Annotated in this window: 46 protein-coding genes and 1 riboswitch (1 of these 47 running past the window's edge); of the genes, 25 read left to right on the plus strand and 21 right to left on the minus strand. The window is 44.6% G+C overall.

Going from position 1 to position 57,671, the window contains the following annotated elements; translation table 11 throughout:
• Positions 1 to 94: 94 nt before the first annotated feature.
• Both DW036_RS17435 and DW036_RS17440 read right to left on the minus strand, forming a co-directional pair.
• The gene (locus DW036_RS17435) at positions 95 to 445 is read right to left on the minus strand and encodes a type II toxin-antitoxin system RelE/ParE family toxin (RefSeq protein ID WP_118465526.1); all 351 of its coding nucleotides are present in this window, start codon (positions 443 to 445) and stop codon (positions 95 to 97) included.
• Positions 430 to 663, minus strand: coding sequence for a hypothetical protein (locus DW036_RS17440; protein WP_118465527.1), 234 nt, complete (start codon positions 661 to 663; stop codon positions 430 to 432). Before DW036_RS17440 ends, DW036_RS17435 begins: the two co-directional genes overlap by 16 nt.
• Positions 664 to 879: 216 nt before the next feature.
• Positions 880 to 1,083, plus strand: a riboswitch (cobalamin riboswitch).
• A gap of 127 nt (positions 1,084 to 1,210) precedes the next feature.
• Here DW036_RS17440 and DW036_RS17445 point away from each other — a divergent pair.
• From DW036_RS17445 to DW036_RS17525, 16 genes are all read left to right on the plus strand, one after another.
• The gene (locus DW036_RS17445) at positions 1,211 to 3,568 is read left to right on the plus strand and encodes a TonB-dependent receptor (protein ID WP_118465528.1); all 2,358 of its coding nucleotides are present in this window, start codon (positions 1,211 to 1,213) and stop codon (positions 3,566 to 3,568) included.
• A gap of 19 nt (positions 3,569 to 3,587) precedes the next feature.
• Positions 3,588 to 4,904, plus strand: coding sequence for a hypothetical protein (locus DW036_RS17450; RefSeq protein WP_118465529.1), 1,317 nt, complete (start codon positions 3,588 to 3,590; stop codon positions 4,902 to 4,904).
• A gap of 15 nt (positions 4,905 to 4,919) precedes the next feature.
• Positions 4,920 to 5,873 (plus strand): sirohydrochlorin cobaltochelatase, encoded by a 954-nt coding sequence (locus DW036_RS17455; RefSeq protein WP_118465530.1) that lies wholly within the window; start codon positions 4,920 to 4,922, stop codon positions 5,871 to 5,873.
• A gap of 3 nt (positions 5,874 to 5,876) precedes the next feature.
• Positions 5,877 to 7,391: a PepSY-associated TM helix domain-containing protein gene (locus DW036_RS17460; RefSeq protein WP_118465531.1), complete on the plus strand. Its 1,515-nt coding sequence runs from the start codon at positions 5,877 to 5,879 to the stop codon at positions 7,389 to 7,391.
• On the plus strand, positions 7,388 to 11,299 hold the full coding sequence (locus tag DW036_RS17465) for a cobaltochelatase subunit CobN (RefSeq protein WP_118465532.1): 3,912 nt from the start codon (positions 7,388 to 7,390) through the stop codon (positions 11,297 to 11,299). The genes DW036_RS17460 and DW036_RS17465 overlap by 4 nt, the downstream gene beginning before the upstream one ends.
• 118 nt (positions 11,300 to 11,417) lie before the next feature.
• Positions 11,418 to 11,975, plus strand: a complete 558-nt coding sequence (locus DW036_RS17470; RefSeq protein WP_118465533.1) for a hypothetical protein — start codon at positions 11,418 to 11,420, stop codon at positions 11,973 to 11,975.
• Between the two features lie 34 nt (positions 11,976 to 12,009).
• Positions 12,010 to 12,609 (plus strand): MotA/TolQ/ExbB proton channel family protein, encoded by a 600-nt coding sequence (locus DW036_RS17475; protein WP_118465534.1) that lies wholly within the window; start codon positions 12,010 to 12,012, stop codon positions 12,607 to 12,609.
• 21 nt (positions 12,610 to 12,630) lie between these two features.
• Complete coding sequence (locus DW036_RS17480) at positions 12,631 to 12,957, plus strand: DUF2149 domain-containing protein (protein WP_007213923.1); 327 nt, start codon at positions 12,631 to 12,633, stop codon at positions 12,955 to 12,957.
• Positions 12,958 to 13,103: 146 nt separating this feature from the next.
• Positions 13,104 to 15,164: a TonB-dependent siderophore receptor gene (locus DW036_RS17485; RefSeq protein ID WP_118465535.1), complete on the plus strand. Its 2,061-nt coding sequence runs from the start codon at positions 13,104 to 13,106 to the stop codon at positions 15,162 to 15,164.
• A gap of 22 nt (positions 15,165 to 15,186) precedes the next feature.
• A complete protein-coding gene (locus tag DW036_RS17490) occupies positions 15,187 to 16,005 on the plus strand; it encodes a sirohydrochlorin cobaltochelatase (RefSeq protein ID WP_118465536.1) in 819 nt (272 codons plus the stop codon).
• A gap of 144 nt (positions 16,006 to 16,149) precedes the next feature.
• Positions 16,150 to 17,568, plus strand: a complete 1,419-nt coding sequence (gene cobJ, locus DW036_RS17495; RefSeq protein WP_118465537.1) for a precorrin-3B C(17)-methyltransferase — start codon at positions 16,150 to 16,152, stop codon at positions 17,566 to 17,568.
• Positions 17,569 to 17,579: 11 nt separating this feature from the next.
• A complete protein-coding gene (gene cbiE, locus DW036_RS17500; RefSeq protein WP_118465538.1) occupies positions 17,580 to 18,914 on the plus strand; it encodes a precorrin-6y C5,15-methyltransferase (decarboxylating) subunit CbiE in 1,335 nt (444 codons plus the stop codon).
• Positions 18,911 to 21,019: a precorrin-4 C(11)-methyltransferase gene (gene cobM / locus DW036_RS17505; protein ID WP_118465539.1), complete on the plus strand. Its 2,109-nt coding sequence runs from the start codon at positions 18,911 to 18,913 to the stop codon at positions 21,017 to 21,019. Before cbiE ends, cobM begins: the two co-directional genes overlap by 4 nt.
• A gap of 123 nt (positions 21,020 to 21,142) precedes the next feature.
• Complete coding sequence (gene cbiD, locus DW036_RS17510) at positions 21,143 to 23,038, plus strand: cobalt-precorrin-5B (C(1))-methyltransferase CbiD (protein WP_118465540.1); 1,896 nt, start codon at positions 21,143 to 21,145, stop codon at positions 23,036 to 23,038.
• A gap of 105 nt (positions 23,039 to 23,143) precedes the next feature.
• On the plus strand, positions 23,144 to 23,947 hold the full coding sequence (locus tag DW036_RS17515; RefSeq protein WP_118465541.1) for an SDR family oxidoreductase: 804 nt from the start codon (positions 23,144 to 23,146) through the stop codon (positions 23,945 to 23,947).
• Between the two features lie 485 nt (positions 23,948 to 24,432).
• Positions 24,433 to 25,110, plus strand: coding sequence for a porin family protein (locus DW036_RS17525; protein ID WP_118465542.1), 678 nt, complete (start codon positions 24,433 to 24,435; stop codon positions 25,108 to 25,110).
• Between the two features lies 1 nt (position 25,111).
• On the opposite strand, the gene DW036_RS17530 is transcribed toward DW036_RS17525, so the two are convergent.
• The 8 genes from DW036_RS17530 to DW036_RS17565 all read right to left on the minus strand — a co-directional run bounded on the left by DW036_RS17530 (position 25,112) and on the right by DW036_RS17565 (position 34,300).
• Positions 25,112 to 26,473 (minus strand): MATE family efflux transporter, encoded by a 1,362-nt coding sequence (locus DW036_RS17530; protein WP_118465543.1) that lies wholly within the window; start codon positions 26,471 to 26,473, stop codon positions 25,112 to 25,114.
• Entirely contained in the window at positions 26,470 to 27,483 is a 1,014-nt protein-coding gene (locus tag DW036_RS17535) for an ABC transporter ATP-binding protein (RefSeq protein WP_118465791.1), read from the minus strand. The genes DW036_RS17530 and DW036_RS17535 overlap by 4 nt, the downstream gene beginning before the upstream one ends.
• A 24-nt stretch (positions 27,484 to 27,507) precedes the next feature.
• The gene (locus DW036_RS17540; RefSeq protein WP_007213911.1) at positions 27,508 to 28,545 is read right to left on the minus strand and encodes an iron ABC transporter permease; all 1,038 of its coding nucleotides are present in this window, start codon (positions 28,543 to 28,545) and stop codon (positions 27,508 to 27,510) included.
• A complete protein-coding gene (locus DW036_RS17545; protein WP_118465544.1) occupies positions 28,542 to 29,696 on the minus strand; it encodes an ABC transporter substrate-binding protein in 1,155 nt (384 codons plus the stop codon). Before DW036_RS17545 ends, DW036_RS17540 begins: the two co-directional genes overlap by 4 nt.
• 116 nt (positions 29,697 to 29,812) lie before the next feature.
• Positions 29,813 to 31,168 carry an FAD-dependent oxidoreductase gene (locus tag DW036_RS17550; protein ID WP_118465545.1) on the minus strand — a complete coding sequence of 452 codons (1,356 nt, stop codon included), beginning with the start codon at positions 31,166 to 31,168 and terminating at the stop codon, positions 29,813 to 29,815.
• Positions 31,169 to 31,172: 4 nt separating this feature from the next.
• A complete protein-coding gene (locus DW036_RS17555) occupies positions 31,173 to 31,763 on the minus strand; it encodes a DUF417 family protein (protein WP_118465546.1) in 591 nt (196 codons plus the stop codon).
• Positions 31,764 to 31,849: 86 nt separating this feature from the next.
• Positions 31,850 to 32,698, minus strand: a complete 849-nt coding sequence (locus DW036_RS17560) for a helix-turn-helix domain-containing protein (RefSeq protein WP_187374642.1) — start codon at positions 32,696 to 32,698, stop codon at positions 31,850 to 31,852.
• A gap of 30 nt (positions 32,699 to 32,728) precedes the next feature.
• Entirely contained in the window at positions 32,729 to 34,300 is a 1,572-nt protein-coding gene (locus tag DW036_RS17565) for an ATP-binding protein (RefSeq protein ID WP_118465548.1), read from the minus strand.
• 872 nt (positions 34,301 to 35,172) lie between these two features.
• On the opposite strand from DW036_RS17565, the gene cobI reads away from it, so the two are divergent.
• The 6 genes from cobI (at position 35,173) to DW036_RS17600 (ending at position 43,484) form a co-directional block, all read left to right on the plus strand.
• Positions 35,173 to 35,883 carry a precorrin-2 C(20)-methyltransferase gene (gene cobI, locus DW036_RS17575; protein WP_118465550.1) on the plus strand — a complete coding sequence of 237 codons (711 nt, stop codon included), beginning with the start codon at positions 35,173 to 35,175 and terminating at the stop codon, positions 35,881 to 35,883.
• 92 nt (positions 35,884 to 35,975) lie between these two features.
• Positions 35,976 to 36,371 (plus strand): DUF1573 domain-containing protein, encoded by a 396-nt coding sequence (locus DW036_RS17580; protein WP_118465551.1) that lies wholly within the window; start codon positions 35,976 to 35,978, stop codon positions 36,369 to 36,371.
• A 135-nt stretch (positions 36,372 to 36,506) separates the two neighbouring features.
• On the plus strand, positions 36,507 to 38,498 hold the full coding sequence (locus DW036_RS17585) for an OPT family oligopeptide transporter (RefSeq protein WP_007213898.1): 1,992 nt from the start codon (positions 36,507 to 36,509) through the stop codon (positions 38,496 to 38,498).
• A 10-nt stretch (positions 38,499 to 38,508) separates the two neighbouring features.
• On the plus strand, positions 38,509 to 39,378 hold the full coding sequence (locus tag DW036_RS17590) for an alpha/beta hydrolase (RefSeq protein ID WP_118465552.1): 870 nt from the start codon (positions 38,509 to 38,511) through the stop codon (positions 39,376 to 39,378).
• Between the two features lie 16 nt (positions 39,379 to 39,394).
• Complete coding sequence (locus tag DW036_RS17595) at positions 39,395 to 42,610, plus strand: glycoside hydrolase family 2 TIM barrel-domain containing protein (RefSeq protein ID WP_118465553.1); 3,216 nt, start codon at positions 39,395 to 39,397, stop codon at positions 42,608 to 42,610.
• A gap of 88 nt (positions 42,611 to 42,698) precedes the next feature.
• Positions 42,699 to 43,484 carry an N-acetylmuramoyl-L-alanine amidase-like domain-containing protein gene (locus DW036_RS17600; protein WP_118465554.1) on the plus strand — a complete coding sequence of 262 codons (786 nt, stop codon included), beginning with the start codon at positions 42,699 to 42,701 and terminating at the stop codon, positions 43,482 to 43,484.
• 56 nt (positions 43,485 to 43,540) lie between these two features.
• Here the strand turns inward: DW036_RS17600 and DW036_RS17605 are convergent, their stop codons facing one another.
• The 3 genes from DW036_RS17605 to DW036_RS17615 form a co-directional block, all read right to left on the minus strand.
• Positions 43,541 to 44,608, minus strand: coding sequence for an acyltransferase family protein (locus DW036_RS17605; RefSeq protein WP_118465555.1), 1,068 nt, complete (start codon positions 44,606 to 44,608; stop codon positions 43,541 to 43,543).
• A gap of 88 nt (positions 44,609 to 44,696) precedes the next feature.
• Positions 44,697 to 45,818, minus strand: a complete 1,122-nt coding sequence (locus DW036_RS17610) for a PspC domain-containing protein (RefSeq protein ID WP_118465556.1) — start codon at positions 45,816 to 45,818, stop codon at positions 44,697 to 44,699.
• Positions 45,819 to 45,870: 52 nt separating this feature from the next.
• A complete protein-coding gene (locus DW036_RS17615) occupies positions 45,871 to 46,197 on the minus strand; it encodes a PadR family transcriptional regulator (RefSeq protein ID WP_007213892.1) in 327 nt (108 codons plus the stop codon).
• 246 nt (positions 46,198 to 46,443) lie between these two features.
• Here DW036_RS17615 and DW036_RS17620 point away from each other — a divergent pair, with 246 nt between their 5' ends.
• Entirely contained in the window at positions 46,444 to 46,941 is a 498-nt protein-coding gene (locus DW036_RS17620; RefSeq protein WP_118465557.1) for a GNAT family N-acetyltransferase, read from the plus strand.
• 81 nt (positions 46,942 to 47,022) lie between these two features.
• Here the strand turns inward: DW036_RS17620 and DW036_RS17625 are convergent, their stop codons facing one another.
• The 4 genes from DW036_RS17625 to DW036_RS17640 all read right to left on the minus strand — a co-directional run bounded on the left by DW036_RS17625 (position 47,023) and on the right by DW036_RS17640 (position 52,824).
• Positions 47,023 to 48,585 (minus strand): peptide MFS transporter, encoded by a 1,563-nt coding sequence (locus DW036_RS17625; protein WP_118465558.1) that lies wholly within the window; start codon positions 48,583 to 48,585, stop codon positions 47,023 to 47,025.
• Positions 48,586 to 48,678: 93 nt separating this feature from the next.
• On the minus strand, positions 48,679 to 49,158 hold the full coding sequence (gene ybaK / locus DW036_RS17630) for a Cys-tRNA(Pro) deacylase (RefSeq protein WP_118465559.1): 480 nt from the start codon (positions 49,156 to 49,158) through the stop codon (positions 48,679 to 48,681).
• Between the two features lie 3 nt (positions 49,159 to 49,161).
• The gene (gene uvrA, locus DW036_RS17635; RefSeq protein WP_118465560.1) at positions 49,162 to 51,990 is read right to left on the minus strand and encodes an excinuclease ABC subunit UvrA; all 2,829 of its coding nucleotides are present in this window, start codon (positions 51,988 to 51,990) and stop codon (positions 49,162 to 49,164) included.
• Positions 51,991 to 52,824, minus strand: a complete 834-nt coding sequence (locus tag DW036_RS17640; protein ID WP_118465561.1) for a gliding motility-associated C-terminal domain-containing protein — start codon at positions 52,822 to 52,824, stop codon at positions 51,991 to 51,993.
• A gap of 56 nt (positions 52,825 to 52,880) precedes the next feature.
• On the opposite strand from DW036_RS17640, the gene DW036_RS17645 reads away from it, so the two are divergent.
• Both DW036_RS17645 and DW036_RS17650 read left to right on the plus strand, forming a co-directional pair.
• Positions 52,881 to 54,659 (plus strand): LysM domain-containing protein, encoded by a 1,779-nt coding sequence (locus DW036_RS17645; RefSeq protein ID WP_118465562.1) that lies wholly within the window; start codon positions 52,881 to 52,883, stop codon positions 54,657 to 54,659.
• Between the two features lie 27 nt (positions 54,660 to 54,686).
• On the plus strand, positions 54,687 to 55,367 hold the full coding sequence (locus DW036_RS17650) for a porin family protein (protein ID WP_118465563.1): 681 nt from the start codon (positions 54,687 to 54,689) through the stop codon (positions 55,365 to 55,367).
• Positions 55,368 to 55,445: 78 nt separating this feature from the next.
• On the opposite strand, the gene DW036_RS17655 is transcribed toward DW036_RS17650, so the two are convergent.
• From DW036_RS17655 to DW036_RS17670, 4 genes are all read right to left on the minus strand, one after another.
• Positions 55,446 to 55,904: a DUF4293 domain-containing protein gene (locus DW036_RS17655; RefSeq protein ID WP_118465564.1), complete on the minus strand. Its 459-nt coding sequence runs from the start codon at positions 55,902 to 55,904 to the stop codon at positions 55,446 to 55,448.
• A gap of 76 nt (positions 55,905 to 55,980) precedes the next feature.
• Positions 55,981 to 56,316, minus strand: coding sequence for a DNA-directed RNA polymerase subunit omega (locus DW036_RS17660; RefSeq protein ID WP_022393490.1), 336 nt, complete (start codon positions 56,314 to 56,316; stop codon positions 55,981 to 55,983).
• Positions 56,317 to 56,333: 17 nt separating this feature from the next.
• On the minus strand, positions 56,334 to 57,158 hold the full coding sequence (locus DW036_RS17665; RefSeq protein ID WP_118465565.1) for an outer membrane protein assembly factor BamD: 825 nt from the start codon (positions 57,156 to 57,158) through the stop codon (positions 56,334 to 56,336).
• A gap of 151 nt (positions 57,159 to 57,309) precedes the next feature.
• On the minus strand, positions 57,310 to 57,671 hold the 3' portion of the coding sequence (locus DW036_RS17670; protein ID WP_007663046.1) for an amino acid-binding protein. The gene runs 64 nt beyond the window's last position; only the last 362 of its 426 coding nucleotides appear in the window; its start codon lies beyond the right edge, outside the window — the gene reads right to left on this strand; the stop codon is at positions 57,310 to 57,312.

The following is a 57,671-nucleotide window of genomic DNA, read 5'->3' on the forward strand; positions in this document are numbered from 1 at the left end:
TGTACAAGTGAACGTTCACACTTGTACAAGCGCAGGCTCTCGCAGCCGCAAGTTTTTTTTATAAAAGTTTTCGTGCAGATAACACTCAACACACCTACTTATAAATCTCTAAATCTTCACATAAATACATTGGAGCTGAGTCGTGAAGAATATAAGTCAATCGAGCCGGATTACGACGATTATCCCACAATACTAACACTGTTATAACATCATCTGCAAAATAATAAAATACAGAATAATTGGGGATCACCACCACATAACGAACGTGAGGATACTCTGTCATATGCCCCAACAAAGGATTAATTGCAATTCGATTTATTGAAACTATTATCTGTCGAAAAAGAGATTCACTGTATTTGGATGTACCATTACGTTCATCATAAAACTCAAAGATTTCTCTCATTTCCAGAAGTACCGCTTCTGTCCATTCTACTTTCCGCTCCATCTACTTAGCCTATTTTCCATTTCTTCAGTAGACACAACCTCTTTACACCGCATCTGTTCCAAAGCATTATCAATCTTATCACGCAGTTCAGAAGAAAAGTATAGAACATCATCCGGACAACGATTATTTAATAATGCCTCAATGTCTTCTAATAGCCGTTCATCGTTTACCGCCATTAGGCGTTGAAACAAAAGTTGTTTACGTTCTCCTGTCGTCATAAAGTACCGTATTAATTACATACTGCAAATATAGAGTTTTTTATTTATGATTCATTTATTTGATGCTTTTTTATATACACTTTGGTTGTTCTTTCTTTAAAGTTTCACATCTTATTATCTTATAAAGACACAAATACATTACATTCCAATATGTATCTCTTTTAATATTATAAAAACATTTTCAGATACGTCCATTGTTCGGACTAACTTTTTTTATAACTTTGCCGCAGTTTTGGTTTCACTTCCCCTACGCTACGGGGTAAGTGATGAAAAGGGAATCAGGTGAAACTCCTGAACAGACCCGCTGCTGTAAGTTCCTTCCAAGTCTTGGAACACTCTGTGCCACTGTCCGTAAGTTGGATGGGAAGGCGTTCTAAGATGGAATAAGTCAGAAGACCTGCCAGAAACAACATAGTTTTAATGCTTTCGGGAAATAAAGCAACAAAACATCGAGTCTGGCATTCTTTATTCTGCACATAAAGAAATCATTTCTCCTTGTACATATATTCCCGAAGGTAAGTCATAAATACCGTTAACAAGGATATAAATGAAAAAGATTGTATGTGTACTGTTATTATTTACCTGCTTGTCACAGATAATAATAGCACAGAATAAATTCACTCTATCAGGGAAAGTCACAGACCAACATGGTGCACCTTTAGCATTAGCAACCATTGCTATTGAGAATTCTTCATCCGGAACCTATACAGATGATAATGGCAGGTACTCCTTGAAAGTTTCACCTGGCAAACGTACATTGGTTGTATCCTTAGTAGGCTATCAAACTGTAAAAAACACCCTGGATATTCAGCAGGACAAAGTACTCAACTTCACATTACAAGAAAGTGCTGTTACTCTGAACTCCGTTGAGGTTTATGGAAAGACACAGACACAGAAAGTGAAAGAAGGAGTTTTTTCCGTCAATGCTCTCGATATAAAACCTATAGTAAATTCGCTAAATAACCTCAATGACCTGATAAACCGTACAACAGGCATTAAGGTGAGAGAAAAAGGAGGTGTCGGTTCAGACTTTGATTTGTCTATAAATGGTTTATCCGGCAATTCTATTCGCTACTTTTTAGATGGAATGCCGTTGGACACTAAAGGAAGTGGAGTTTCACTTGCTAATCTTCCGGTGAATATTATAGACCGGATTGAAATATATAAAGGTGTGGTTCCTGCCAGCTTGGGAACGGATGCATTGGGTGGTGCCATCAATATTATAACCAAACAAGAAAAGAAAAATTATCTGGATGTCTCTTATGGCATCGGTTCATTCCATACGCACAAAGCAGACTTGAATGCACAATTTGTAGAACCTAAAACAGGACTGATTATCCGACCTACTGTGGGAGTAAATTATTCAAAGAATGATTATAGGATGAAAGACGTGCAAATGCGGGATGAGAGTGGTGACAATTTCATATATGGTAATCCTAAACGCTTCCACGATGACTATTTCTCCTTACTGGGGCAAATAGAGGTAGGAGTTGCCAACAAGTCATGGGCAGATGCATTCTTCGTTTCCGCTTCCTATTCCAAGACAGATAAAGAATTACAGACGGGTTCTGTTCAAGACAAAGTATATGGAATGGCAGAAAAGAACTCAGATGCCTGGAATATCTCAGCACATTACCAGAAGCGTAATTTCATTCTGAAGAATATGCAGCTGAATGCAGCTCTCTCCCAGACTTGGGATCACTCATTGACCGTGGACACCACCTACCGAAAATATTACTGGGATGGTGGATACATAGATGGCCAGCGTAATGAAATTATGGGCAAAGAACGATCCATGCGCCATTATAAGCGCCCACTGACTGTGGTTCGAGCCAACCTGGATTATAAACTGAACAATCATCATAACTTTAACTTGAACTATCATCTGAGTCGTACCGGCAACGACCGTTATGATGATTTAGATACTACTTTCGAGCCATCCAACGATGTTGTGACCAAACATATCCTAGGCTTTTCCTACAATCAGTCGTTATTAGATGGCAAGATGGAGAATGTGTTTTTCATAAAGGATTATATCAATCACCCGAATATCCGGCAGACCGATCAGCCTAGCGTGACCGGTTCTGAAGCGGTACAAGGTTCCACAACCAAGAACTATCTAGGCTACGGTGTCGGACTTCGGTACACTGCAGCGGAAGCTTTAGCCGTGAAAGTGTCCTATGAGCATAGTGTGAGACTTCCCATCGCACGCGAACTATTGGGAAACGGTACTAATATCTATGCCAACGTAGCACTGAAACCGGAAAACAGTGATAACTTCAATGCCGGTCTATTCGGTACGTGGCATCCGGGTACCGGACATACCTTCTACTACGAAGCAAGCGGATTCTTCCGCAAGGTTGACAACTATATTCAGAGCGAAGTTGCTGAAAAAGAAGGTACAATGAAATATACCAATGTACCCGCAGTCCACATTAAGGGTGTGGAAGGAGAGGTACGCTACGATTGGCAAGGTAAGCTGCAGCTTGCCAGCAACGTCAGCTATCAAGATGCCCGCGACCAACAGAAGTACAAGAATGGCGGAAAACCATCGGCTACCTACAACAACCGTGTACCCAACCGTCCTTGGTTGTTTGGTAGTGCGGAAGCATATTATACTTTCCGTAACGTGGCATTACCAGAAAGCAAGCTACGCTTAGGTTGCACTTATCAGTGGATACACTGGTATTACCTTTTGTGGGAGGCTTATGGTGCCACTGAAGGCAAGGCACGCATTCCGGCTCAACATATCTGCAATGCTGATATTACCTACTCATGGAAACGCGGACGCTACAACATTGCTTTAGAGTGTACCAATTTCCTCGACAAGACAGCCTATGACAACTATAAGTTGCAGAAACCCGGACGCGCTTTTTTTGCCAAGTTCCGATTATTCATTAACTAATCATTAATAATTATTCAAGATGAAAAAATTCAAATTTACACTCTTGGCCTTTATGGCTGCCATGATGGCAATCTCATTTACGGCTTGTTCTGATGATGATCCTACTCCTACTCCAGATCCGGGTATCAATGAAGGTGATTATCACTTCGACCTTTTTGTAACCGTAGGTAAGCATGGCGGCATGAGCAGTAAAAACACTACCATTGTCACTAGTACCAGTACATTGACGGCTGATAGAGGTGTCATCACCGTTGAAGGAGTAGGATCGGAACTCGGAGATTACTCTATGGAGTCTATCTCAAAAGGGAAATACTATTATCAGATCCCTGGTTCCGCTGACCGCTTCGTAAAGTATCAGATCAAGAATAATAAAATCGATGTGATTGCAGAGCGCCCTTTCAAGACTAATACTTATAAGGTACGTTCCTACACACATGCCTGGATTGACGATAATACACTCGTCATCATGTCCACCAACGGCGACAAGAATAAAGTTCTTTATACGAAACTGAAAGCAGACGATTTAACTATCCTTGATGAAGGTGAAGTAACTATACCCGCTCCTACCGACTGGACAAAGCTGACAAGTTCAGGTATTCTCACCTACCGCAAGTCAGACAATAAATTATATTACTTCTACTACTGGAAAGAAAAGGCAGGCCAAACTGTTGCAAGTGAACAAGAGCCTAATTTTCATGCAGCCATCATCAACCCATCAACTATGAAGGTGGAAAAAGATATTATTTCTCCCGTTGAAGGTGAAATGGCAGGAAGTGCTTACGGAGAATTGATGCAGGACTGTGTAGCGTATGACGAAGCTGGTAATCTTTATCTGGCTTGTTTCCATGAAGAAGCAAGCGGTCTTGAAAAAGGTATGTTGCTGCGTATCAAAGCAGGTGAAACAGAGTTTGATACCTCTTACAATGGTTATTCCAATGCAGATGGTAAGTTGATGACTGTTCAGTATTTAGGAAATAACAAAGCTCTGGTATATGCTCGCAACGATAATGCACCTATTAGCGACAAAGCTGCTGCTGCAGGAATAAAGAAACCTACAGTTATTGATGCATTCTCACATTACTATGCCATCATTGACCTTACTACTGGAACCAAAACTCGCCTGAGCTACAATGGCAAAGAAATTGCTTACAGCGGTGGCCGCTTCTCGCAACGTTCCGTTATCTTTAACGATAAAGCCTACATCGGTGTAGATACAGAAGAGGATGCCAACGCCATTATCTATATATACGACATTAAAACCGGTACCGTAGAAAAGGGAGCAGAAGTGGAAGGTAAATTCTACTTCGACATGATACGTGTCGTTGAAAACGAATAATCATTTCTACTTCTTATGAGAAAGCTATTTATCCTTTTACTTCTTTGCAACCTCCCCCTCCTCTGCTCCGCCCACGAAGGGGAAAACTTCGTAGCAAGCGATATGCTCGCAAGTATGAAACCCGGCGATAAAGCCGCCCTGCTGATGGTACACTTCGGTACTACACACGATGATACTCGTGCCCTAACCATTGACGTTATCAATGCGAAAGCCCGCGAAGCATTCCCTGATTTGGAAATGCGTGAAGCCTTTACTTCCCGTATCATTATCCGTCGTCTTAAAGCACGCGGCATCGAGAAACTAACTCCGCTGGATGCTATGCTCCGTCTACGCAGTGAAGGTTACACACATGTTATTGTACAAAGCTCGAACATCATTGACGGCGTAGAGATGGAGTCACTTCGTCGAGATATGGAGAGTGTACAACCTTTCTTTAAGGAAATCCGTATCGGCACTCCCCTGCTCTATTCAGTGGAAGATGCAGAAAAGGTAGTTGAAATATTGAATAATAGACTCACCAATACGCAAAATCAAAAAGCATCCGCTAAGAAAGGTGAGCATTTCGTACTTGTCGGTCATGGCACCTATACTCCCAGCACCGCCATTTACAGCCAGATGGACTATATGCTAAAAGCTAACGGACTGAGTAACTTCCACGTAGGTACCATCGAAGGATATCCTTCATTTGAAACAATGCTGGCACAGTTGAAAGCCGGAAAGGCGAAACAAGTTACCTTGGTACCATTTATGTTCGTAGCCGGAGATCATGCCAAGAATGACATCGCTGAAGATTGGAAGGAAGCACTCGAAAAAGAAGGCTACACCGTGAATGTCCGTATGGAAGGACTGGGACAAGTACCCGAGATACAGGAAATTTTCATCAACCATATCCGCTTTATGCTGAAACATCGCATACTGGATATCATGGAAAAGAAGGTCGGATATGCTGCCGGAAAAGATGTGGAATAACAAATGAATATCATTAACAAATTAATGTACTCTTTACATAGGATACTGGGCACACTGCTTTGTATCCTATTTCTTATGTGGTTCCTCTCCGCTTTTGTGATGATGTACCACCGCTTTCCACGTGTCAGTGCAAAGGAAAAACTACAAAAGCAAGAATTACTCTCCGCCTCAGGCGACTCACTGCCTGATATCACTTCTGTCCTTTCACGTCTGCCCAAAGGAGAAAAAGTGAGAAAACTCACCTTAGACCGCAGTCTGGGGCAAACAATCTTCCATATCCGTACCAACAAAGGAATACATGAACTTCACCTGACCTCATCGGACACCTTGTCGATAATCGACAATGAACATATCCGGCAAATAGCCGCCTTATGGTCCGCCTCCCCCATTGCATACATTGACACCCTACATACACTGGATCAGTGGATACCTTTTGGTGAACTGAAAAAGGAAATGCCCATTTATAAGATACATTTTGCAGATGATGCAAAAACACAGCTTTACATAAGTTCACAAAGCGGAGAAGTATTACAACTTTCCAACAGGAACGAACGCTTCTGGGCATGGCTGGGAGCTATTCCCCATTGGGTGTATTTCACTTGGCTACGGCAAGACGCCACGTTGTGGAGTAAAACCGTTATTTGGTTATCCGGCATAGGTTGCCTTATGGTAATTGCAGGGATATGGGTTACAGTCGACGTATGGCGCAGGACACGTAAGAGTCATCGCCAAGGATTCTCACCTTACCGGAAGAAATGGTATCATTGGCACTATGTCAGTGGCATTTTTTTCGGAATATTCGTATTGACCTTTACTTTCAGTGGCATGATGTCCGTTGCCGACATTCCAGAATGGATTCATAAACCGGCTTTGAAGAGCAGTCCGCTACGTACACTGCAAGCAAAGGCGCCCCAACCAGAAGATTACACGCTGGATTATCGCACCGTGATTACCAGTTTCCCGGAAGCGCGGCAGATAGAATGGAGCAATTTCCGGAAACATCCCTACTATACCGTTAAAGATGGAAAGGGAGAACAATATATTGATGCTACGGATAGTGTACCACATACTCTGCAACTTCAGGAAAAAGAAATTCGGGAAGGTGTGGAAAGTGTATATGCTGCCGACAGTATTCCGGCACATCAACGTCCGGAGCTGCACATGACACTACTGAACCATTTTGAAACTTATTACCGCGATATGAGTAGTATGTATCGTGGACGAAGTCAACTTCCCGTCTGGAAAATAACGGTGGATGATCCTGACCGGAGTGTTTTCTATATTCATCCCGAAACAGGTATCATTCGTTATGTCAATACATCTTCCCGTTGGAAATACTGGAGTTATACGGCTATGCACCGGATGCGTCTGCCGGGTTTGAATTCAAATACCACTTTACGTAAGACAGTACTATGGATATTACTACTTGGTGGAACAGTAACTTCAGTAACCGGCATAGTGTTGAGCATAAATTATGTTCGAAGAAAATGTCGCAAAAAACAAAAACGCTTACTATGAACAAGAAAAGAACAGGAATAATCCTTGGCTGCATAATCGCCGTGGTCATCGTTTGCTTTGCAGCCTACAATTATTGGTGGGCACCTACCCGCATCCTCATCATCAATCCCCTGCCCGCACAAGCAGCAGACATCGCACTGAATAATGATTGCAGCCATATTCGCGTGAAGTGTATCAAGATGGAAGAAGTGAAAGACCTTTCCGGCTATAATGCCATCATGATGTACGGACGCGGATTGTTTCTGGACGAAACGCAAGTAGCGGAACTGGAACGGGTAGCTGCCAAAGGTGTTCCAGTTTTTACCAATGCGCTAAGACATTTCAACTTCATCGTCAACCACAATATCACCCCTGAACAACAGAAGACCCTGCAAATGTATTTCCAAAATGCTTGCAGGCAGAACTACAGGAATGCTTTGCGTTACCTGCGACACATCTCCACTCCCCATCGACTGGGGGACCGTTCTTTTGGAAATCCCGTAGAATTGCCCAACAACCTGTTTTATCATCAGGAATACGGCCAATACTTCAAAACTCCACAAGAGTTGACTGAATATCTGAAACAAAAGCAACTCTATCACGAAGGTGGGCGCAATCTTGCTTTTATCTCAGGCATCAGTTTTCCTGTGGAAGGTACCCGCGCCCATGTAGATACCCTGATCTCCCGTCTGACACAGGCAGGTTTCAACATTTATCCCATCACCGGTAGCGGTAAGGGACGCGAAGACCTGATACGTACCCTTCATCCCGACGGATTGATTTATCTGCCTATGGGACGTCTGGGAAATGACTCGCTCATTAACTGGTTACATCAGGAAAATATTCCCCTCTTCATGCCTTTCCCACTGGTACAACCGCGTGAAGAATGGCTGAATCCCAACGTACCCGTAAGTGGAGGTACACTGACGGCACGTGTAGTAGTACCCGAAATAGACGGAGGCATGGCCCCCTTATGTATTTCCACACAAAATGAGAATGAAGAAGGCTACATTCTGCATACACCGGAACCGGAACGGATGGATGCCTTAGTTGAGCATATCAGCAAATATATGTCTCTTCGCGATAAATCCAACAAAGACAAACGCGTCGCCATCTGCTACTTCAAGACACCCGGTAAAGATGCCTTGCTGGCAAGCGGTATGGAGGTGATTCCTTCTCTTTATAATTTCCTGAAACGCTTGCGCAATGAAGGATATGACGTAAGCAACCTGCCTGCCACCGTAGAAGAATTCGGAAACAGGATATACCGTGACGGTTCTGTCATGGGTTCGTATGCCAAAGGGGCACAGGAACAATTTCTGAAAACAGCACACCCTGTATGGCTGTCTACCGGACAATATGAAACCTGGGCAAAAGAAGTGATCCTGCCGGAAAAGTACAAGGAAGTGACTGACCGTTATGGAGACGCTCCCGGCAATTTATTAGCCACGGAAGACAGTATCGCCATTGCCTGCCTGCGATTCGGCAATGTGTTATTGTTTCCACAACCCCGTCCGGCATTGGGAGACGACGATTTCAAACTGGTACATGGCATGCCCGTAGCGCCGCCTCACAGCTATCTGGTACCTTATCTGTATATGCAGAAAGGTTTTAAAGCGGATGCACTGATACACTTCGGCACACATGGAAACCTGGAATATACCCCGGGAAAGAATGTGGGTTTATCACAGGCGGACTGGTCGGAAGCACTGGTAGGTAATCTGCCGCATTTCTATTTCTATACTACGGGAAACGTAGGAGAAGGCATTATTGCCAAACGGCGTACACATGCTGTACTCGTCACTCATCTGACTCCGCCTTATGCGGAAAGTGGCATGAGACAGCGATATAACCAATTACTGGAAGATATTCATAAGCTTCTGGATGAAGGAACGGAAGGACATCGTATGCTGGGAATGCGCGTCAAGAAAGAGACTGTTCGTCTGGGACTTCACCGGGACCTGGAACTGGATTCCGTACCGGACAAACCCTATACTGCCGAAGAACTGGAACGTCTGGATGCCTTTACCGAAGAAATAGCTAATGAGAAGATGCTGGGTGCATACTACACGATGGGTGAACCTTATTCGGAACGTGACTTACTGCAAACCACCCTTGCCGTCAGTGCAGATGCCCTGGCTTACGAAACGGCCAAAGCTGACCGGGATAAAGGCAAGATTACTACGGAACAATTGCAAGACTTTACATATATAGCCCACCATTATCTGCCAACGGCAAAAAAACGACTGACGGCTATGTTACAGAATCCGCCTCGTGATACGGCTGCCATTGCCCCGGACCTTCGCCCCGCATTGCGCTATCGCGAACAACTAATAGCTTCTACTGCCAATGAATTCAACGCAATGGTGCGTGACCTGAATGGAGGAACAGTTCTGCCCGCTCCGGGTGGAGATCCGGTATTGAACCCCAATGTACTGCCCACAGGAAGAAATATGTATAGCGTAAATGCTGAAACAACCCCTAATCCACGTGCATGGGAAGACGGAAAACGCCTGGCGGAAGCAACCCTGAAACAATACACCGGCAAGCATGGGGAATATCCGCGGAAAGTGAGCTATACTTTCTGGGCAGGTGAATTTATCACAACCGAAGGAGCTACGCTGGCACAAGTCTTCTGGATGCTGGGTGTGGAGCCTGTACGCGACGGACAAGGACGCGTAGTAGATTTGAGACTTGTGCCCAGCGAAGAACTGGGGCGACCACGTATTAATGTAGTGATACAAGTCTCAGGACAGCTTCGCGACATAGCCGGCTCACGTCTGAAGTTACTGACGGATGCGGTTCGCCTGGCATCGGAAGCAAAGGACGAAGCATATCCCAACTATGTGGCATCGGGAACAGTGTTACAGGAAAAGTTACTGGTGGAAAAAGGGACTTCTCCAAAACGTGCACGGGAAATGTCTGTGATGCGTGTATTTGGTCCTGTCAATAGTGGTTACAGTACAGGAATCATGGGATATACCGAGCATAGCGGATCATGGGAGGATGAAAAAGAAATCGCCCAAGGGTATCTCAATAATATGGGTGCCGCTTATGGTGATGAGGATAACTGGGGAGAGGTTCAGAAAGATTTGTTTGCCTCTGCCCTCTCCGAAACGGATGTAGTGATTCAGCCGCGGCAGAGTAATACGTGGGGACCTATTTCATTGGACCACGTATATGAATTCACCGGCGGATTATCTCTTACTGTAAAAACACTGACGGGTAAAGAACCGGATGCTTATATGGCCGATTACCGTAACCGTACCAACCGCCGTATGCAGGAGACCAAAGAGGCTATTGCTGTGGAGACGCGGACTACGATACTGAATCCGACATTCATACAGGAACGGATGAAAGGCGGTGCAGGTTCGGCACAAATGTTCGGAGAGATTTTCCGCAATATCTTTGGCTGGCATGTAATGCGTCCGTCTGCAATGGATAAGGAGATTTTTAATGACCTGTACCGGATGTACATTCAGGATGAAAATAAACTTGGAATACAGGATTATTTTCTTCGGGTGAATCCGGCATCCTATCAGGCTATGACTGCGGTGATGCTGGAAAGTGCACGGAAAGGCTATTGGAAAGCAAGCCCTGAACAGTTGAAAGCAACAGCTGCACTGCATGCACAGATAACCCGTGAGAAGGGTGCCGCCTGCACGGAGTTTGTATGCGACAATGCCCAATTACAGTCGTTCGTTGCGGATAATCTGGATGCGAAAGAGAGACAGGAATTCAATCAGGATATGAAAGCAGTATATGAAGCCGCTTCGGCCAATGGAAAAGATGTAGTATTGAAAGAAAAGAAGCTGACACCGGAACAGGTAGCACAGAAACGTACGACAAACGGATTAGTGATTGGAGGCGTGGTACTGGTGGTGTTCATTGGACTGGTTGCATTAATTAAAAGAAGAAAAAGTAAATAACTTCATAATGATTAGTGTTTAGTGATAAGTGATTAGCACCATGCGGAGTAATAGTGCAGCCACTAATCACTTATCACTAAACACTAATCACTAACAATTTACCATTCACCCAATAACTATGAATTACGTCATTCCCATATTAGCAATCTTCATCACCCTCAGCTTCCTGCTGAAGGTCGGCTTCTATCCCCGTTGGGGAACGTGGCTGACAGCACTATGTTGTGCCCTATTTGTTTTACTCATTACCCCTTGGGTAACCGAGCAATCTAAGACAGCAATAGCAGCCTTTTTTGCTTCCCGGGAGAAAATGCTGAATGTATCTGTTTGCATCACACTGGAAGCCGCCATCCTGATAACATTTTGCTTCGATTGCTTCTCCGGAATGCGTACAAGAGACACTGCATTCAAACGAAGCATCACCTTCCTGCTCCACCTTTACCCCGGTTTATTGATAGGTGGCGTACTATGCAATGTACTGGCTGAATTATTGTTCTCTTTTCCGGGCATTGATTTCAATATGCTCTCGTGGATAGTAGCCACCACCACATTCTTACTTATCGGTATCGGTGCCCGATTACTACAAATCCTATTGGGAGATAAAGCCCTGCGCTTCGAAATCCTTTTTATCGTAAACATATTCATAGTCGTACTGAGCATCATAGCTACCGGCTACTAAATAAACAGTAACTACTAAAATTATAAATATCATTATGGAAACCATCTCAAACTCACTCTTCTGGATATCCAACGGACTACTTGTTCCGGTCATCGTATTATTACTCCTGTTCTTCCTCCGCGCCATTATCCTTGCCGGAGGTTTCTTCGGAGAATTCTACCAACGGATGAAACTGCAAAAGCAACTCTCCGAAATGTTGGAAAGCATCACTCCTGAAAACATTAACGAACAGTTGCAGAGCTTGCCCCAAGCCGGGAAACAACCTATGCTCCGTTGTCTGAAAAAGCTTGCCGAGCACCGTGATAACGCCGCCTACTGCGAACGCCTGCTTGCCAACTTCGAAGTAGACGCCGAAAAAGAGTTGGGACGCTCACGCACTTTCATCAAACTCGGCCCGATGCTGGGACTGATGGGAACACTGATCCCGATGGGTCCCGCCCTTGTCGGGCTGGCTACAGGAGATATTTCCTCAATGGCTTACAATATGCAGGTAGCCTTTGCCACCACCGTGGTCGGTATGGTGATTGCCGCAGTCGGCGTCATTACTCTGCAAGTGAAACAACGCTGGTATGCCCGTGAAATAAATGATCTGGAATATCTGGACAAGACTCTGCGAAACAAAACCAATGAATAACCTTCAGCCCCATAAAAAAATATGAAACGAAACAGACTGCTTCACAACCAAACGGACTCCGACCCGATGGGTACGGTAGCAAACCTTTTTGATGTAGCCATGGTCTTTGCCGTCGCACTGATGGTTGCCCTCGTCTCCCGCTTCAACATGACCGAAATGTTTTCCAAAGAAGACTTTACCATGGTAAAGAATCCCGGAAAAGAGAATATGGAAATCATTACGAAAGAAGGGCAGGAAATCAAACGATACACTCCCAGCGAGGAACAGGAAACTTCCGGCAAGCGAGGGAAAAAAGTCGGTGTAGCCTACCAACTGGAAAGTGGAGAAATTATCTATGTTCCGGAATAACGATAGATATCCGTCACCCTTTGAATAAAAGTTAAAGAGTCCATACCTATAAACAAGGGTTTTTAACAATAGAAATACCCATCAGTGGGTATTTTCTTGCCCTCATCTTCCCCATATCTTTGCATTTCCAAACAAACGATAATTTTATGATAAAGCAAAGATTATTAACGACTCTCTTAATGGGAAGTATCGCTGCCGGTGCATGGGCACAGGCTGATAAAGGTGAAACTTCCGTAGATAAAACTGTGGATTTGAATCCTGTAGTAGTAACCGGTACGGGTACGCACCAGCGACTGAAAAATACTCCGGCACCGGTATCCGTCATCACCGCCAACGAGATAAAACGTGCCGGAATCACGGATTTCCAACAAGCCATGACCATGATGGTTCCCTCTCTCTCCTTCTCCCCGAATGCCATGGGTTCGTATCTGATGATGAACGGACTTTCCAATAAATACGTACTGATACTGATTAACGGACGTAAGGTCACGGGAGATATCAGCGGTAATATCGACATCAGCCAGATAGACATGAGCCGTGTGAAGCGTATCGAGGTTTTGAACGGAGCTGCTTCTTCGCTCTATGGTTCGGATGCGATTGCCGGTGTTATCAACATCATCACCAACCAGCCGAAAGATGAAATCTCCTTCACCACCAACAGCCGCTATACAAGAAAGAATCAGTTTTCACAAGGCCTCAACCTGGACATTGCCAAAGGAAAGCTCGCCTCTTACACTGCTTATAAATACGATCACTCGGATGGCTGGCAGAACAGTGGCCTGACCGTAGACAAGAATGATGACCTGATTGAAACCCTCGATCAGCTTTCCATCGGCTACAGCATGAATAACTTTTCTCAGCAATTCACCTACGATGCTACGGAAAAACTCTCGTTCTATGCCAACGGCGGATATTACTGGCGCATGACCGACCGCCCCGCCAAACGTGACGGCATGACAGGCGGAAATGATTATAATACGCATTACGAAGGCTACAACTGGGGTACAGGAGCCAAGTACAGACTGAACAAACGCTCCTCCATCCAATTGGATTATGTAGGCAACAATTATACTTCGCGCTACAAATATATGCTGGCGGCCGGTGATTACCAACCGGGGGACTACGCATTCACCAAAAGACAGAAATTTCATGATGCCGAACTGAAAGGTATCTTCGGTTTCACCACCAACAGTACTACTGTCTTCGGAGTGGACTACCGCAAGGACATTCTTGTTCGTCCCGATGCCGATGTAGACAAGGGAGTATATACTTTGTCGGGCTACGGACAGCATGAAGTAAAACTGTGGGATCACTTCACGGGCATCGTCGGTGCACGCTATGACTATCATGAACAGGCAGGCGGACGTTTCACCCCGAAAGTGGCAGCCATGTACAATATTGGAAACTTCAACGTACGTGCCACGTATGCAGCTGGTTTCCGTGCTCCCGGCGTAGACGAATTGTATTACAGCATGTTCAAGAAAATGGGTAGCAAATACACCATCTCCATCGGTGACGCCGACCTGAAGCCTGAACACAGCAACTACTACTCCATCAATATGGAATACCGCACCAACCGTTTCAGTGCCTCCGTTACGGGATATCTGAATTATCTGACAGATATGGTGTCTTCCAAAGTAACCGCATTCAATGATTTGTCCGCTGAGGCCCAGCAGCAACTGAAAGAAGAATTCCCCGAACTGGCAGACTTATCATCTACCAAGAATGTGAACCTGAAAGAATACATCAATTTTGAAAAGGCTACCGTCCGTGGTTTTGAGGTGAGCTTGTCAGGCAATCCGTTCGCCGGATTTACGCTGAATGGTAACTATACCTACGCTTATGCCCGTGGTAAAGGTGAAGAAGGCTGGCAAAACATTCAACGCAGCATCCGCCACACGGCAACCATCAGTGGAAACTATGCACATTCATGGGGCGACTACACCATGAACCTCAACCTGAACGGCCGTCTGCAAAGCAAATGCTACTATCCGGGAGATGCCGACGGAGATGCTCCGGGTTACGGTATCTGGAACCTGAACACCCGCCACTCCTTCGATTGCTTCAGCAGTTTCTTCCTGGAACCCGGTATCGGTATCGACAATATCTTCAACAAGAGGGATATGAGACCTCTGACGAAGAACTTCACCCTGTACTCACCGGGACGTATGTTGGTGGTGAGTCTGACTTTAAAACTAAAGAATTAACGCATAACAACTTATTATTGACATGAAACATCTTTTCATCACTCTTTGTTTACTGAGTGTGGCCCTCTTCTCCTCTGCACAGGGGGAGAAGACTGCCCTTCTCATTACCCATTACGGAAGTTCGGACCCTGATACACGTGCACTGACGCTCGACGTAATCACCCGTGAGGCAAAAGAAACTTTTCCGCAGTTTGAAGTGCGCGAAGCGTATATCTCTCCCATTGTTCGGCGCAGGCTGGAGAAGCAAGGCGTTCATAAAGACAGTCCGGTAGATGCACTGCTGAAACTCAGAAGCGAAGGATATTCGCGTGTACTGATACAGAGTACAACACTGATTGAAGGAAGTGAAATGACTTCCGTCCGCCGCGATGCGGAGAGCGTGAAACCCTTCTTTAAAGAAATAAAAGTGGGTAATCCATTGCTTTATACAGTGGAAGATTGCGAAAAGGTCATCGAAATTCTGACACAGGAACAGCCCGGAAAGAAAGAGGACGTCATCTATGTGGGACACGGCAATCAATTGCCAAGTACCGCCACTTACGCCATGCTGGACTATATGATGAAAGCCCACGGACTGAAAAACTTCCACGTCAGCACCATCGAAGGTTATCCTACACTGGACGCTACACTGGCACAGTTGAAGGAGACACGCCCGAAACAAGTGACACTGATACCGTTGTTGCTGGTATGCGGCAATCATACGAAAGAAGACATCGTCGGAGTATGGAAACCGGAAATGGAAAAGGCAGGTTATCAGACCAATGTCCGTATGCAGGGACTAGGCGAACAACCCGCTATCCGGAAGTTATATATGGAACACATTGAGGCGTTGCTGAAATAGCTACACCCTTTCCCTCTTATGGCTACACCTTTTGCCCCGGATGGCTACACCATTCCAGGCAAAGGGTGTAGCCCTTTTTACACCCTTTTATACCCGAAATTTAGAGAATAGAATGTATCTTTGCATGATAGAAATATAAGCGATATGAAACAGCCAAAGATAATAGTTGCCGGCATCGGACCGGGCAGCGAACAAGACATTACGCCTGCGGTTCTGGAAGCGGTTCGCGAAGCGGATGTAGTAGTGGGATATAAATATTATTTCCGTTTTATCCAGCCTTATCTCCACCCTGAAACAGAATGTATAGATACGGGTATGAAGCGGGAACGCACTCGTGCGGAACAGGCATTTGAATTGGCAGAACAGGGAAAAACGGTTTGTGTCATCAGTTCCGGTGACGCAGGGATTTATGGAATGACTCCGCTGATTTACGAGATGAAGCGGGAACGGAACAGCAACGTCGAAGTGATTGCCTTGGCGGGTATCAGTGCTTTTCAGAAAGCGGCTTCACTGCTGGGTGCTCCCGTGGGACATGATTTCTGTGTGATTTCCCTTTCCGATCTGATGACACCGTGGGAACGGATCGAGCGTCGCATCCGTGCGGCAGCCATGGCTGATTTCGTAACGGCTGTATACAATCCGAAAAGCGAAGGGCGGTATTGGCAACTCTATCGACTGAAAGAGCTGTTTCTCGCAGAAGGACGCGCTCCGGAGACTCCGGTAGGTTATGTACGCCAAGCCGGACGGGAGGAACAGGAAGTGCATCTGACGACACTCGCTGATTTCAATCCCGAAGAAGTGGATATGTTTACGGTCATCCTGATCGGTAACTCGCAATCTTATGCGTGGAACGGCAAGTTCATTACTCCCCGGGGATATTATAACCGTCCGGATAAGGATGAACAACCGACTAAGGGGATAGGTCAGGACATTATGATACAAAGTTTCCGGACCATTGAGTCGGAACTAAAGAATAAGAATATTCCTCTGGATCATAAATGGGCTTTGCTGCACGCCATCCACACCACGGCTGATTTTGAAATGGAAAAGCTGTTGTATACGGACAAAGGTGCTGTGGAAAAGCTTTATCAGAAAATAACGGACGGTCGGCTGAAAACGATTGTTACGGATGTGACGATGGCTGCCAGCGGTATTCGCAAAGGAGCTTTACAACGGCTGGGGGTAGAAGTGAAATGTTATCTTTCCGATGAACAGGTAGCGGCAATGGCAACGGAAAAAGGGATCACCCGTACACAAGCCGGTATACGTCTGGCGGTGGAGGAACATCCGGATGCCTTGTTCGTATTCGGTAATGCGCCGACGGCTTTGATGGAACTTTGTGATCTGGTACGTAAAGGAAAGGCTGCACCAAGCGGTATTATTGCCGCGCCTGTGGGCTTTGTACACGTACAGGAATCCAAGCACATGGTGAAGCCGTTCATGGAAATACCCAAACTGATAGTAGAGGGACGAAAAGGAGGAAGTAATTTGGCTGCAACGCTGGTGAATGCAATCTTGTGCTACAATGATGCGGAACAGTTAAGGCCAGGACGGGATGTGTAAATAGATACGCTATGATACGAAACTTTATTATTATAGGCATGGACGATAACCGGGAACCTTTCTTCCCGCCCGAAGTGCTGCGGCATATACGGGAAGGAAAAGTATTCTCCGGCGGCTTACGGCATCGGGAGATTGTAGAGAAGTTACTTCCGGAAGGTGCGGAATGGATTTCCATAACAGTTCCACTGGACAACGTCTTCGCCCAATACGAAAACATTTTTGCAGACTTTGAGAAGAAGGCTTCCGATGCATCTATTGTCGTATTTGCATCCGGAGATCCCCTGTTTTTCGGCTTCGCCAATACGGTAAAACGAAAACTGCCCGATGCAAAGATACGTCTCTATCCGGCTTTCAACTCCCTGCAAACATTAGCGCACAGGCTGGTGATGCCCTACAACGATATGCGTACCGTCTCTCTGACAGGACGCCCGTGGCAGGAACTGGACAAAGCACTCATAGAACGTGCTCACAAAATAGGTGTACTGACAGATCGGGAGCATACCCCTGCCACTATCGCCGCGCGAATGTTGGAATACGGATACATCGATTACACGATGTACATCGGTGAACACCTCGGCAATCCCGAACGCGAGCGCATTCGTCGGATGAGTCTTGAAGAAGCTGAAAAAGAGACATTTGAGCATCCGAATAACTTGCTGCTCTGCTACGATACCCGTAGACAGTCAGCTACGACACCCATAGACGATCAGCTACGACACCCGTATACGGTAAGCTACGACACCCATAGCAAGGAAGCTTTCTTCTCTATAGATAGTCAGCCCTCTATAACTGAACAGCCCCGCCCCTTCGGTCTTCCCGATGAACAATTTGCCCACTTGGACGGACGTGCCCGCATGATTACCAAAGCTCCGATCCGCCTCCTTACCTTGCAGGCATTGGAACTGAATCGCCGCCGTGTCTTTTGGGATATAGGTTTCTGCACAGGTTCTGTCTCCATCGAAGCCCGCCTGCAATTCCCGCATCTTACGGTTGTTTCGTTCGAGATACGTCCCGAAGGAGAAGACCTGATGCGCATCAACTCCCGCCGTTTCGGTGCGCCGGGAATCACAGCCTTAATCGGAGATTTCCTGCAAACTGATCTGGGAGCTCTCCCCCGCCCCGACGCTGTCTTTATCGGCGGACACGGTGGAAAATTAGAAAATATACTGGTACGCCTGAAAGAAGTATTGCAGCCCGGCGGTTGCATCGTCTTCAACTCCGTGTCCGAAAGTAGTAAGGAGCTATTTCGTCAAGGAGTTCATGCCGCAGGAATGACCTTACATTCCTCCCTGCGTATCATCATCAACAATTTTAACCCTATAGAAATAATGAAAGCAACGATATGAAAACAGCTATCCTTTTAGTAACAGGCAACAGCCTCACCCTGGCCGAGACACTGCACCAAGAAATGAACGACTCTGAAATATTCACACTCGAACACTTTCCCGGTTGCACTTATATCTCATCCCTTTCCGATTTCATAGAAGAGAATTTCGACGAATATGATGCATTCATCTTCATTTGTGCCATGGGCATTTGTGTCCGCACCATTGCCCCCCATGTAAAAGATAAGCATACCGACCCGGCCGTGATCTGCGTGGACAGCATGGGACGCAATGCCATATCCGTATTGTCCGGTCACATCGGGCAAGCCAATAAAATCACCCAAGATGTCGCCCACATCTTAGGGGCGAATCCCGTCATCAGTACCTTGAGCGACAATAGCGGATTATGGGCTCTTGACACCCTCGGACAAGAGTTCGGTTGGGAAGTTTTGGTAGGTATGTCGCACGCATACTATAAAAATATAGAACTCCTCGACGACGAAGAAGAAAGCGATGAGGAGGAAGATTACAATGAAGAAGAAGAGGAGTACGGCGAAGATGAGGACGAAGAGTACAACGAGGATGAAGATGAGGATGAAGAGTACGACGAGGATGAAGATGAGGATGAAGAGTACGACGAAGATGAGGATGAAGAGTACGACGAGGACGAGGATGAAGAGTACGATGAGGATGAAGAGGATGAAGATGAGGATGATAACAGTATCATACTTCAAATGAGGGACGGCACCAATTACAACGAGAGAACCAAGGAATTCAACGTCATCATTAACCTCTTCGTCAACAAATACCGTACCGCCCTGTTACTCGAAATCCGCGATGAAGGCACTGACTACCTGGAACGTACCCGCCCCCAACACGTCGACGTCTATTACCATCGCAGCGACATGGATCTCAGCCAGTACAAACTGCTGATTATCGTCAGTCCCTTTATGTTCTTCGACCCCGCAATAGCCCACATACAGTATATTCCTAGAATATTGCATGTCGGCCTCGGGCTCGCACTCGATCCCCCCGAATTCGAAGAACTATTCGTCAATCTCGTTGTAGGCGCACCCGGTAAAAACATCTGTGGGCAAGCCATCAAAGAAGTAGCCACCATTGATGTGAAACGCAACGTAGAAGTGATAAAAAAATTACAGAAACTGGTCGACGTCCGCTTCTATACGGCCGAAGAACTGAGTCAGGTAGAAGTTCCCAATCCCAGCACCACCGTACAAAAGTACATGGGCACGCCCAGTGTATGCGAAGCAGCGGCCATACTCTCATCGCATCACGGTGTGCTATATGCCGAAAAATTCAAAGGTCTCAGCAATAAATCCACCTTCGCCATCGCCATCGAGAATGGATACCTACGTCAAGGGCACATCGAAATCGTCGGCGCTGGTCCGGGTAATCCCGACCTTATCTCCGTGCGTGGAAGGCAAATGCTGGAGAAGGCAGATCTTATCCTCTACGCCGGCAGTCTCGTCCCCCGCGAACTGACATTCTGTGCCAAACCGGGTGCTACCGTCCGCAACTCAGCCTCTATGGACTTGGAAGAACAGTTTGCACTGATGAAGAAATTCTATGATGAAGACAAATTCATAGTTCGCCTGCATACGGGCGACCCCTGCATCTACGGTGCCATTCAGGAACAGATGAACTATTTCGACCAGCATCACATGAGTTATCACATCACACCGGGCATTTCTTCCTTCCAGGCTGCTGCCGCTGCGCTGAAGTCTCAGTTTACCATTCCTGAGAAAGTGCAGAGCATCATCCTTACCCGCGGTGAAGGACGCACCCCCATGCCGGAACGCGAACAGCTCCACCTGCTGGCACGCTCGCAAAGCACCATGTGTATCTTCCTCAGCGCCGGCATTGCCGAACAGGTGCAGGAAGAGCTCTTACAGGAATATCCCGAAACCACCCCTGTTGCCGTTTGCTACCACCTTACCTGGAAGGACGAGCGCATCTATCGAGGAGAGTTGAAGGACCTTGCAAAGATTGTGAAAGAGAACAACCTGACGCTCACCACCATGATTGTCGTAGGTGAAGCCATCGACAACCGCGAAGGCCTTTCCCGGCTCTATGCCCATGAATTCAAACATCTCTTCCGCAGATAAGAAGGGAATGATAATGTGATAGGGTGATAAAGTAGCTGTATTATATATCACGGAGTGTTATCCCACTATCACTTTATCACCCTATCACATTATCACATTTTGTTCAACTAAAACCTAAAAGTAATGATATTAATATTAGGTGGAACCACCGAAGGACGCATCGCTGCACGTACCCTTGAAGAAGCTGGAAAACCATTCTACTACTCTACTAAAGGAGACGAACAGGAAGTAACTATGCACCACGGTATCCGCCTGCAAGGTGCCATGGACGAACTGGATTTGGAGCGCTGTTGCCGGGAACATAACATTCAATTACTGGTAGACGCCGCCCACCCCTTTGCCATACAACTGCACCAGACCGTAGAGAAAGTAGCCTATACCCTGAACCTGCTTGTCATCCGATTCGAACGTATTTATCCGCCACGTGACGAAGAACACATCATCTGGTGCGAAGATTTTGAAGATGCCATTCGGCAAATCAAGAAAGAAGATATCTTCACCCTCCTGGCACTGACAGGCGTACAAAGCATTGCCAAGCTAAAGCCTCTCTGGCAGGAAAGTACCTGTTGTTACTTCCGCATCCTTAACCGCGAGAGTTCCCGCCGTCTGGCCGAACGTGAAGGTTTTCCCGAAAAATATCTGCATTACTACCATGCAGGCGAAGACGAACGCATCCTGTTACAGCAACTTCATCCCGAAGCCATATTGATAAAGGAAAGCGGACTTTCCGGAGGATTCAATGAAAAAGTGGAAGCTGCCCTTCAGGAAGGTATCCGCATTTTTGCAATCCGTCGTCCGCCAATGCCCGGAAGTTTTATGATAGTGAACGGTGAGCATGGCCTACGCCGGATGATTGAAAAACATCTGCCCGATTTTTACCCTTTGCGTAGTGGTCTGACTACGGGTACCTGTGCAGCCGCGGCCGCTGTAGCTGCAACCTGGGATATTTTCAATGTTCAACGCCAGCCCCGACCCGAAGAATTCCCTGTTATTCTCCCTAACGGAGAAACCATTTATGTTCCCGTCGAAGAGCAAGAACTCTACCCGCATCCCAGCTGTATAAACGATGACTGGATGCTGGAGGCAGATGCCACTGTCATCAAAGATGCAGGTGATGACCCCGATGTAACTAATGGCATGCAGATCAAGGCCAATGTTGCCGTGCCTTTCCGTTTTGACGATCCAACACCCGCAGAACTTGGTGCTGATGATTATACCGTTATTGTCTGTGGAGGCGAAGGCGTAGGCATTGTTACCCTATCGGGTTTAGGATTGGAAGTAGGAGGACCTGCCATCAACGTTACTCCCCGCAAAATGATTGAAAACAATGTAAAGGCATGCCTTCAACGACTTGGCATTTCCAAACAACCCAATCCTTTTGCTGTCACTATTTCCGTACCGGGTGGCGAAGAAATAGCCCGACGGACTTTTAATCCCCGTCTGGGTATAGAGGGTGGTATTTCTATCATCGGAACTTCGGGTATCGTGAAACCTTTTTCTTCCGAAGCATTTGTAGATTCCATCCGCAAATCCATGGAAGTAGGTCGGGCAACAGGAAGCCCGCGCATCGTCCTTAATTCGGGTGCAAAGAGTGAAAAATATGTCCGGAGGTACTATCCCGAACTGCCTGCACAGGCATTTATTCATTACGGAAACTTCATTGGAGATACGATAAAGATTGCCGCAGATTTGGAAATCAAAGCAGTGACTTTGGGTATCATGATAGGAAAAGCCGTGAAGCTGGCAGAAGGCAATCTGGATACGCACAGTAAGCAAGTGACGATGAATAAGGATTTCTTACGTGAAGTGGCCCTTTCTGCCGGATGCGGAGGAGAAACACTTGCAGTTATCGAAAAGATAACTTTAGCCCGTGAGTTATGGTCATTGCTCTCTGCCGAAGATTTGCAAGCTTTTGGCTCCCGTTTGCTCGAACTGTGCCATCAATATTGCGACCCGTTGCTACCTGAAGGAGAACTGACTATTCTGCTCATTAGTGAAGAAGGGAAAACAATTACATAGAATAAAAAAACAGGTTTTACATGTAGTCTGTCAGGCTGAAAGCCCTACACTATATAATGAAAGTCCTTCAGGCTACATGCGAAACTTAAATTAAAAAGCTTAAATATGAAACACCCCCAAATAATCCTCGTCACCGGTGCTTCTTCCGGTTTTGGAAGAGTCATTGCTACGCAGTTGGCTGCACAAGGACATATAGTTTATGGCTCCAGCCGGAAAGCAGTTTCCGATAACTCCGGCTTCAAAATGTTGCAATTGGATATTACTGATCCTGCATCGGTAGCCAATGCCATATCTACTATCCTGAAAGAGCAAGGCAGCATCGATGTACTTGTCAACAATGCCGGGATGGGCATCAGCGGAGCTATCGAACTCACTACCGAGGAGGAGATACAACACCAAATGAATACGAATTTCACGGGTGCCGTCCGTATGTGTGCGGTGGTGCTGCCTTTCATGCGCAAAGCAGGACACGGACGAATCATAAATATCAGTTCCATCGCAGGTGTCCTTGCCGTTCCTTTTCAAGCCTTCTACAGTGCATCCAAGTTCGCGATTGAAGGATATAGTGAAGCGCTTTACCAGGAAGTAAAACCGTTAGGCATCCAAGTTTGCGTAGTCGAACCGGGAGATTTCCAGACTGGTTTCACAGCGCAACGGCAAGTGTGCCAGACTTCCCTCTCCCATGCGCAATATGGGGAGAGTTTTGCAAAAGCCATGCGAAACGTAGAACAATCTGAAAACAATGGTTGCCGACCGGAAAAGTTAGGCAAAGCAATCTGCAAACTGGTAAATAGCCGCCGCCCTGCTTTCCGCACAAAAGTCGGTCCGTGGGAACAAGTATTCTTTGCACGCATTAAACCTATGCTACCGTTTAGTCTGGTAGATTGGCTGATCAGGAAATTCTATTAATTAGCTGTGTAGCTCATCCCCTTTGGGCAAAACTTTATAGAATAACATTTTGTGTGTTCTTTCCCAAACACTACCTTTGTGGCATACCCATTCAAAAAGCATGATTCCGTATACAATGAATGAATTACATGAGCGAATTGATAAAGCAGAAAAAGCGATCATCGAAGGAAATGTGATTGATTCTGAAACAGAAGACGCCAAATTAGCAGACTTCATGCGCACACTATGAAAATAAAGACTTATCCTGAAGCTACTCAGGAGCTACGCAAGATTGCCGCTTTTTGCAAACAGCAATGGGGAATTGAGATTGCACACAGGATGTATGGGATCCCCGTCGTGAGCCGCTCGGAATATAGCGCAGCCACTCGTAACTTGTAACTTGTAGCTCGTAGCTAACTAATATTCTCCCAACAGGAATTGTATGTAATCATATAATTTATATCTTTGCGAGCAAATAAACATCAACCCCTTACAAGGTTCAAGTAATGAAACAGACTATTCTCACTATTTTCTTTGCAATCATAGCATTGGGAGCAAATGCCCAATCCCCTATCTCCTTCCAAGTAAAAGCCGGAGTCGGTACCTCCAACTTCAATGGAGAAAATGTAGAAAGTGATACACGCATCGCCTACAAAGTAGGTGTCGGCATGAACTATGAACTCAACCGCACATGGGTGTTTCAACCATCACTGAACTTTGTATCGATAGGTGCCCGTGAAGAAGTGGAATATGTAGGAAAAGTGAACATGAATGAGTTGTATATCCAGCTCCCCATCATGATGGCCGCCCGCCTCAACCTTGGAAAGAATTACAGTGCTTCCCTGAGTGCCGGTCCGTATATTGCCTATGGCGTAGGCGGAAAGACATCCGGTGAGATGGAGGAATATGATTACAGTAGTGAATACAACCCTAACAGAAGCTACAGATTCCGCATAGATACTTTCGGTAACCGGATAGATGACAAAATGGGAAACAAACGCTTCGATGCCGGCCTTATGTTCGGCCTCAACATCGAATATCACAAATTCATATTCGGAGCAGAGCTTCAGTTGGGAATGATCAAGGTAAACGACCAGTTGGATAACCTACTGCAATCATCCGGCATTGAGAAATTCTCTCCCAAGAATCTCGCTTCGTTCTTCACCGTAGGATACCGGTTCTGATTTACAACAGCTCCGCCTGCTTTCGTTTCATTTCATTCAGTACACTGCATGTCAACGGTATGGCAAGAATGAAAGTCAGAAGATCAGCAGTAGCCTGACACATTTCCACACCCTGCAAACCCAGATAATGAGGCAGGATAAAAATCAGCGGAATAAAGAACAATCCTTGGCGGGCAGAAGAAATAATGGTGGCCTTTACCGGTTTACGAATCGTCTGCAACATCATATTGCTCATCACAATCCATGAACCCAACGGGAAAGTAATGAACTGCCAACGCAAGGCAGCAGCCCCTACTGCAATTACATCCGGGTCTCCCTTACGGAATAAAGAAACAATATCCTCCGCAAATCCCATGCCTGCCAGCGCACACACCAACAAGAAGATGAATCCCACCTTTACACAAAACCAGAATCCCTGACGAACACGCGCATACAATCCCGCACCGTAATTGAAACCGCATACCGGCTGGAAACCTTGCCCGAAACCTATCAGGAAAGCATTAATGAACATTGCAATACGGGTGACAATAGACATGCCTGCAATAGCCGCATCTCCATAAGCCCCGGCAGCCACATTCAGCAAGATAGTAGCTACACTCGCCAATCCCTGACGGGCAAGCGAAGGAGTACCACCGCCGATAATTTCCTTAATGAAAGCTAATGAAGGTGTGAAGTTCCTGAAACGGACACGGATATTGCCACCCTTTCTACACATATACAATAACAGGGAGAAACTACATATCTGACTGATTACCGTAGCCAACGCGGCCCCCGATATCCCCATATCGAAGCCAAAAATCAGGATAGGGTCCAGTATCACGTTAATCACCGCACCCGATACGATTCCTACCATCGCATACGCTGCATTTCCTTGGAAGCGAATCTGATTATTCAATACTAACGAAGCAGTCATGAAAGGTGCGCCCAGCAATATGATGCCCAGATATTTCTCCGTATAAGGCAGGATAGTAGGTGTAGAGCCCAATGCCAGCGACAATGGAGTAAGGAAGATAAGTCCCACTACTGCCAGAAATATACCCATAAACAACGCCCAGAAGAAGCCGGTAGCCGCCATCTTCTCTGCATTCCCAGTCTCCTGCGCACCGAGTTTCCGCGAAATATAGTTCCCCGAACCGTGTCCGAAGAAAAAGCCCACCGCCTGAATAATGGACATGACCGAGAACACAATACCTACAGCCGCCGTAGACTGGGTATTGATCTTCCCCACAAAGTACGTATCCGCCATATTATAGAATGACGTAACCAACATACTGATAATCGTAGGTACAGCCAATGATACTATCAGACGGGGTACCGGGGTAGTAGTCAGATAGAGATAATTATCTTTTGTCGAATGTCTCATAGAATCTTTACAATCTCTGCAAGCAGTTCATCAATGGTTCGCACAGTCACCGCTTCGCCGTTTACGGGGTGCAGTACAAAAGTACCGTCTCCTTTCAAATCTCCCGTTTCAATATAAACGTCCGACTCCACGTTTCGGTTTGCCAGAATACCATTTCTTTGCAAAGCTTTCCGCACCATAGCGTATTTTTGTCCGTGCCCGACAATACGGATCCGGGAAGTATACTCATTGTTCACCCGGAATAATCCTGTCTCCAGATCAAACACAATTCCTTTACGGGCAAAGAAACTACTGAGGGTTCCATCCAGTGAAAGGTCTTCGGGAGTTCCGATAGTCACCCCGTTCACCTTATCCATCAACCAGATTTTATCCGCAATCTGCAAGGCAAGTTCCAGATCATGGGTAGACAGGAAAATAGTCTTATCTGTCTGCCGGCTCAACTGATGGAGCAATTGCATCATTTCCACTTTACTCGGGAAATCAAGAAAGGCAGTAGGTTCGTCCAGGAAAATCACCGGAGTTTCCTGAGCCAGTGCCTTGGCAATCATCACCTTCTGCCGTTCACCATCACTCAGTGTATGCACCATGCGATGTGCCAGGTGAGATATCCCAACCAGGTTGATAGCATGGTTCACGACCTCTTTATCTTCTTTGGAGAGTGTTCCCCAGAAACCGGTATATGGACTGCGTCCCAGACCGATAAGTTCCACAGAAGTCATATTGCGGATGTCGCACTTTTCAGTCAGGACTACACTGATCACTTTTGAAAGCTGTTTGTCCGTATAAGAGCCAATCTCTTTTCCCTGTATACGTATTTCACCGGATAACTTCGGTTGAAATGCGGAAAGTGTACGCAACAACGTAGACTTCCCTACCCCATTTGCACCCAGCAGACAAGTCAACTCCCCGCTATTGATTCCGGCACAAATATCGCTTGCCACGACTTTCACATCTCCTTTACCGGGATAGCCAATGGATAGTTTCTCAATATGTATAGTTTCCTGTTTCAAGACCTCTTTATTTTCAATTCTCAATTATTCTTCCAGTTCCCCTTTGCGTTTCCTGAAGAGCACGGATGCCACCACCGGAGCACCTACCAAAGCAGTCACCGAGTTCACCGGCAAAGCTCCTTCAAATCCCGGCATGCGGGCTATGAGGTTGCACACCAACGCCAACGAAGCCCCTACCAGCAATGTGGCAGGCATCAGTATCCGATGATCGGATGTATGAAATATAGCCCGGCAAAGATGGGGAACAGCCAGACCGATAAACATAATCGGACCGCAATATGCCGTCACAATTGCTACCAGTACACCTGAACAGGAGATCACCAACAGGCGTGCCCGCTTGATGTTCAGCCCCAGGTTCCGTGCATACCCATCGCCCAGCAGCAACAGGTTCATTGTCTTTATCAGCAGAAACGAGAGTGGCAACAAGACCGCCATGATACAGACAAACAGTATCATCTGGTCACCCGACACACGGGCAAAACTACCCAGTCCCCAAATGACGTATGCACGAATATCTTCCTCCACACTGAAATATTTCAATACGCCGATAATGGCACTTGCCACATAACCAATCATCACACCGATAATCAGCAGCGTCACATTTCCCTTTACTTTCTGCGAAACGTATACGATAAGTGCCATCACGGACAGTGCTCCGATAATAGCTGCAATAGATAACGCCACTTCTCCCATATATCCGAGCTTGCTCAGTGCCACACCACCCATCGCTCCCGATAGCAATACCACACAAGCTACTCCCAGGCTGGCACCCGAACTGATACCCAACACCGACGGTCCTGCCAGCGGATTCCGGAAAACCGTCTGCATCTGCAAACCACTCACCGATAATCCCGCTCCCGCCACCAATGCCGTCAATGCCTGCGGCACACGGGATTTCCAAATGATATTCTGCCAGATAATAGACTCATCCGTATTCCCCCATAAGATGTTCCAGACGGAACGAAAAGGGATGTGGACAGAGCCTAACAGCAGGTTCAACAAGAAAAACAGGAATATGGATGCCAGTATCACCAGCATCAGGAGCAGTGTCGGTCTTTTCATTGCAAACGTGCGTAGTATTTCGGTTGGTAATCAGGTAACAGATTGGGATGGAATGCATGAATCAAATCTTCCAGCACCACTTCCGGTTCCATCGGCATACTTTCATAGAAAGGTTGCTCGCGCATATTGCAATAAATTACGCCTTTGTCACGGAATGCACGGAAGTCGGCATAACGGGGATCAAGGGACTTCAAGGCATCGTAAGAGAATGTACCGTCGTAGCTATTCACAATACGCCAGTAATCGGCACTCTCCGCCTGGCTGTATACAGTTTCAAAATCCAGTGTAACACCACCGGAACGGGGATCATCTTTCAAGAAGTAATCGGCTCCCGCATCACGGAACAATTCGGCCAAAAAGCTTTTACCACCTACTGCATACCAGTTTCCTCCACGTATCTCACCGCTAAATACTACCGGACGCTTCTTCACATCGGCAGCCAGTTGTTTCAGGTCATTATAATGCTTTTCTATAGCAGCAAACTTTTCATTCGCCTCCTCTTCCTGTCCGATAAACAAGCCGATGAATTTAATCCATTCCGCCTGTCCCAGCGGAGTCATTTCCTTATATCCCAGGTGCGGAACCAAAGGTATTCCGATTTCACGCATCGTATCATATCCGCCACGCTTGAAAGGGGAGATAAAGATGACATCCGGATTCACACTCATGATCACTTCATTATCAAAGTTACCTTCAATTCCTATTTTAGCCGTCTTACCCGACTTCAGGCGCTCATTCATTTCTTTATTGAACAAATGTCGCGTACTGGTAATTCCCACTACCTTATCGCAGGCTTCCAGTTTGATGAAATTGGATAATTGTAAAGAAGTCATGCAAATGGCACTACGCACAGGTGTTTCGATCACCGTATAATCAGAAGGAATTCCTTCAGGTTTCGTCCCCCGGGGCACCAACGCATAATGGAAAGTATTACTGCTTTCATTTTGAGGATCGCACAAATCTACCAAGCGGACATGGTTGGGAAGATATTTCACCTCAAAACCTTGGGCGTAGACCGGATAAATAGAGTCTGTGGCTGATACAGAAGCTGTGGTAGCCTGTAGATCAGTAGGGTTCTGTTTGTTTTTCGGACCGCAAGCCACACATAAAAGACTTAAAAGGGAGACGGTTATTGCAGTAGTTCGTTTCATGACAATAAAGATGTATAGAATTCGGGCACAATATTCGTTATTTTTGGGGAGATACGCAAATACCCGTCCAATAATTTAACCGAATTTGTGCCCGAACACCTACTATATAAAAACGCCTAAAAATTCATCAGATCATTCAACGCTTCGCTCATGCTGGGATGTGTAAATATATAATCACGAAGGAAAGTATATTCCTGTCCTGTCTTCATCACGATTGATACAATATTGATAATCTCGCTCGTTTCCGGTCCGAACAAAGAACATCCCAGAATCTTATTTGTATTGGCATCCACCACCACCTTAAACAACCCGTCAGTCTCGCCTAAAGTACGTGCCCGCGGAATAGCGGCTACCGGAAGTATATTCACCTTTACGTTCAGACCTTTCTTACGGGCTTCCGTCTCACTCAGTCCCACACGCGCCAAAGGAGGATCCATAAATACCGAATAACTCACAGGCTCACGGTCGTCTGTGCGCCGTTCTCCTGCACCGAACAAATCTTCGCGGATAATGCGGTAATCATCCAATGAGATATAAGTGAACTGTAACCCGCCTTTCACGTCGCCAATGGCACGAATGGTCGGATTAGTAGTACGCAGCCATTCATCTACAATAATGGCCCCGCGTTCATTCACTTTCACGCCGGCAACTTCCAGGTTCAACCCCGAAGTATTCGGACGACGCCCAGTTGCCAATAAGATAGCATCTCCTTCCAAGTGATGGATTTCATGAGTTACAGCATCCTCATAAATCACTGTTGCACCCTCCACGGATTGTACCTTTGCGTTGAGATGGAATACAATGCCTTTTTTCTCCAATACGGCCTGTACGCTGGCAGCAACATCTCTGTCTTCGCGGCCAATCAGTTCAGAATACCCTTCAAGTACCGTCACCTTCGAACCGAAGGAGGCATACATGGAAGCAAATTCCAGACCGATATAACCTCCACCCACGATTACCAGCCGCTCGGGAAGTTCTTCCAATTCCATGATGGAAGTGCTGGTGTACACGCGTGGATTCTCTTTTATTCCATCAATAGGCGGCACGATGGTTTCCGCACCGGTATTTATAAATATCTGCGGAGACTGCAATTCAATGACTTCCGTTTCCGTCCGTACCTCCACCACATCAGGACCGGCAAACGATCCGACACCTGTATACACCGTTACATTGGGGTTATCAGCCAGATTATGATAGTTCTTATTCCGCAGGAAGGAAGTCACCTCTTCTTTACGGCCAATGGACTGACGATAATACGCCTTTTTCTCTTCCCACGCAGCCTTCGCCGGAGTTTCCTTAGCCAGGTGTACCAACGTCTTTGTAGGAATACAACCGATATTGATACAAGTGCCTCCATACATGTGATCCGAACGTTCTATAATGGCAACCGTCTTCTGACGTTTTGCAAATTCGGCGGCCAGGGTCTTTCCGCCCTTGCCGAAACCAATGATAATGGCATCATACTTTTTCATATCTCTATTTTTTAAGTTGTTCCAGTACGCTTTTCGCACTGTCTGCTAATATAACAATTGCACCGGCCAAAATGGCTGTATCTTTTATAACTAATCTTCCGGCACCGGTCAATAAAGGAAAACCGAACTCTCCACTGCCCAGATTAGGCACCCATACTTCGGGTGTGGTGACAAGGAAAGAAAGCGTTCCGAGAGTCATGATAATGGCAAGCCCTGCTCCTACCAAGCCCACTTTCGGCCAGAAGATGCCTAGGAATGTAAGAATGCCGATAGTCATGATAAGAATGCCCAGCCCGTGAGAAAAGCCATACGTATTGTTTTCCTTGTGCCACTCATGCTTCACCGCATCAAATTCCCCTTCTTTCAACTTGTACTCCTTATAGTCGGGAGCATCGTGTGTATAGAAGAAACTCATAAAAGGACTGTTTGCCACAAACGGCACGATGCCTTCCGCTTCATAATTCCAGAACTTCAACCCGCCTATCCAAACGAAGATAACCAGAATTGCCACGCGGATAAGATTGATACCTAATTTCTGAGTAGATGCAGCCAGTGTCAGCGCTGCCACGAACATGGATTGTAATTTTGTTTTCATACGATTATTGCATTAATGAATTGTTTTTGTTTTCTGATGCAAAAATCGGGGTTTATGTCGGGCTGTGAAATGGCAATTCTGCCGTATCAGTTGGCAATATTTCCCGTTACGTTCGATTTTCGGAAATCCGATACACTTTCACCGGTCATTTTCTTGAAAAAACGGCTGAAAGTGGACAAATCTTCGAAGCCCAGCAGTTCGCTGATTTCCTTGGCGCTCTTAGTGGTATAAAGCAATAATCTTTTGGCCTCCGCCTCTATCCGTTCATGGATAATGCGCAACGGAGAAGGCACTCCGCAGGAGGCAAACAAATTGGAGAGTGTCTTTGGGGAACGGCATAACAGGTCGGCATAATCCTGTACCTGCTTCTTTTCGCGGAAATGCTGGTCAACCAGAATATAAAAACGGCGGACGATATCAAAGGCTTTTTCCTGTTCCGGCGTGACGCCACACTTTTCACGGGCAATGCGGGTGCAGGTGATAATAAAACGTTTGAGAATGATACGTAACATTTCCTCTTGCAGATTATCGCGAACAGCGGACTCCTGCCGAAAGATACGAATAATGTCATTCAGGTTGGCGGATTGTTCCGGCGAAAGTTTCAGTTTCATCACCCGGGAAGAACCATGAAAAAGGAAACCGTTACAGGATACTTCGTCATCATGACCGAATATGCAGTAGAAATTGCTGTTGAACAGGAAAGTGAGGTACTCTCCCTCCACCGATTTAATTTCAATATGCTGCAAAGGAGTAAGACTTATGATTTCGTCCTGTTCCAACTGTATGGGAATATGGTCTATCTCCAGAGTTAAGGTTCCACCCTGCACCCAAATGAACTTATATAAAGTAGTATCCTGTTGCAGTGCTTTATTTTCATGGAAACAAAAGGTCATTGCCAAATTCCCATTCAGACGGGTATTTAATTGATAATCTATCATGATATGATTTCAAAAAGTGAGAAGAATTTAAATAGTTTCCTCTATTTTCCAGTCCTTCAGTGTCTTTCGTTCACCATCGAAATTAATGCCTACTTTCACTACCGGCAATCCACATAATGCAAAGCGTTCGGGATAATTCTTCAGATTTATCTGATTCATGGCGACCTCTGCACTTCGGTCCAGCTTTAACTCCATCACATAGAGCGTAGTCTGTGTACGAAGTACTATATCTACGCGACCGCGAGGTGTACGCACTTCGACATCCACATAATAGCCAAGAAGGCTGAAAATGATGTAGAACATCTGCTGATAATGTCCTTCATAGTTCGTGTTGTCGCACTGCGGAATAGTAGAAAGAAATGTTTGCAACATCTGCAAGGCCTCGTCCATCCGCCCGTTACGAATGGGAACCGACATCTTGGCTATCATCGTGTTGGTGTTCTGCGTGTACCGTTCCACATAATTGGGCAGCAAGCTGCGCATCAGGCCGATACGAACTTCCTGATTGGGCATATCGAGCAAATAAAGATCAGTCTCCTTATCGTGATTTTTGATGGTGACATAGCCACTTTGATAAAGCAACGGAGTGGCGTTTTCCATTCGTTCCGTGGGAGCGTCAAAATCAGAAGAAAGCACCTCTTCACCCCCTATTGCAGAAGGGAGAACATCAAATTTCTTCAGCATTTCAATCAGATAGGTGGGCGTGCCGCTACCGAACCAGTAAGAGTCCATTTTACCGTCGGCAAAGGCATTCAACAAGCTGAAGGGATTGTAAATATCGGGCGACGGCCAGGTGAAATGATAACCGTCATAATTGCGCTTCAACTGTGCAAGAGCATGCTCGCGGGGCAGTTCCATGCGTGTGGCCAGCCAATCGATGTCACTATCCATCTGTGTCAACATCTCTTCTTCCGTAATACCGCAAATAGCGGAATACGAACTATCCATGCTGACATTTTTGATATTGTTCAGCTCACTGAAAATGGTCAACTGGGAGAACTTTGTGATACCGGTCAGGAAGACATAGCGCAAATAGGGATCACAGGCTTTCAGCGGGCTGTAGAAGTTACGCATCACATTCCGCAGAACAGGCAGATTCCTCTCTTCGTGAACCACATCGAGAAGAGGAGCGTCGTATTCGTCGATAAGGACGACAACCTGCCGACCGGTCTGCTCAAAAGCACGTTGTATCAAGCCGAACAGACGCTGGTTGGGTTTTATTTCATCCGCTTTTCCCACTCCATATATTTCTTCATAAATCGAGAGCTTCTGACTCAACTCCAATTCTAAATCTTCTCTATTCAGATGTTTGGCCGTACTCATGTCAAAATGCAGCACCGGATATTGCGTCCATTCCGCCTCCAGTTTCTCGATAGCCAATCCTTCGAACAAATCTTTCTGCCCATCAAAATAGCTATGAAGCGTAGACACCAGCAATGATTTGCCAAAACGGCGCGGACGGCTCAGGAATAGGTATTTAGAATCGGAATGCGTCATGCGATACATATATTCCGTCTTGTCAATATACAGGTAATTCTTTCTGCGGATTTCCGAGAAAGTCTGTATTCCTATGGGGTAAAGTCGTTGTTGCGGCATCATGTCTATCCTCCTTTTTTGTACATCGGTTCACTGGCAAAGGTACAACATCAATAAATATTTTCCTAATAAAATCCGCATAATTAGAAGTTCACGGACATAGTAAGCCATCGCCAATTACCGGTAATAAGGGAACTTTATTTTAAGTTCATCATCAATAATAAATCGAAACAAAAACAAGCACCCTATTAATAACCGTAAACAGCGTTTTTAAAGAATAACAGAAACGTTTTTAAAGAATGTACCCAACGTTTATTAAAAACGTAAAAGGGGTACTTAAAAAGCAAAAAGCGATAAATACAAACAAAAAAGGCGATAATCCTAATGAGGAAGTATCGCCTTTATCATTTTTCGTATGTTATTATTCCAAGAACGGATATCCCAATTCTAAACAACAAAATTATATTACTAAAACAAGAGAACCGGCAGCAATAATACATATCCGCCAAAGTCCGGGAAAGAAAAATTAGATTTTATCATTTGCCAAATTGTTAGGTTTACTATTAAAGTTATGTTCTCTTCAAAGCCCTACAAATATACTACATCAGGAAGGTGAAGTCAAGTCTTTCAGCCGTTTTTTCCAACTGTTTTCAGACTTTACATGCTAATCTTTTCTGGTACAGGTCATTTGCTTCATTGATCGGCAGACAAGTATATTGATAGCATCAGGTTGGCAAGCAGGCTATTATTGCATTCGGTTCATTAAAAAGTACCGTTGCATCAGAGCGTTTGACTTTAGTAAGCAAGAAAAGGTAGACAAACAAGAAATCGGGTTTTATTTTGTTTTATATTCAGAAAATCCCCAATTTTGCATCCCCATAAAAATTTTTATGGGGATGCTTATCACTAAACACTAACCGTTAATCACTAACAAAATGTCCAACCCCGTCATATTCGTATCTCTCGGTCCCGGTGAACCGGACCTTATCACCCTGAAAGGCTTGAAAGCACTGCAAAGTGCCGATTGTATCTTTTGTCCTGAAACTCGCACCACAAACGGACGGACTTCCTCGCGCGCTGCCGATATACTGCATGCGCTGGATATTCCAGATACTGCCCTCTCCCGCTTTGCATTGCCAATGAATAAGAAACGGGAACAAGCTTTTGCAGCTTATGATAAAGTGTATGGCGAAGCTTCCCTTCTTCATAAAGAAAATAAAAAAGTCTGCATAGTTGCCGAAGGAGATGCAGGTTTCTATTCTTCCGTCCACTATATCTACGAGAAACTGCAAGCCCGCAACATCCCTGTGCAACACATTGCCGGTATCCCAGCCTTCATCGCAGCAAGTGCCTGTGCAGGACTTCACATTGCCAGCCAGGAGGAACGCCTGACCGTCATTCCCGGTATCATTACCGCCGAAGAAATAGAAAAACACATGAAGGAAAAGACTACTATTGTCATCATGAAACTTTCCCAATGTACTGAAGAAATTCGCCGTTGCATTCATCTCCATCCCGAATATGATTATCACTATTTCGAGAACGTAGGAACAGAAAAAGAGAAATATCTGCATGATACAGAGCTGATTTCGGCACTCTCTTTCCCTTATTTTTCACTATTAATCATACGCCACAGCACCTTCTGAGGCGCATTTAATACAATTTCGCACATCATTGGATTAATTTTCACAAAAATGCCTTACCTTTGCCCACTGTGTAATACAAAAGATTTATAGACATGAAAAGACTTACATTGTATATGTTTATGCTCGTACTGAGCATTGGTTACGTTTCGGCACAGGGGAAAGCTGATATCAAATTTGACAAGACCACACACAACTTCGGCACGTTTTCCGAAAACGATCCGGTGGTAAGTTGTGTATTTACATTCACTAACGTGGGCGACGCTCCGCTGGTGATACATCAGGCCGTAGCTTCCTGTGGATGTACAGTTCCCGAATATACCCAGGAACCCGTATTGCCGGGCAAAACCGGAACCGTTAAGATTACTTACAACGGAACAGGTAAATATCCGGGACACTTCAAAAAGTCCATCACTTTGCGCACGAATGCCAAAACAGAAATGATGCGACTCTTTGTAGAAGGAGATATGACACCGAAAGATGCAAAATAAGCATCTTTATATATAAGAATAAAGGAGAATTTTTCAATTCTCCTTTTTTTTTGCTTTCTTTGAAGCTGATTTGGATAAAATAAACAATTAATTGACGACATAATAACTATAAAACATAAAAGCAATTAAGAAACTATGAAACAAGAAGAAGAGAAATTGACCGGTCTGCCGGAAAATGCATTCCGCGAACTGAAACCGGGCGAAGTCTACAACCCGTTGATGAGCCCTGACAAGAAGTACCCGGAAGTTAACCTTTGGTCTGTATTATGGGGTATCGCTATGGCTATCCTCTTTTCGGCTGCGGCAGCCTATCTGGGATTGAAAGTAGGACAAGTGTTCGAAGCAGCCATTCCCATCGCAATTATTGCCGTGGGCGTATCAGGCGCAGCCAAACGTAAGAATGCGTTAGGAGAAAATGTCATTATCCAATCCATCGGCGCCAGTTCCGGCGTTATCGTGGCAGGTGCCATCTTTACCTTGCCCGCCTTATACATTCTACAAGAAACTTATCCGGAAGAAATCACAGTTACTTTCACCCAAGTATTCATCAGCTCTCTGTTGGGAGGTGTGTTGGGTATTCTCTTCCTCATTCCGTTCCGCAAATATTTTGTAAGTGACATGCACGGCAAATATCCTTTCCCCGAAGCAACAGCTACCACACAAGTACTGGTATCGGGCGAGAAAGGCGGAAGCCAAGCCAAACCGTTGCTGCTGGCAGGTATTATCGGAGGTTTGTATGACTTCATCGTTGCCACATTCGGCTGGTGGAACGAAAATTTCACCACACGCGTATGCGGCTTTGGCGAGATGCTGGCTGATAAAGCAAAACTGGTATTCAAAGTGAATACAGGTGCGGCCGTACTTGGTTTGGGCTATATTGTAGGTCTGAAATATGCTTCTATCATCTGTGCCGGCTCACTGGCTGTATGGTGGATTATCATTCCGGGAATGTCCATGATCTGGGGCGACAGCGTGCTGAACCAGTGGAATCCGTCAATTGTGGCTACCGTAGGCAGCATGGCTCCCGAAGAAATTTTCAATTATTATGCCAAGAGCATCGGTATCGGCGGTATCGCTATGGCCGGTATCATCGGTATCATCAAGTCGTGGGGTATCATCAAGAGTGCCGTAGGACTGGCAGCTAAGGAGATGGGTGGAAAATCCAATGTAGAAGCCAGCATGAAGCGTACTCAGCGCGATATTTCTATGAAGATTATTGCTATCGGTTCTATTATAACGCTGTTACTGGTATTCTTATTCTTCTACTTCGATGTGATGCAAGGCAGTTTGCTACATACTGTGGTAGCTATTTTGTTGGTGGCAGGTATCGCTTTCCTGTTTACGACTGTGGCTGCCAATGCCATTGCAATCGTAGGTACGAACCCGGTTTCCGGCATGACGCTGATGACATTGATTCTGGCATCGGTAGTGATGGTATCTGTTGGCTTGAAAGGTCCGGAGGGAATGGTAGCCGCATTGGTAATGGGTGGTGTTGTGTGTACGGCACTGTCTATGGCAGGTGGTTTCATTACTGACTTGAAAATCGGTTATTGGTTGGGTAGCACACCTGCCAAACAGGAAGCCTGGAAGTTCCTCGGAACGATTGTTTCAGCTGCAACCGTAGGTGGTGTAATGATTATCCTGAATAAGACATACGGATTTACCAGCGGACAACTGGCTGCTCCGCAAGCTAATGCAATGGCGGCAGTTATCGAACCGCTAATGAATGGCGTGGGTGCTCCCTGGTTGCTTTACGGCATTGGTGCAGTACTTGCTATCGTACTGAATGCATTCAAAATTCCCGCATTGGCTTTTGCATTGGGTATGTTTATTCCGTTACAACTGAACATTCCTCTCGTTGTGGGTGGTGCTGTAAACTGGTACGTAACCAGCCGTAGCAAAGATGCTGCTCTCAATGCAGAACGTGGCGAAAAGGGTACGTTGCTGGCATCCGGTTTCATTGCCGGTGGTGCGCTTATGGGCGTAGTCAGTGCAGCAATGCGTTTCGGAGGTATCAATCTGGTGAATGATGCCTGGGTAAACAATACGTGGTCCGAAGTACTGGCATTGGGTGCTTATGCATTGCTGATCATTTACTTCATCAAGGCTTCGATGAAAACCAAATAATAGAAATACAATGAGAACAATTTTATTTATCACAGCACTGTTTATGTCAACTCTGCTATCTGCTCAGAAGCCCGTTGAGATACCCTTGTGGCCCAACGGTGCTCCTAATACGAATGGCCTGACAGGAGATCAGGAAGACTTGGATGGCGGCCGTGTGGCCAATGTCGTTAATCCTACCATCACGGTTTATCGTCCGGCAAAGCCGAACGGCATGACTATCTTGATGTGTCCGGGCGGCGGATATGCCCGACTGGCCATGAATCACGAAGGCCACGACATGGCATCCTGGTTCAACACACAGGGAATCACGTATGCCGTCCTGAAATATCGTATGCCGAACGGGAACCGCGAAGTGCCCCTCTCAGATGCAGAACAGGCTATCCGCATTATTCGCCAGCATGCCAAAGAATGGAGTATCAATCCGAATCAGGTAGGCGTTATGGGTGCATCGGCAGGAGGACACCTGGCTGCTTCTCTCTCTACACTTTACAGTAGTGATGAAACGCGTCCGGACTTTCAGATATTGCTTTATCCGGTAATCTCGATGGTACCGGGTATTACTCATGGAGGTTCGCGCAAGAACCTTCTTGGTGATAACCCGACCAAGGAACTGGAAGATGCGTATTCTCTGGAACGTCGTGTATCTCCCCGCTCTCCACAAGCTTTCATCGTACTTTCTGCCGACGATGGTGCTGTGCCGCCCATGAATAGTATCGGCTACTTCCTTGCTCTCAACCAACAGAAAGTTCCCGTTTCCATGCACATCTACCCCATTGGCGGACATGGCTGGGGCTTCCGCGATAACTTCACTTACAAACGCCAGTGGACAGAAGAACTGGAGAAGTGGTTGCGTGACGGGGTGAAATTCGAGAAAAAATAATTAATATAGTAACTCAATGAAAAAACTGACTTTTATCACCTGTCTCGCATTGCTACCCTTGGCCCTTCAGGCACAAGAGGACCGTTACGACCAGTTGACCAATCCGAAGTTGACCAGCATCAACAAAGAGGCTCCCCGAAGTACATTCACTTCGTACACTACTGAAGAAGATGCTATCGTTAATAACCGGGCGAACGGTGCCAACCGTCTATCCCTCAACGGGAAATGGAAGTTCAATTATGTGGAGAACTTTGCCGACCGTCCCACAGACTTCATGAACGTGCGTACTGAGGTGAACCGTTGGCCGGACATCAATGTGCCGGGTAACTGGGAATTGCAGGGCTTCGGTACTCCGATCTACGTCAACCAGCCTTACGAGTTCTGTTCTAAGGGGTACGAACCTTACTGGGATAAGCCTAATCCGCCTTATGTACCCAAAGACTGGAATCCGACAGGTACGTATCGCCGTGATTTCGTTGTTGGCAATGACTGGGATGGAAAAGAAATCTTCCTCAGTGCAGACGGTGTGCGCGGTGCTGCTTTCTATTACATGAATGGCAAGTTTGTAGGTATGAGCAAGGATGCCAAAACTCCTGCCCGCTTCAACGTTACCGCCATGGTCAAAAAAGGCAAGAATATGATTGCCATTCAGGTACACCGTTTCTCAGATGCCAATTATCTGGAATGTCAGGACTTCTGGCGCATCAGCGGTATAGAGCGTGATATCTATCTCTATGCCACGCCCAAAATCCATATTGCAGACTTCAAGGTAGAGACTCCGCTGGATCCTTATTACAAGGATGGTATCCTGCAACTGAAAGTGAAGCTTACGAACGAAAGTGATATAAAGTCTCCTTATGTAGTTTCCTATCGCTTACTTGATGACCAGGATCAGCAAGTAACTCAGTCCTCCACCCGTGTGGAAGGTGATCAGACCGAAGTAGAATTCACGAAAAAAACTCTCCGTGGTGTAAAGCATTGGACGGCTGAAACACCTAATCTTTATACACTCGTCATCAGCCTGAAGCGCACCAATGGCGAAGTAATAGAAGCTACCAGTTGCAAGATAGGTTTCCGTACGATAGAGATTAAGGATAAGCAACTGCTTGTGAATGGCGTGCCTATCCTTGTAAAAGGCGTGAATGTACATGAGCATAATGAATACACAGGACATTACGTTCCGGAAGATCTTATGATCAAGGATTTCGAACTCTGGAAAAAGTATAATGTGAACACCGTACGTACTTGCCACTATCCGCAACAGGAACGTTTCTACGAACTTTGCGACCAATATGGCATGTACGTAATTGATGAAGCAAACATTGAAAGCCACGGTATGGGTTATAACCTCAATGTAGGTGGTACTTTGGGTAACAATCCGTTATTCATGAATGCTCACCTCGACCGTACCATGAATATGTACGAACGCGATAAGAATCATCCATCTGTAATCATCTGGTCACTGGGTAACGAAGCCGGAAACGGACTGAACTTCTACGTTACCTATAATACGCTGAAGATGCTCGATAGCCGTCCTATCCAGTACGAACGTGCCGGATTAGAATGGAATACGGATATTTATTGTCCGATGTACTCTTCTCCCCAATCTATTGAAAAGTATGCCCGGAATAAGGAAATGACTCGTCCGCTTATCCTGTGTGAATATGCTCATGCTATGGGTAACAGTCTTGGCAACTTCCAGGATTATTGGGATGTGATTGAGAAATATCCGATATTGCAGGGTGGTTGCATCTGGGACTGGGTAGATCAAGGCTTTGCCGCCAAGACCAGTGACGGACGCAAATACTGGAATTATGGTGGTGACTACGGCGATACAGGAACTCCTTCCGATGGCAACTTCTGTATCAATGGTGTAGTTTATCCCGACCGCAGTATAAAGCCCCAGACTATTGAAATGGGTAAGGTTTATCAGAACATTAAATTCATTAAGTTCGATCCGCAAACCTGCACAGTGCAGATACGCAATGACTTCTCATTTACTGATCTGAATAAATATGATTTCCATTATGTCGTTCGCGATCATGGAAAAGAGATTTATAAAGGTCAGATGGACAATATCAATGCTGCTCCGGGTAAGACGGCCACCAGTGCATTCCTGCAAGGTATTCCTAAAGAAAAGAATACTACGGGAGATGTACGCATCGAATTCTATGCAACCATACGTAATGCAGAACCTTTCTTACCGGTTGGTACGGTAATTGCACGTGAACAAACTTATGTTCATCCGTTCTTTAAGAAAGAAGTGGTACGCATGGATCCCGCTAAAGTAGATGAAGTCTTTTCACAGGTTGTTTTCAGCGGTGATGATTTTAAGGCAACATTTGATAAACAAAGCGGCTTGCTGACCTCTTATATCTATAAGAAACAAGAGTATATCCATAACGGTCAAGGTCCGCAACCTTTCTTCTGGCGTGCACCTACCGATAATGATTACGGAGCAAAACTTCCCACTCGCCTGAAAGCATGGCGCGAGGCCAGTTACCAGACACCTAAGGCAGAGTCGTTCAATGTTTCTAAAGATGGTGACAAGTCTATTGTAAAAGTTACCTATCGTTTTCCGCAAGTAGATGCGCAGTGGGAAATTACCTATAAAGTCTTTGCCAATGGCATTATCAAAGTGGATAATCGCTTTGTAGCCGAAGGTACGGAAACTCCGATGATACCCCGTGTAGGTTTGCGCATGCAATTATCGGAAATATTAAACGACCTTACTTACTACGGCCGTGGTCCGGAAGAGAACTATCGTGATCGTCGCACTTCCCAGTTTATCGGAGAATATACTACTCCGATAAAGGACTTGTACGAACCGTACATCCGTCCGCAAGAAAATGAGCATCGTACGGATATTTACTGGTGTGCACTCACCACTAAGCAAAAAGCCGGTTTACTCTTCATTGCCGACCGTACGTTTGAACTGAATGCTTCCAACTATCTGCTTGGAAGTCTGGATAGCGGCGAAACCATCGACAATGGTGCTCCACGTACCAACGAAACGAATCATCGTCACCTCACCGACCCACAACCTGTAAAACAGGTAGATATGTTTATCGACTATCGTATGATGGGGGTAGGTGGTGATAACAGTTGGGGAGCTATAGCACACGAACCGTATCTGATTCGTCCAGGTGTAGAAAATGCCATTGAATACGGCTTCTCCATCGTACCATTTGACAAAAAGGCGGATTACAAAAATTTAATCTATCAATATTAAATTTAATCTGTCCAAATTAAGGATTTATGAAAAGGATGTCGTACTTTTGCGACATCCTTTTTTATTTATATTAATAAACGAAAGAACAATGAAAACAATGATTACCCTCCTGTTCAGTGCGCTTTGTGTAGCTACTGTCAGTGCTCAGACAGATGAAAAAGACAATGCCATGCTGAACAATGGAATAAATTTTCTGGATATTCCTTACGTAGCACATACGTTGGAAGTTACCGATGGTGAAGAAGAACTTATCATCAATTGTGATGAAGTGGACTGCACCACTTTTGTAGAATATACTCTTGCTATGACCCTCTCTCCTACCGAAGACGGACAGGTAGCTGAAGGCGATTTTGCTACCAATCTGCAAAAGATCCGCTACCGTGATGGAAAAATCAACGGTTATCCTTCACGCCTGCACTACATTGCAGACTGGGTAAACAATGGTGTTCGTAACGGTTTCCTGGAAGACGTAACGACAGCTTACAGCCCATACACCCAGAAAGTTTCTCTTTCCTACATGTCTTCTCATCCGGAACTGTACAAGCAGCTGAGTAAATCTCCGGAGAATGTAGCAAAAATGAAAGAGATCGAGAAGTCATTGAATGGTCAGGAATTCCATTATATCCCCAAAGATAAGCTACCGTTTAATGGTCTGCCTTGGATAAAGAATGGTGATATCATTGCTATTACAACGAATACTCCGGGATTGGATGTAGCTCATATGGGTATTGCTTTCTATGTAAACGGTAAATTAAGTCTGCTGCATGCTTCTTCTAAAGAGAAGAAAGTGGTTGTTTCGAAAGTGGCTTTAGGACAAATGCTACAGAATAATGATAACTGGACAGGAATCAGAGTGCTAAGGATGAAGAAATAAATCAGAGATGATTATACACAAAGGGAGTTCCAAATTTTTCGAACTCCCTTTTTTTGTTACATCTTCACGCCAACCGTTCCCAGCACTAACCTCACTCCTCTTGCCGCAATAAAACAACACGGAATGCCCACCACACAAACCAATGCCAATCTCATCAAAGGAGAAACCGGCAAAAGCTCCATAATAAACACACAACCCACTACAATTACCGGATGAATAAAATAAGCCGCGTAACTATCAGTGGACAATTTCTGAACCAAAGGCATCGGTTTGTTCCAATGAGCCTTCCCGTATGCTAACAGAAAATAGCAAATACCCACACACATAACAGGTTCCCAAAGGGCATAAAATAAAGCCTGCAAATTCCATCCACCCGAGAATAAATCCATCTGTTCTGAAAAACTACTCATTACAATCAATAAAGAAGGAACACCACAAAGAATTGCTATGAGAAACCAAGGAAATGCATTCTTCACACAGATTTTATCCAACCAGTGATTACGATGCGTCACAATTCCCAACAAATACATACCTATATATAAAGGAAAGAACCCCAGCTGCAATCCTAAAACCTCACTTCCTACAGGAACATAAAGCCGAATGAGGAATGCTGCGGCACCCGTCACTACCATAAATAGAAGAATACCCATTATTGTAGGATATTTCCAATTCAGTGCCAACCGCTTTGTACAAAAATGGCGATAAACAGCATAACTCAATTCAAAAATCAACAGTGTAAATACAAACCACATCGGTCCAAAACCCGGTCTACCCCATACACCGTATATCCAATATATTAATAGAGGATTGACTAGAAAACTATAAATCAAAAGAGGAATACCCAAACGGTTGAGACGATCGTATATAAAAGATTTCATTCCTTTACGATCAAAAGAAAAGGGCATCAGATAGGCAGAGATAAAAAAGAAAAGACTCATAAAATAGGATTGGTCAATGCCCATAGATGCTGAGAGCAAGCCTTGAGTTAGGCCGGTAGTTGTTTCCTTCGATATGTAATACCATCCACCGGAAGCTCCGAAAGCAACCGCAGAATGATGATAGAACACCAGCATAGTAAGGAAAACCCGTAATAAGTCAAGATAATAAAAACGCGTCCGATTCATAGTATTTATATTTATGATTAATAAAAATAGCTTGGAGATATTTTCAAGACTATCTCCAAGCCCCCAGAAAAACTAAAATAACAATCTGTTACCCTCGCATCAGCAATTCCGGGAATGTAAATCCTTGCATGGTATAGCAGATAAAGAAGATGGTAGCACTAACAATCCACAGAATGAGCAATGTCCACTTCAACCCAGATACCATAGGTTGCCAATTGAACACCGGACGGAAGATTGCGAAAACAAGACTAACCAGAGGAATACCCACTACGAGGATACCTGCAATATATAGTACGATGGCTGACAAAGGAGATGTAGGTAGTACAAAATCAATAGCCGGGAACCAGGACATCAATGCTGCACCACCACCAATGGCAACTGCAATAGCGGCAAAGAGCAAAGCCACAAATACAATACCGAAAACAAACAGTACCGGACTGCAAATGATAGCCACAATAATCAGACAAATCTTCAGGAACCAACCGACAATCATTAACAACGTATCACCGGTCCTTTGCATAGAAGTACGAGATTTATCAGACTTCATATAGTCGTTTACATTATTTGTAACTCTCTCAAAACCATCAGTTACAGTCTTTCCAATATTCTCTACCGTAACAGCTTCACCACGCATGTTCAACTTTTCAGCCGCCGTACGAGCTTCGGGAATCACTATCCAGCAAATGATATAGATAGGGATCAAGAACTTGAAACCAAAAATTGCGCAAAAAACAAGAACCAAACGGAACCAAGTGGAATCCCAGCCTAAATAAACACTAAGTCCCCCTATCACGCCACCCAGCATTTTATCGTCCGGATTGCGATACAGACGGCGACGGGTTGAAGTATATGAAGAATCATTGTCACTATTCCAGGAACCGGAACCATAACCTTCACCGGAGGCACCCTTCGTATTTCCGGAACCGGAAGCTGCATTCTCCTCCGTCCCCGTCTCCATCTCTTCAGGTTTCCCTATACGATTGATTACTTCTTCTACATCGGCTATAGTGATAACCTGAGAGCCGGCAGACAGCTTCTCCAAAAAAAGTTCAGAGATGCGGAGTTCGATGTCATTTACAATTTCATCAGCACCTGCTTGTCTTCTAAAGTGCAGTTTCAGATTGCATAGATAGTTATCCAAAAGGCGGTAGGCGTCTTCATCAATGTGGAAAACAGTTCCGCCCAAATTTACGGTTAATGTCTTTTTCATTGCTATTTGTTTTTAAAATTTATACTGATACGAGGTTTTTAATATCTTGAATCTAATAGTTGGCTATATGATTCACTGTTTCATTCAACTCACGCCAGGAGATTTCCAACTCTCCAAGAAAAACTTCCCCTTTCGGAGTGAGCTTGTAATATTTACGTGGCGGTCCTTGTGTAGACTCTATCCATTCGTAACTTAACAGATCGTCATTCTTCAGACGAGTGAGCAACGGGTAAAGCGTTCCTTCCACTACGATCAGCTTGGCTTCCTTTAGTTTCTGGATGATATCCGAAGCGTAGGCCGGTTCTTTATGAAGCAGTAGCATGATGCAATACTCTAACATGCCCTTACGCATTTGCGACTTTACATTATTTACGTCCATCTCTTATTGATTTACGATTCTACAATTTTCTGTTATATAGTAAAGAGAGCAACTAATTGAAATAGAGCTTCCCTTTGTATGACACAAATATATGTATTATCTTAGTACTATGCAATGCAAAGTACCTTATATTTCATTTATTTAACACCATTATCTATACACACCTTATTAATAAAGCACCAAGGAAGAGAATAACATATAAGAGAAAAATGTATCTTTGCGGAAAAGCTATAAATACAACAGACTATGTTAACTATCAGAAAAGCAACTACAGCCGATTGTGAGTTGATTCATAAACTTGCATGGCAGATATTTCCGGAGACCTATAAGGAAATCCTTTCACCGGAACAGAATGATTACATGATGGAATGGATGTACTCCATAGAGAACATCCGCAAGCAAATGGAAGAAGAAGAACATGTATATTTCATTGGATACAAGGACAACGAAGTGTGTGGCTATGTATCTGTGCAACAACAGGGTGAAGATTTATTTCACTTACAGAAAATATATGTACTCCCCTCTTTTCAAGGATCACATTGCGGTAGCTTCTTATTTCATGAAGCTGTCAAATATATAAAGGAAGTACATCCCAGTCCATGCCTGATGGAATTGAACGTGAACCGTAACAATAAAGCGCTGAATTTCTACGAACGCATGGGAATGAGGAAATTGAGGGAAGGGGATTTTCCGATAGGAAACGGATATTATATGAATGACTTTATAATGGGGCTGGAGATTTAATAAAAGAATGAAAAAATTAAAGGCTGCGCAGTTCAAAAGAGAATCCTGCGCAGCCTTTAATTTTTATTTTTTAATTTCTAATTATTCCGTTACTCGTTCCAACCATTTTACCATGCCAAACATAACGCCCATTGACACAAGACAAATAACAAAGAACACAGTCCAGCACTGCCAGATAGGAATCTTATTATACATCATAGGGCCAAGGAACAAGAAGAGGTTTCCTATTGCCGTTGCACCCAGCCACAAGCCTTGACACAAGCCCTGAATATGTTTGGGAGCTACCTTAGAAACAAATGAAAGACCCAGCGGCGAAATGAAAAGTTCAGCTACGGTCAAGAAGAAATAAACCACAATCAGCACCCACGGACCAGCCTTCAGCCCTGCTTTGGCAGAATCAGCCATTGCCTTGAATTCAGTACCTGAGGGGTAACCTTGCATTGCCGAATAAATGGTAAGGAATAAGAAAGCAAGTCCTGCAATACCCATACCGATGGCAATCTTCTTAGGAGTAGATATTTGCTGACCACGACGGGCAAGTGTACCAAAGAAGAGCATTATGAGCGGGGTAAGTACTATCACAAAGAATGGATTGACAGCTTGCCAAATTTCGGGTGCAATACTATCGGTTACTACGAAGTCGCGGGCAAAAAGTGAAAGTGACTGTCCGTTCTGATGGAATGAGAACCAGAAGAAAATCACGATACCCAATACAGCAAACAGTGCATACAAACGTTGCTTTATCTCCTTTGCCATGGCTGCTTTCTCAGCAGGGGTATAAGTCACTGATTCTTGTTTTTCCTTCTTACCCGGTGTAGGGAATACCTTCCGACACGCAATGAAAATGAAAAGAGAAATAAGCATAGCTACTACCGAAGCTATGAATGAATAGTGGATACCTGTATTAAATACATCAAGATATTGGGTACAGAAAACGCTCAAATCAGTTGTTAACGTACCTCCCACTTTGACAACCAGTTCATTTAAATTAGAGAGATTATCGGAAGCCATATCTCCACCTTCCTTAATATATTGATGGCACAATGCAGGCAGATCAGCATTGTACATCATGCTATGAACCTTCAGCCACCATTCTCTGAGCAGGGGAGCAACAAAAGGTGCAATCAAACCACCAATATTAATGAATACATAGAATATCTGAAAACCAGAATCACGACGGCTTTTAGCCAGCTTCAAGGCTTCAGGTCCTTTTTTCTCAGCTTCTTTTTCGAGATTGTCGTACATCTGACCTACGATAGCCTGTAAATTTCCTTTAAAAAGTCCGTTACCGAAAGCAATGAAAAACAAAGAAACACAAGTCAAAGGAAGTAACCAACCAATATTTTCAGCAGTAGATAATACAGGAATAGACAGAATGACATAACCCAATGACATCACTATCAATCCTGACATGATTGTTCCTTTATAGTTTTGTGTCCTATCGGCAATAATACCGCCCACCAAACTCAGTACATAGATACCACAATAAAAGACCGAGTAGATAATGGAACTGGTTTCGTCACTCAGGCCGAACTTGGAGCAGAGAAACAGTACCAATACGGCATTCATGATGTAGTAACCGAACCTTTCGCCCATATTGGAGATAGCAGCTGCGACCAGACCTTTAGGATGATTCTTGAACATAGATATAAGTTTTTAAATTAGTAATTAGATTGATTTTCGTTTATTAAATGCAAATATATACATTTTGCTGAAATAACCTGTAAAAAAGTGAAATTAGTCATGAAAAAGGATGCAAACTTCAGCATGAACCTCCTTAATTAAATCATTTGGATCAAGTTTAAGCTGCAGGCCACGCTGACCTGCACTTATGTAGATATAAGGATAATTGAGGCAAGATTCATGAATGTATGTAGGAAAAGGTTTCTTCATGCCGATAGGAGTACATCCACCACGAATATATCCCGTCAAAGGAAGTAATTCTTTCATCGGAATAAGATCACACTTCTTATTACCGGAAGCCTTAGCAGCCAGCTTCAGGTCCACTTCATGTTCGCCAGGAATGACGCAAACAAAATGACCATTCTTGTCACCATGCAGTACAAGAGTTTTGAATACCTGCTCGATATTCTCCCCCAAGCTATCAGCCACATGAATAGCACTCAAATCATTTTCATCCACTTCATAGGGAATCAGTTCGTATGCAATTTGGGCTTTGTCCAAAAGCCTTGCTGCATTTGTTTTATTGATTTTCATAATTTATCCTTTCAATTCTTCTTTCAGGAATTTAGGAGTATATCCCTTCTTACTTTTCGCCACTTCTTCCGGTGTGCCGCAACTGAGGAGTTGCCCCCCACCCTTACCACCGTCAGGACCCATATCGATGATATAATCAGCCATCTTGATAACATCCAGATTGTGCTCGATGACAATCACTGTGTTACCTTTGTCCACCAGTTTATTAAGTACATTCATCAGTACACGAATGTCTTCGAAGTGAAGTCCGGTAGTAGGCTCATCAAGGATATAAAGGGTTTTTCCTGTATCTCGCTTGGAAAGTTCCGTAGCCAATTTCACACGTTGGCTTTCACCACCGGAAAGTGTGGTGGAAGATTGTCCTAACTTTATATATCCCAAACCGACTTCCTGTATCACCTTAATCTTATTCAGAATCTGCGGCACATTTTCAAAGAACTCCACTGCACGGTTAATGGTCATATCCAGTACATCAGCAATAGATTTTCCTTTGAAGCGCACTTCCAATGTCTCACGATTATAGCGTTTGCCATGGCAGACTTCACAGGGTACATACACATCGGGCAGGAAGTTCATTTCAATTGTTTTGTAGCCATTTCCCTGACACGCTTCACAACGTCCGCCACTCACATTAAAGGAGAAGCGCCCCGGTTTATAACCGCGTATCTTGGCTTCCGGTAAGCCTACAAACAAATTACGAATATCAGAAAAGACTCCCGTATATGTGGCCGGATTAGAACGCGGTGTACGCCCCAACGGAGACTGGTCCACATTTACCACCTTATCTATGTTTTCCAATCCTTCAATGCTATCATATTCCAGAGGATCCTGAAGCGAGCGATAGAACTTCTGCGAAAGAATAGGTTGCAATGTTTCGTTGATAAGCGTAGATTTTCCGCTACCAGATACACCAGTGACACAGATCAACTTACCAAGAGGAAATTCCACATCCACCCCTTTCAGGTTATTCCCCCGTGCACCACGCAGCCAAAGGCTATGTCCATTACCTTCACGACGTTTTTGGGGTATTTCTATCTCACGTTCACCATTAAGATATTGTGATGTCAGCGTATGCGTCTCTAACATTTCCTTTGGAGTTCCTGCAAAAACAACCTCACCACCCAAGCGTCCGGCTTTCGGGCCCATATCAATCACATAATCGGCTGCCATCATCATATCCTTATCATGCTCCACAACAATGACAGAGTTACCGATATCCCGCAGCTCTTTCAGAGAATGAATTAGCCGCTGATTATCCCGCTGATGCAAGCCAATACTCGGCTCATCAAGAATATAGAGTACATTCACCAATTGCGAACCGATTTGAGTAGCCAAACGGATACGCTGACTCTCACCGCCGGAAAGGGTTACAGAGCCACGGTCAAGAGCAAGGTAATCCAATCCGACATCCAACAGGAATTTCAGACGGGTACGGATTTCTTTCAATATTTCAACAGCAATTTGTTTCTGCTTATTATCCAGATACTGATCGACATTCATCAGCCAGTCGTAAAGCTCATTGATATCCATACAAGACAGTTCATAGATATTCTTATCATGGATACGAAAATGAAGGGCTTCTTTATTCAATCTCGCCCCTTTACATTCAGGGCATACAGTAGTTTTAGCAAACTGTTCCGCCCACTTTTGCGCAGTGGCGGAAGCATCCTTTTCCTGTAACATCTGAATATACTTCACTACTCCCTCAAACGTTACAAAATAATCGGAAGAAGTACCGATAAGAGAGCTTTTAATCTTAATACGCTCATCCGAGCCATAGAGGATTTCATCAATGGCTTCATCCGGCAATTCCTTAACAGGAGTTTTCAGGGTAGCTTCATATTTCTCCAATAGAGCGGCAATCTGCCAGAAAATCATGCTATTTTTATACTTACCCAATGGAATGACAGCTCCTTCGTATATAGAAAGTTCCCGGTCGGGAATAACCTTTTCCACATCAATCTGATTCACAACCCCCAATCCTTTGCATTTAGGGCAAGCACCTTGCGGAGAGTTGAATGAGAAATTATGGGGTGCCGGCTCACGGTAGGACAATCCGGTAACAGGGCACATCAACCGCTTACTATAGTGACGAACATTTTCGGATTGCAAATCAAGTATCATCAACAAGCCGTCACCTTGCTGCATAGCAGTAGCCACACTGTTTTTCAGACGAACATCATCCTTGTCCGTCACAATCAGTTTATCGATAACTACCTCGATATCATGGTTTTTATAACGATCCAGTTTCATGCCGGGCAGCGCCTCACGTACTTCACCGTCCACACGTACATAGAGATATCCTTTTTTACGTACTTGCTCGAACAATTCCTTATAATGTCCTTTACGTGTACGCACCAGTGGGGCGAGAATATAAATCTTCTTGCCCTTATAATCTTTCAGAATAAGATCGAGAATTTGCTCTTCAGTGTACTTCACCATTCTTTCACCCGAAAGATAAGAATAAGCTATACCGGCACGGGCATAAAGCAGACGCAAATAATCATAAATTTCCGTCGTAGTACCGACTGTAGAACGGGGATTCTTATTCGTCGTTTTTTGTTCAATAGAAATTACCGGACTCAATCCCGTAATCTTATCGACATCGGGACGCTCCAGATTTCCCAAGAAATTGCGGGCATACGCAGAAAAGGTTTCGATATACCGACGCTGTCCTTCGGCAAAAATCGTGTCGAATGCCAACGACGACTTGCCGCTTCCGCTCAGTCCCGTAATAACGGTAAGACTGTTACGGGGAATTTCCGCATCGATATTTTTTAGATTGTGCACGCGCGCACCATATACATTGATGTATTCTGTTTCTTCTGTCATTTATCTTAATATATTAATATCACTTTTAATCTTGTAATCAACTCCATCTGCTCCCTCCGCTTCTATCACTATAAAATAAACACCTTCGGGAACATTCTTTCCATGCGCAGTACCATCCCATCCCGCATCAATATTCTGCAATCCCCAGCGGTAAAGTTCCTGTCCCCAACGATTGAAAACATACGCATTGAAGCGAACCAGCGACTTATGCTTTACGCGAAACACATCATTCACTCCGTCGCCATTAGGCGAAAAAGCATTCGGCACTTTAAGCTCCGATTCGGTAATGCGGATCATGAAAGTACCGGAAGTATTCGTTTCTTCCGTCTCAATATCCGTTATAATCAGACGGACATAAAACATACCGGACTCCTGAAAACTATAAATAGTTTCAGCATCAAAGCGCGTCAGGAAAATATCATTGAAAGCTGCGTCGCGAGAGAAGTTCCATTCATAACGGAAGTTTGCAGTCTCATCCGACGGCTCCCCGGAGTCTTCATCTCTCCACATAAAACGAAATTCAAGAGGAGCGGCCCCCGTATAGGTATCATCCGGAGAGATAGAAACGTTCTCTTCCGGAGCTGCTCCGTTTTCGGAAAGCAAAATAGCCACGGGAGACACTTCTAAGAGTCCTGTCCTTCCCCCGTCAGCCCACACCGGTAAATACCCGAACAACAGTATCGCCACACAACCGATATATGAAAACAATCCGCATCGCATAATACCTGCAAAAATAACGGTTTCCCAGCTAATATCAGCGGATACATAAGATTTTTCAGTTTTAAAATGCACAATATTATTTCTTAACGCATTCCTTTCGTTAAATTTAGGCAAAATCCTTACCTTTGCAGCTACTTTGGGAAATTGTAAACGTAAACCAACGATATCGAATGAGAACGATTAACCGGATTTTCTGCTCCCTGTTGCTCGCCGGTGCATGCAGTCTCGGAGCAATTGCACAAGAGAACCAGTCATATTTTTTGCATACCATTGAAAAAGGGCAAAGCCTTTATTCCATATCCAGTATGTATGGTGTCACACAGTCGGACATCGTGAAGTTGAATCCAGGAAGCGATGAAAAAATATTTGTAGGACGCACTTTACGCATTCCACGTACGGCTGCCAACACTCAGACAGAGACCTTTCACACCATAGCACAAGGTGAAACGCTCTATCGGCTAACCGTCAAGTACGGTGTGTCTGCCAAAGCCATTTGTGATGCCAATCCCGGACTGAGTGCCGAGAATTTTCGCATCGGACAGGTAATACGCATACCTTCTGCCAGCGAAGTAAGCATAGTTACTACAGAACCCGTTAATGAGCCTGCAATTCCCTTGATTCAAGGACCTGTACAATCTCGTTGCCGGGATATGCACAAAGTTAAACGGAAAGAAACAGTCTACAGTATCAGTCGCGAGTATGGTATTTCCGAAGCAGAACTGATAGCAGCCAACCCGGAACTGAAAGGCGAAAATCAAATAAAGAAAGGTACTTTTCTCTGTATTCCTTATCCTACTGCACAAGTAGAGAAGCCTACCCAACCGCAGATAGTGCCCAGTGATACCCAATTATTCAGTGAGAACAAGAAAGCAACAGAACGTTTCAGCACGATTAAAGCTGCCCTAATTCTTCCTTTCTTGGATGTTTCCAAGAGTGAGGCTGCTCGTGTGATAGAATATTATGAAGGCTTCCTCATGGCAGTAGATAGCTTGAAACGCAGCGGAGTTTCTATTGATTTGTACGCTTATAATTCCGGCCCTGAGAATGCTTCTCTAAGTCCAATCCTCTCTAAGAAGGAGATGAAGGATATGGATATTATCTTCGGCCCGTTTTATCCACAACAAATCAAACCGCTGGCAGACTTTGCCCAAAAGAATGATATCCGCCTGGTGGTACCGTTTTCATCCAAAGACAATAGTGTATTCCGCAACCCTACCATCTATCAGATTAACACTCCCCAGTCATATCTTTACTCAGAAGTATACGACCACTTCGTTCGTCAATTCCCGAATGCCAATGTCATCTTTATAGAGGCCAGTACAGGCACAAAAGATAAAGCCGAATTTATCAAAGGACTAAAGGACGAACTGAAGAATCGCTCTATTCCAATGAAATCTCTGAAAGAGGATGCAACGGTAGAATCCCTGAAAACGGTACTGCGTCCCGATCGGGAAAATATATTCATCCCTACATCGGGAAGCAATGTGACTCTGATAAAAATACTACCTCAACTCACCCTATTGGTTCGTGAGAATCCGGAAAGTAACATCCATCTGTTCGGTTATCCGGAATGGCAAACTTACACCAAGGATCATTTGGAAACATTCTTTGAACTGGATACTTACTTCTATTCATCATTCTATACCAACAATTTGCTACCTGCGGCTATCAGCTTCACCAAGAACTACCGCAGATGGTATGGTAAAGAGATGGATGAGCGTTACCCCAAATATGGAATGTTAGGCTTTGATACCGGTTATTTCTTCCTGAAAGGTTTGTCACGCTATGGTTCCGAGTTAGAGAAAAATATGCAACTCATGGATCTGGTGCCTATTCAAACCGGATTCAAGTTCCAACGCGTAAACAATTGGGGTGGCTTCATCAACAAGAAAGTATTCTTTGTACGCTTCACCAAAAATTACGAATTGGTGAAATTGGATTATGATTGATAACAGAAGTTTTTAAACTCAAAGACAATGAAGATAAAAAGCATTATAGGAGCCATCCTGCTACTTACCATATGGGCTTTGCCCGGCCGTGCACAGATAGGCGAACAACGCCATAACTTAGCAGTAGGTTTCAACGGCGGTATCAATATCAATAGCGTCAGCTTCTCTCCTACTGTCCGACAAAAAAACCTGATGGGCATCAATGGCGGTCTGACAGCACGCTATATCTCCGAAAAGTATTTCAGTATGATTTGTGGCGCACAAGTGGAATTAAATTTCTCACAGCATGGTTGGAGCGAATTTGATGAAGACCACCCAGAACTGGAATATACACGTACAATGAATTATGTAGAAATCCCGCTTCTGGCACATTTGGCTTTTGGTAAAGACCGTGGAGTACAATTTTTCATCCATGCAGGCCCACAAATAGGCTTCTTTATTAGCGATACCAGAAAGAAAAACGATGCGTGGAAAAATTTCACAACCCCGGAACAACATGATAAAGATGTGGAGAATAAATTCGATTATGGTATTACGGGTGGTGCAGGACTGGAGCTACGTACTAAAGCCGGAAATTTCCTTGTAGAAGGAAGATACTATTATGCCTTATCCGACTTTTATAAGAGTACCAAGAAAGACTATTTCTCACGTTCGGCACATGGCACTATAGTGGCTAAGATAACTTACCTATTCGATCTCAAGAAATAATTCCAAGATAGATAAAAGAAAGCGTCCCGGGACTTTTATATAGAAGTCCCGGGACGCTTTCTTTTATTTGACCTCTTTTTATCTCAATCGGTCAGCTGCTTTAACCATTACCTCATCACGATAGATAGCACGGAAAGACAGATAATTTAAAATGATAGAAATAGCAGGAAGGCAAAGAGCCCAACCTAACTGGAAAGTCATTGCATCCAAATCATCTTTCAGCATAAACATAAACACAAAAAATGCTGCATAATATCCGATTAATAAGATACTATTGAATACCGTCATACGAACCTGCAACATTCGGTTACGAAAGAGGAAGATGGTACAAAATGCCACGACTGTGCTTAAAAACAAGATTCCGAATAAGCCCCATGTAGACTGGAAAGCATCATCCGTCAGCGTCACACCCAACGGCTTAAAAACATATGCAGTTACTCCATCTGAAGCAATAAACTGTCCTACAGGCAAACACATGGCTGCTATCAGCAAACCTGTCACTATCAATAAATAAATAGATTGAATACGTTGTATCATTGTTCTTTTCCTTATTAAAACAACAGAGGTGTGTCCAAGCAAACTTTACTTGAACACACCTCCGTAGTAATTTCATTTACTGTAATTTTTCTTTTTCCTTAGCCGGGTTACGATAGTAGATCTTACCTTCAACGTACTCTTGCGTTGCGATCAACGTCGGCTTCGGCAACTTCTCATAATAGCGTGAAATTTCAATCTGCTCCCGGTTCTCGAACACTTCTTCCAGATTGTCATTATAGGAAGCAAACTCTGCCAGTTTCTTAGAAAGATCATTCTTGATCTCTACACTGATCTGATTCGAACGCTTACCTATAATAGCTACGGTTTCATACACGTTACCGGTATCTGCACACAACTCCATCATGTCACGGGTAACCGTGGTGCCAGGAGCATTAGTCTTCTTATAATCCATAAATATCTAAATTAATATTATCCTATATCTGTTTGCTTATCCTCATTCAACATCTTCTCGGAATCCTTAAAGATTCTCTCGGCCTCCTTCATATATTTACTTTCAGGAAACTCATTCTTGAAAGCATAATATTCATCCACCGTTTCACGATAACGCTCTGCTCTCTTATCTTCCACACTATATATGGCCATTTCAAATTTGGCACGCAGAATAAGGATAGACAGATCTTCGCGAAGATTCGTATAAGGATAATCCTTCAAAGCATTTTGTGCAGTAATCACACAAGACTGATAGTTATTTCCCAAATAGTTACCCAAATTGTAATACATTTTGGCTGAAAGATACTCTTTCATCACCAACTTATCCTGCAATTTGAATATCATGTCCTGAGCTTCATCTTTCTTTGAACTCTGTGGGAAGTACTCCATGAACATCTGCAACTGCTGAATAGCACTGTAAGTACCAGACTGGTCGAGACGAGGTTCCGGGGTATCCAGATACAATGCCTTACCTGCATGAAAACGTGCCAATTCGGCAAACGTACCACGAGGATACACATTATAATATTGGACAAAACTCTGAGCTGCCGTTTGGTAGTCTTTCTGGTTATAATAGCTCATACCCAGCATGTAGAGGGATTCTTCTGCTTTGTCTGTACCCTTGAGGATAGCAATTAACTCATTAAGCAATGTTGCAGCACGATTGTACTGCCCTTTTGCGAAGTAGTTCTTTGCCGCCTCATACTTATATTCATAATCGGTGCTTTTTAACAGTTTATTGTACTCTCCACACGAGGAGAACAATATTGCTGCAAGCAAAGTTATTAAGATATTCTTCTTCATTCTTAGCTTTTCAAATAATGTGCAAAGATAAAGGTTCGCATCGAATAAAGCAACGATACGAACCTTAATTTTTCAAAAACCAGACATTGACCGACAAACGCCCGTCTATTCACGACAAAACGGGATAATGAACGGTCGAAAATAACGGTCATTATAATTTATACAAATCACTTGCTGCAAGCAGGTCCACTTTCTTTTCAGTCAGCACACGGATGCAGTTCTCCATGTCATTGGGACGGATGATAACATTAGCGGTGTTACCATTAGCAAACGAATACATGTATTCGATGAAAACACCTTCATCGGACAAGAAGCGCAAGACTTTTGACAATGAGCCCGGAATATTGGGACAACTAATGCCTACCACATCCGTTACATTCACTGCAAAATGATTATCTTTCAAAGCTTTATATGCCTTATCCGGTTCAGATACAATGCCACGAAGAATACCGAAATCAGCATTCTCGGCAATACAGAGAGCGGAAAGATTGACACCTTCTTTCGCAAGCACTT

Origin of the sequence: Bacteroides sp. AF39-11AC, from assembly GCF_003474285.1 — a bacterium.
Lineage (GTDB): Bacteria > Bacteroidota > Bacteroidia > Bacteroidales > Bacteroidaceae > Bacteroides.

Bases quoted from the DNA above. Each gene is read 5' to 3' on its own strand.
- DW036_RS17435 (WP_118465526.1), bottom strand. From the start codon at position 445: ATGGAGCGGAAAGTAGAATGGACAGAAGCGGTACTTCTGGAAATGAGA.
- DW036_RS17440 (WP_118465527.1), bottom strand. From the start codon at position 663: ATGACGACAGGAGAACGTAAACAACTTTTGTTTCAACGCCTAATGGCG.
- DW036_RS17445 (WP_118465528.1), top strand. From the start codon at position 1,211: ATGAAAAAGATTGTATGTGTACTGTTATTATTTACCTGCTTGTCACAG.
- DW036_RS17450 (WP_118465529.1), top strand. From the start codon at position 3,588: ATGAAAAAATTCAAATTTACACTCTTGGCCTTTATGGCTGCCATGATG.
- DW036_RS17455 (WP_118465530.1), top strand. From the start codon at position 4,920: ATGAGAAAGCTATTTATCCTTTTACTTCTTTGCAACCTCCCCCTCCTC.
- DW036_RS17460 (WP_118465531.1), top strand. From the start codon at position 5,877: ATGAATATCATTAACAAATTAATGTACTCTTTACATAGGATACTGGGC.
- DW036_RS17465 (WP_118465532.1), top strand. From the start codon at position 7,388: ATGAACAAGAAAAGAACAGGAATAATCCTTGGCTGCATAATCGCCGTG.
- DW036_RS17470 (WP_118465533.1), top strand. From the start codon at position 11,418: ATGAATTACGTCATTCCCATATTAGCAATCTTCATCACCCTCAGCTTC.
- DW036_RS17475 (WP_118465534.1), top strand. From the start codon at position 12,010: ATGGAAACCATCTCAAACTCACTCTTCTGGATATCCAACGGACTACTT.
- DW036_RS17480 (WP_007213923.1), top strand. From the start codon at position 12,631: ATGAAACGAAACAGACTGCTTCACAACCAAACGGACTCCGACCCGATG.
- DW036_RS17485 (WP_118465535.1), top strand. From the start codon at position 13,104: ATGATAAAGCAAAGATTATTAACGACTCTCTTAATGGGAAGTATCGCT.
- DW036_RS17490 (WP_118465536.1), top strand. From the start codon at position 15,187: ATGAAACATCTTTTCATCACTCTTTGTTTACTGAGTGTGGCCCTCTTC.
- cobJ (WP_118465537.1), top strand. From the start codon at position 16,150: ATGAAACAGCCAAAGATAATAGTTGCCGGCATCGGACCGGGCAGCGAA.
- cbiE (WP_118465538.1), top strand. From the start codon at position 17,580: ATGATACGAAACTTTATTATTATAGGCATGGACGATAACCGGGAACCT.
- cobM (WP_118465539.1), top strand. From the start codon at position 18,911: ATGAAAACAGCTATCCTTTTAGTAACAGGCAACAGCCTCACCCTGGCC.
- cbiD (WP_118465540.1), top strand. From the start codon at position 21,143: ATGATATTAATATTAGGTGGAACCACCGAAGGACGCATCGCTGCACGT.
- DW036_RS17515 (WP_118465541.1), top strand. From the start codon at position 23,144: ATGAAACACCCCCAAATAATCCTCGTCACCGGTGCTTCTTCCGGTTTT.
- DW036_RS17525 (WP_118465542.1), top strand. From the start codon at position 24,433: ATGAAACAGACTATTCTCACTATTTTCTTTGCAATCATAGCATTGGGA.
- DW036_RS17530 (WP_118465543.1), bottom strand. From the start codon at position 26,473: ATGAGACATTCGACAAAAGATAATTATCTCTATCTGACTACTACCCCG.
- DW036_RS17540 (WP_007213911.1), bottom strand. From the start codon at position 28,545: ATGAAAAGACCGACACTGCTCCTGATGCTGGTGATACTGGCATCCATA.
- DW036_RS17545 (WP_118465544.1), bottom strand. From the start codon at position 29,696: ATGAAACGAACTACTGCAATAACCGTCTCCCTTTTAAGTCTTTTATGT.
- DW036_RS17550 (WP_118465545.1), bottom strand. From the start codon at position 31,168: ATGAAAAAGTATGATGCCATTATCATTGGTTTCGGCAAGGGCGGAAAG.
- DW036_RS17555 (WP_118465546.1), bottom strand. From the start codon at position 31,763: ATGAAAACAAAATTACAATCCATGTTCGTGGCAGCGCTGACACTGGCT.
- DW036_RS17565 (WP_118465548.1), bottom strand. From the start codon at position 34,300: ATGATGCCGCAACAACGACTTTACCCCATAGGAATACAGACTTTCTCG.
- cobI (WP_118465550.1), top strand. From the start codon at position 35,173: ATGTCCAACCCCGTCATATTCGTATCTCTCGGTCCCGGTGAACCGGAC.
- DW036_RS17580 (WP_118465551.1), top strand. From the start codon at position 35,976: ATGAAAAGACTTACATTGTATATGTTTATGCTCGTACTGAGCATTGGT.
- DW036_RS17585 (WP_007213898.1), top strand. From the start codon at position 36,507: ATGAAACAAGAAGAAGAGAAATTGACCGGTCTGCCGGAAAATGCATTC.
- DW036_RS17590 (WP_118465552.1), top strand. From the start codon at position 38,509: ATGAGAACAATTTTATTTATCACAGCACTGTTTATGTCAACTCTGCTA.
- DW036_RS17595 (WP_118465553.1), top strand. From the start codon at position 39,395: ATGAAAAAACTGACTTTTATCACCTGTCTCGCATTGCTACCCTTGGCC.
- DW036_RS17600 (WP_118465554.1), top strand. From the start codon at position 42,699: ATGAAAACAATGATTACCCTCCTGTTCAGTGCGCTTTGTGTAGCTACT.
- DW036_RS17605 (WP_118465555.1), bottom strand. From the start codon at position 44,608: ATGAATCGGACGCGTTTTTATTATCTTGACTTATTACGGGTTTTCCTT.
- DW036_RS17610 (WP_118465556.1), bottom strand. From the start codon at position 45,818: ATGAAAAAGACATTAACCGTAAATTTGGGCGGAACTGTTTTCCACATT.
- DW036_RS17615 (WP_007213892.1), bottom strand. From the start codon at position 46,197: ATGGACGTAAATAATGTAAAGTCGCAAATGCGTAAGGGCATGTTAGAG.
- DW036_RS17620 (WP_118465557.1), top strand. From the start codon at position 46,444: ATGTTAACTATCAGAAAAGCAACTACAGCCGATTGTGAGTTGATTCAT.
- DW036_RS17625 (WP_118465558.1), bottom strand. From the start codon at position 48,585: ATGTTCAAGAATCATCCTAAAGGTCTGGTCGCAGCTGCTATCTCCAAT.
- ybaK (WP_118465559.1), bottom strand. From the start codon at position 49,158: ATGAAAATCAATAAAACAAATGCAGCAAGGCTTTTGGACAAAGCCCAA.
- uvrA (WP_118465560.1), bottom strand. From the start codon at position 51,990: ATGACAGAAGAAACAGAATACATCAATGTATATGGTGCGCGCGTGCAC.
- DW036_RS17645 (WP_118465562.1), top strand. From the start codon at position 52,881: ATGAGAACGATTAACCGGATTTTCTGCTCCCTGTTGCTCGCCGGTGCA.
- DW036_RS17650 (WP_118465563.1), top strand. From the start codon at position 54,687: ATGAAGATAAAAAGCATTATAGGAGCCATCCTGCTACTTACCATATGG.
- DW036_RS17655 (WP_118465564.1), bottom strand. From the start codon at position 55,904: ATGATACAACGTATTCAATCTATTTATTTATTGATAGTGACAGGTTTG.
- DW036_RS17660 (WP_022393490.1), bottom strand. From the start codon at position 56,316: ATGGATTATAAGAAGACTAATGCTCCTGGCACCACGGTTACCCGTGAC.
- DW036_RS17665 (WP_118465565.1), bottom strand. From the start codon at position 57,158: ATGAAGAAGAATATCTTAATAACTTTGCTTGCAGCAATATTGTTCTCC.